The 57,671-nt window shown below is 67.4% G+C and carries 49 protein-coding genes (2 of these 49 only partly in view); 28 read left to right on the top strand and 21 right to left on the bottom strand.

Annotated features, from left to right (window positions below; all coding sequences use genetic code 11):
- Positions 1-946 carry the 3' portion of a Re/Si-specific NAD(P)(+) transhydrogenase subunit beta gene (gene pntB / locus B7G54_RS16500; RefSeq protein WP_085040017.1) on the top strand. The gene continues 467 nt to the left of window position 1, outside the view, so the window shows 946 of its 1,413 coding nt (coding positions 468-1,413); its start codon lies off the left edge, out of view; its stop codon occupies positions 944-946.
- Between the two features lie 249 nt (positions 947-1,195).
- Here the strand turns inward: pntB and B7G54_RS16495 are convergent, their stop codons facing one another.
- Complete coding sequence (locus tag B7G54_RS16495) at positions 1,196-1,819, bottom strand: ABC transporter ATP-binding protein (RefSeq protein ID WP_085040016.1); 624 nt, start codon at positions 1,817-1,819, stop codon at positions 1,196-1,198.
- A gap of 11 nt (positions 1,820-1,830) precedes the next feature.
- On the bottom strand, positions 1,831-3,030 hold the full coding sequence (locus tag B7G54_RS16490; RefSeq protein ID WP_085040015.1) for a hypothetical protein: 1,200 nt from the start codon (positions 3,028-3,030) through the stop codon (positions 1,831-1,833).
- Positions 3,031-3,457: 427 nt separating this feature from the next.
- Here B7G54_RS16490 and B7G54_RS16485 point away from each other — a divergent pair, with 427 nt between their 5' ends.
- From B7G54_RS16485 to B7G54_RS16470, 4 genes are all read left to right on the top strand, one after another.
- Complete coding sequence (locus B7G54_RS16485; RefSeq protein ID WP_085040014.1) at positions 3,458-3,895, top strand: tetratricopeptide repeat protein; 438 nt, start codon at positions 3,458-3,460, stop codon at positions 3,893-3,895.
- Between the two features lie 84 nt (positions 3,896-3,979).
- Complete coding sequence (locus B7G54_RS16480; protein WP_085040013.1) at positions 3,980-4,429, top strand: GNAT family N-acetyltransferase; 450 nt, start codon at positions 3,980-3,982, stop codon at positions 4,427-4,429.
- A 137-nt stretch (positions 4,430-4,566) separates the two neighbouring features.
- Positions 4,567-5,979, top strand: coding sequence for a response regulator c-di-GMP phosphodiesterase, NosR family (gene nosR / locus B7G54_RS16475; RefSeq protein WP_085040012.1), 1,413 nt, complete (start codon positions 4,567-4,569; stop codon positions 5,977-5,979).
- Positions 5,980-6,057: 78 nt separating this feature from the next.
- Positions 6,058-7,827 (top strand): histidine kinase, encoded by a 1,770-nt coding sequence (locus B7G54_RS16470; RefSeq protein WP_085040011.1) that lies wholly within the window; start codon positions 6,058-6,060, stop codon positions 7,825-7,827.
- A 46-nt stretch (positions 7,828-7,873) separates the two neighbouring features.
- On the opposite strand, the gene B7G54_RS16465 is transcribed toward B7G54_RS16470, so the two are convergent.
- From B7G54_RS16465 to B7G54_RS16455, 3 genes are all read right to left on the bottom strand, one after another.
- The gene (locus B7G54_RS16465; RefSeq protein ID WP_085040089.1) at positions 7,874-8,977 is read right to left on the bottom strand and encodes an extracellular catalytic domain type 1 short-chain-length polyhydroxyalkanoate depolymerase; all 1,104 of its coding nucleotides are present in this window, start codon (positions 8,975-8,977) and stop codon (positions 7,874-7,876) included.
- Positions 8,978-9,234: 257 nt separating this feature from the next.
- Positions 9,235-10,938 carry a cobaltochelatase CobT-related protein gene (locus B7G54_RS16460; RefSeq protein WP_085040010.1) on the bottom strand — a complete coding sequence of 568 codons (1,704 nt, stop codon included), beginning with the start codon at positions 10,936-10,938 and terminating at the stop codon, positions 9,235-9,237.
- A 4-nt stretch (positions 10,939-10,942) separates the two neighbouring features.
- Positions 10,943-12,145, bottom strand: a complete 1,203-nt coding sequence (locus B7G54_RS16455; protein ID WP_085040009.1) for an AAA family ATPase — start codon at positions 12,143-12,145, stop codon at positions 10,943-10,945.
- A 503-nt stretch (positions 12,146-12,648) separates the two neighbouring features.
- Here B7G54_RS16455 and B7G54_RS16450 point away from each other — a divergent pair.
- Complete coding sequence (locus B7G54_RS16450) at positions 12,649-13,167, top strand: GNAT family N-acetyltransferase (RefSeq protein ID WP_208864960.1); 519 nt, start codon at positions 12,649-12,651, stop codon at positions 13,165-13,167.
- Between the two features lie 221 nt (positions 13,168-13,388).
- Here the strand turns inward: B7G54_RS16450 and B7G54_RS16445 are convergent, their stop codons facing one another.
- From B7G54_RS16445 to B7G54_RS16435, 3 genes are all read right to left on the bottom strand, one after another.
- Complete coding sequence (locus tag B7G54_RS16445) at positions 13,389-15,092, bottom strand: M14 family metallopeptidase (RefSeq protein WP_085040007.1); 1,704 nt, start codon at positions 15,090-15,092, stop codon at positions 13,389-13,391.
- A 78-nt stretch (positions 15,093-15,170) separates the two neighbouring features.
- Positions 15,171-16,388 (bottom strand): ATP-grasp domain-containing protein, encoded by a 1,218-nt coding sequence (locus tag B7G54_RS16440; RefSeq protein WP_085040006.1) that lies wholly within the window; start codon positions 16,386-16,388, stop codon positions 15,171-15,173.
- 49 nt (positions 16,389-16,437) lie between these two features.
- The gene (locus B7G54_RS16435) at positions 16,438-17,382 is read right to left on the bottom strand and encodes a hypothetical protein (protein WP_085040005.1); all 945 of its coding nucleotides are present in this window, start codon (positions 17,380-17,382) and stop codon (positions 16,438-16,440) included.
- Between the two features lie 167 nt (positions 17,383-17,549).
- Here B7G54_RS16435 and B7G54_RS16430 point away from each other — a divergent pair, with 167 nt between their 5' ends.
- Entirely contained in the window at positions 17,550-18,425 is an 876-nt protein-coding gene (locus B7G54_RS16430) for a LysR family transcriptional regulator (protein WP_085040004.1), read from the top strand.
- A 42-nt stretch (positions 18,426-18,467) separates the two neighbouring features.
- Here B7G54_RS16430 and B7G54_RS16425 read toward each other — a convergent pair whose 3' ends face one another.
- On the bottom strand, positions 18,468-19,736 hold the full coding sequence (locus B7G54_RS16425; RefSeq protein ID WP_085040003.1) for an ATP-grasp domain-containing protein: 1,269 nt from the start codon (positions 19,734-19,736) through the stop codon (positions 18,468-18,470).
- A gap of 51 nt (positions 19,737-19,787) precedes the next feature.
- Entirely contained in the window at positions 19,788-21,221 is a 1,434-nt protein-coding gene (locus B7G54_RS16420) for an MFS transporter (protein WP_085040002.1), read from the bottom strand.
- Between the two features lie 436 nt (positions 21,222-21,657).
- Between B7G54_RS16420 and B7G54_RS16410 the strand changes: the two genes are divergently transcribed.
- Both B7G54_RS16410 and B7G54_RS16405 read left to right on the top strand, forming a co-directional pair.
- Positions 21,658-22,782 (top strand): TauD/TfdA family dioxygenase, encoded by a 1,125-nt coding sequence (locus B7G54_RS16410; protein WP_085040001.1) that lies wholly within the window; start codon positions 21,658-21,660, stop codon positions 22,780-22,782.
- A 97-nt stretch (positions 22,783-22,879) separates the two neighbouring features.
- The gene (locus tag B7G54_RS16405; RefSeq protein WP_085040000.1) at positions 22,880-23,818 is read left to right on the top strand and encodes an ABC transporter substrate-binding protein; all 939 of its coding nucleotides are present in this window, start codon (positions 22,880-22,882) and stop codon (positions 23,816-23,818) included.
- 29 nt (positions 23,819-23,847) lie between these two features.
- On the opposite strand, the gene B7G54_RS16400 is transcribed toward B7G54_RS16405, so the two are convergent.
- From B7G54_RS16400 to B7G54_RS16385, 4 genes are read right to left on the bottom strand one after another with little or no spacing between them, the layout of a single operon-like run.
- Positions 23,848-24,231: a GtrA family protein gene (locus B7G54_RS16400; protein WP_085039999.1), complete on the bottom strand. Its 384-nt coding sequence runs from the start codon at positions 24,229-24,231 to the stop codon at positions 23,848-23,850.
- Positions 24,232-24,246: 15 nt separating this feature from the next.
- Positions 24,247-25,290: a glycosyltransferase family 2 protein gene (locus tag B7G54_RS16395; protein ID WP_085039998.1), complete on the bottom strand. Its 1,044-nt coding sequence runs from the start codon at positions 25,288-25,290 to the stop codon at positions 24,247-24,249.
- Between the two features lie 24 nt (positions 25,291-25,314).
- On the bottom strand, positions 25,315-26,694 hold the full coding sequence (locus tag B7G54_RS16390) for a glycosyltransferase family 87 protein (protein WP_085039997.1): 1,380 nt from the start codon (positions 26,692-26,694) through the stop codon (positions 25,315-25,317).
- Positions 26,691-27,929, bottom strand: coding sequence for a glycosyltransferase family 87 protein (locus tag B7G54_RS16385; protein WP_085039996.1), 1,239 nt, complete (start codon positions 27,927-27,929; stop codon positions 26,691-26,693). Before B7G54_RS16385 ends, B7G54_RS16390 begins: the two co-directional genes overlap by 4 nt.
- A gap of 1,051 nt (positions 27,930-28,980) precedes the next feature.
- Between B7G54_RS16385 and B7G54_RS16380 the strand changes: the two genes are divergently transcribed.
- The 15 genes from B7G54_RS16380 to B7G54_RS16310 all read left to right on the top strand — a co-directional run bounded on the left by B7G54_RS16380 (position 28,981) and on the right by B7G54_RS16310 (position 41,954).
- The gene (locus B7G54_RS16380; protein WP_085039995.1) at positions 28,981-29,172 is read left to right on the top strand and encodes a Flp family type IVb pilin; all 192 of its coding nucleotides are present in this window, start codon (positions 28,981-28,983) and stop codon (positions 29,170-29,172) included.
- A 140-nt stretch (positions 29,173-29,312) separates the two neighbouring features.
- Positions 29,313-29,504: a Flp family type IVb pilin gene (locus tag B7G54_RS16375; RefSeq protein ID WP_085039994.1), complete on the top strand. Its 192-nt coding sequence runs from the start codon at positions 29,313-29,315 to the stop codon at positions 29,502-29,504.
- An 82-nt stretch (positions 29,505-29,586) separates the two neighbouring features.
- Positions 29,587-29,793, top strand: a complete 207-nt coding sequence (locus B7G54_RS16370) for a Flp family type IVb pilin (protein ID WP_085039993.1) — start codon at positions 29,587-29,589, stop codon at positions 29,791-29,793.
- 36 nt (positions 29,794-29,829) lie between these two features.
- Positions 29,830-30,369 carry an A24 family peptidase gene (locus B7G54_RS16365; RefSeq protein WP_085039992.1) on the top strand — a complete coding sequence of 180 codons (540 nt, stop codon included), beginning with the start codon at positions 29,830-29,832 and terminating at the stop codon, positions 30,367-30,369.
- Between the two features lie 32 nt (positions 30,370-30,401).
- Entirely contained in the window at positions 30,402-31,802 is a 1,401-nt protein-coding gene (locus B7G54_RS16360) for a P-loop NTPase family protein (protein WP_085039991.1), read from the top strand.
- Positions 31,803-31,837: 35 nt separating this feature from the next.
- Positions 31,838-32,677: a Flp pilus assembly protein CpaB gene (gene cpaB / locus B7G54_RS16355; RefSeq protein WP_085039990.1), complete on the top strand. Its 840-nt coding sequence runs from the start codon at positions 31,838-31,840 to the stop codon at positions 32,675-32,677.
- A gap of 99 nt (positions 32,678-32,776) precedes the next feature.
- Positions 32,777-34,711, top strand: a complete 1,935-nt coding sequence (locus tag B7G54_RS16350) for a type II and III secretion system protein family protein (protein WP_085039989.1) — start codon at positions 32,777-32,779, stop codon at positions 34,709-34,711.
- Positions 34,712-34,731: 20 nt separating this feature from the next.
- Positions 34,732-35,034, top strand: a complete 303-nt coding sequence (locus B7G54_RS16345) for a hypothetical protein (protein ID WP_085039988.1) — start codon at positions 34,732-34,734, stop codon at positions 35,032-35,034.
- Between the two features lie 25 nt (positions 35,035-35,059).
- The gene (locus tag B7G54_RS16340) at positions 35,060-36,331 is read left to right on the top strand and encodes a pilus assembly protein TadG-related protein (RefSeq protein ID WP_085039987.1); all 1,272 of its coding nucleotides are present in this window, start codon (positions 35,060-35,062) and stop codon (positions 36,329-36,331) included.
- Positions 36,332-36,344: 13 nt separating this feature from the next.
- Positions 36,345-36,878, top strand: a complete 534-nt coding sequence (locus B7G54_RS16335) for a TadE/TadG family type IV pilus assembly protein (protein ID WP_085039986.1) — start codon at positions 36,345-36,347, stop codon at positions 36,876-36,878.
- Positions 36,875-37,318: a TadE/TadG family type IV pilus assembly protein gene (locus B7G54_RS16330; protein ID WP_085039985.1), complete on the top strand. Its 444-nt coding sequence runs from the start codon at positions 36,875-36,877 to the stop codon at positions 37,316-37,318. The genes B7G54_RS16335 and B7G54_RS16330 overlap by 4 nt, the downstream gene beginning before the upstream one ends.
- Before the next feature lie 22 nt (positions 37,319-37,340).
- Entirely contained in the window at positions 37,341-38,549 is a 1,209-nt protein-coding gene (locus B7G54_RS16325; protein WP_085039984.1) for a CpaE/TadZ family protein, read from the top strand.
- 18 nt (positions 38,550-38,567) lie between these two features.
- Entirely contained in the window at positions 38,568-39,935 is a 1,368-nt protein-coding gene (locus B7G54_RS16320; protein WP_085039983.1) for a TadA family conjugal transfer-associated ATPase, read from the top strand.
- Between the two features lie 33 nt (positions 39,936-39,968).
- Positions 39,969-40,946, top strand: a complete 978-nt coding sequence (locus B7G54_RS16315) for a type II secretion system F family protein (protein ID WP_085039982.1) — start codon at positions 39,969-39,971, stop codon at positions 40,944-40,946.
- A 36-nt stretch (positions 40,947-40,982) separates the two neighbouring features.
- Positions 40,983-41,954 carry a type II secretion system F family protein gene (locus B7G54_RS16310; protein ID WP_085039981.1) on the top strand — a complete coding sequence of 324 codons (972 nt, stop codon included), beginning with the start codon at positions 40,983-40,985 and terminating at the stop codon, positions 41,952-41,954.
- Positions 41,955-42,273: 319 nt separating this feature from the next.
- Here B7G54_RS16310 and B7G54_RS16305 read toward each other — a convergent pair whose 3' ends face one another.
- The 5 genes from B7G54_RS16305 to B7G54_RS16285 form a co-directional block, all read right to left on the bottom strand.
- Positions 42,274-43,230 (bottom strand): SphA family protein, encoded by a 957-nt coding sequence (locus tag B7G54_RS16305; protein WP_085040088.1) that lies wholly within the window; start codon positions 43,228-43,230, stop codon positions 42,274-42,276.
- Between the two features lie 36 nt (positions 43,231-43,266).
- Positions 43,267-43,794, bottom strand: a complete 528-nt coding sequence (locus tag B7G54_RS16300; protein ID WP_085039980.1) for a flavin reductase family protein — start codon at positions 43,792-43,794, stop codon at positions 43,267-43,269.
- A gap of 5 nt (positions 43,795-43,799) precedes the next feature.
- A complete protein-coding gene (locus B7G54_RS16295; protein WP_085039979.1) occupies positions 43,800-45,038 on the bottom strand; it encodes a styrene monooxygenase/indole monooxygenase family protein in 1,239 nt (412 codons plus the stop codon).
- A 67-nt stretch (positions 45,039-45,105) separates the two neighbouring features.
- On the bottom strand, positions 45,106-45,894 hold the full coding sequence (locus tag B7G54_RS16290) for an SDR family oxidoreductase (RefSeq protein ID WP_085039978.1): 789 nt from the start codon (positions 45,892-45,894) through the stop codon (positions 45,106-45,108).
- A 40-nt stretch (positions 45,895-45,934) separates the two neighbouring features.
- A complete protein-coding gene (locus B7G54_RS16285; protein WP_085039977.1) occupies positions 45,935-47,182 on the bottom strand; it encodes a dienelactone hydrolase family protein in 1,248 nt (415 codons plus the stop codon).
- Positions 47,183-47,534: 352 nt separating this feature from the next.
- On the opposite strand from B7G54_RS16285, the gene B7G54_RS16280 reads away from it, so the two are divergent.
- Positions 47,535-48,560: an AraC family transcriptional regulator gene (locus B7G54_RS16280; protein WP_085039976.1), complete on the top strand. Its 1,026-nt coding sequence runs from the start codon at positions 47,535-47,537 to the stop codon at positions 48,558-48,560.
- Positions 48,561-48,613: 53 nt separating this feature from the next.
- On the opposite strand, the gene B7G54_RS16275 is transcribed toward B7G54_RS16280, so the two are convergent.
- A complete protein-coding gene (locus B7G54_RS16275; protein WP_244289347.1) occupies positions 48,614-49,561 on the bottom strand; it encodes a mannuronate-specific alginate lyase in 948 nt (315 codons plus the stop codon).
- Between the two features lie 462 nt (positions 49,562-50,023).
- Here B7G54_RS16275 and B7G54_RS16270 point away from each other — a divergent pair, with 462 nt between their 5' ends.
- Entirely contained in the window at positions 50,024-52,216 is a 2,193-nt protein-coding gene (locus B7G54_RS16270; RefSeq protein ID WP_085039974.1) for a TonB-dependent siderophore receptor, read from the top strand.
- 22 nt (positions 52,217-52,238) lie between these two features.
- On the opposite strand, the gene B7G54_RS16265 is transcribed toward B7G54_RS16270, so the two are convergent.
- Positions 52,239-53,045, bottom strand: a complete 807-nt coding sequence (locus tag B7G54_RS16265) for a response regulator transcription factor (protein WP_085040087.1) — start codon at positions 53,043-53,045, stop codon at positions 52,239-52,241.
- Between B7G54_RS16265 and B7G54_RS39060 the strand changes: the two genes are divergently transcribed.
- Both B7G54_RS39060 and B7G54_RS16260 read left to right on the top strand, forming a co-directional pair.
- Positions 53,040-53,225, top strand: a complete 186-nt coding sequence (locus B7G54_RS39060) for a hypothetical protein (protein ID WP_165765582.1) — start codon at positions 53,040-53,042, stop codon at positions 53,223-53,225. The two genes, B7G54_RS16265 and B7G54_RS39060, sit on opposite strands and share 6 nt — an antisense overlap.
- A 961-nt stretch (positions 53,226-54,186) precedes the next feature.
- On the top strand, positions 54,187-57,671 hold the 5' portion of the coding sequence (locus B7G54_RS16260; RefSeq protein ID WP_085039973.1) for a YadA family autotransporter adhesin. It continues 130 nt past the right edge of the window; only the first 3,485 of its 3,615 coding nucleotides appear in the window; the start codon lies at positions 54,187-54,189; the stop codon falls past the right edge of the window.

Here is a 57,671-nt window from a genome sequence, read left to right as displayed (position 1 = left end):
GCTGCTGCTGCCGGCACGGCACTGGCTCAACCTGGCCGCGCTGGTGGTGGTGATCGTGTTCGGCCGCGCGTTCCTGCATGCGGAGACGGTCCAGGACGGCATGACGCCGCTCATCGTGATGACGGTGGTGTCGCTGCTGTTCGGCGTGCACATGGTGATGGCGATCGGCGGCGCGGACATGCCCGTCGTGGTGTCGATGCTCAACAGCTACTCGGGCTGGGCGGCGGCCGCCACCGGCTTCATGCTCGGCAACGACCTGCTGATCGTGATCGGCGCGCTGGTGGGCTCGTCGGGTGCGATCCTGTCGTACATCATGTGCCGCGCGATGAACCGCAACTTCATCAGTGTGATTGCCGGCGGCTTCGGCACCGGCAGCGGCGCGCCCGCGGCGTCGGGCGCCGGTGCGCAGCCGGCCGGCGAAGTGGTGGCCGTGAGCGCGCTGGAGACGGCCGAGCTGCTGCGCGATGCCAAGAGCGTGATCATCGTGCCCGGGTACGGGATGGCCGTAGCGCAAGCCCAGCACACCGTGCATGAACTCACGAAGGTGCTGCGCGAGAAGGGCGTGGACGTGCGTTTCGCGATCCATCCGGTGGCCGGCCGCATGCCGGGGCACATGAACGTGCTGCTCGCCGAGGCGAAGGTGCCTTACGACATCGTGATGGAGATGGACGAGATCAACGGCGACTTCCCCGAAGCCGACGTGTCGATGGTGATCGGCGCGAACGACATCGTGAACCCGGCGGCGCAGGAAGATCCGGGCAGCCCGATCGCCGGCATGCCGGTGCTGGAGGTGTGGAAGGCGAAGACCTCGATCGTGATGAAGCGAAGCATGGCGTCGGGCTATGCGGGCGTCGATAACCCGCTGTTCTACAAGGACAACAACCGGATGCTGTTCGGCGATGCGAAGAAGACGCTGGACGAGGTGTTCGGGGCGTTGAAGGCTTGACGAGGCGCATGGCCGGGCATGTGCGCGGGTCGAACGATCACCGGCTGTGGTGTCGGACAGTCGGTTGATCGGGGCCCGGCACGTCGGACATGTGTTTCGGAGCGTTCACGGAAGTGCGGGGCGGGATGGTCCGTTTTGCACTTCCTTCCTTCCGGAAAATGACGACGATCGATTGCCGGTGCGCAGATCCCCCTCCGTACGGCAGCCGCATCCGACCGATCCCCATGACTGCGCCGGCGACGATACCGGCTATCCAGCGAATCCAAGCTCGGCAAAACGGGTGATCCTTGCGTCGCAGGCGCGCGCCAGCGCCGGATCGTGACTCGAGAAAAAGACGGCCCGGTCTTTAGCCAGCGTCTTGAACAGATCGATCAGAACAGCACGTGACGCAGCATCGAGCCCGTTGCCCGGTTCGTCGGCGATCACGACGGTGGGTGCGCCGAGCGTCGTTGCCGTCAGGAACAGTTTCTTGCGCGTGCCGAGCGACATCTGCTCGAAGCGCTTCTCCATATGCGGGGCCAGCCCGAATCGATCCGCCAGCTCGAGCGTGCGGGTGTCGACGACGGTCTTCTTCGCGGCCGCCACCAGGTCGAGGAATGCGCGCCCGGTCTGGAACGGATAGGCCAGGCAATCGTCGGGCACGTACGCCAGCGCGGATTTCGCATCGAGCGGCGCGGTGCGCAGCGAATGGCCGCCGAGCCATACCTCGCCTTCGTCGGCGTCGATCGTGCCGGCGAGAATGCCGAGCAACGTCGATTTGCCGCTCCCGTTTTCGTCGCATAGCGCCACGCACCCGGCACCGGATGCGTAGTGGAGTCCCTGGAAAATGACGCGCTTGTCGTAGCGCTTGCCGAGATTGTCGAAGCGGAGCATGGATCGGTCGATCAAACGAAAATTGGCCAGGTGAGCGTGACCCAGATCACGGTCAGCAGGACACCCAGCAACACGGATTGTCGGGAGGCGTAGCGTTGCGGCAGATAGTGTAATGCGACGAGCGGTGCGCCCGAGCACACGAGCGCCGCTGCCATCGGCCATGACAACACGCCGTGCAGCGCCAGCAACAGCGGCGCGATCGCGGCAAACGGCAGCGCCAGCGCGGCAACGGTCAGCCAGTCGGCTCGGCGTTTCGCGAAGGCCGATAGCGGCAGCGACCGCATGAAGTGAGACGCGCGCAGGTGAGCCGCCCGCAAATCGCGATAGGTCGTCGCCGCAATCAGTGCGATGACGGCCTGCGCCATCAGCGTCAGCGGCACGGCGCGCTTGTCGAAACCCCAGAGTGCGAGCAGGAACCCTGTGGAGGCGGCGACCGCAGCCATCATCAGGCAGCGTCCGACGGTGCTCGCGGCACGGTCCTGCAGGATGCCGATTTGCAGCCTGGCGATGGGCGAAAGCCCATCTCGCGCGCGGGCACGGATGGCATGCGTGACGCGACGCGAGCATGCGCCCGGCGTTCCCGACCGGGCGGACGACGCAGCGGCGGTAGGCGCAATCGTGAACGCCGCGAGCAACAATGCCACGATCAGCCACGCAGGACGCAACATGCCCTCGGCGTGAAAGCCGCCGACGAGGAACCCGTTGGCAACAATCAACGCGATTGCGTTGCGCATATTGCGCGACAGCGCGGTCAGTTGCCATCCCAGCGTAATCAGGAACAGGTCGAGCACGAACAGGTAGTTGACCGCCTTCTGCGGCACAAAGGCGAGTGCGATGGCGGCCGCCAGCACGGGCAGCAGCAGCGGCGTGCTCGCGGCGATCACGACGATGGTGTCGACGAGACGACGGCGGTTGTCGGGGATTGGCAAAGACGCAAGGAAGGTGACGAACGGCCCCCCTGTGATCGCGGTACGCTGCGCCAATACCCACACGATGCCCACGGCTTCGAGCAGGTGCACCCATGCGAACCGCCATTCGATGCCATGCGACGGCGCCAGCGCTTCGAGTACGGGGGCGCCCAGAATCCGCGTCTGCGAAAACACCGGCATCGCCGGCAGCAACAGCAGAATCAACAGGAACAGTGCCTGCCAATGCCTGCGCAGCAGGCTGGACGTCGCGAGCGCGTACCACCTCAGTCGGCAAGACAACATGGTTTCCCGCTCCCTTCCACCGTGCAATCGAACCCGGCATCCTGCCATGACGGTCGCCGCGCCACAACCTCGCGGGTGTTCGATGGCGGGAACAGGCAGGAGATCACCGTGCCGCATGAAAAACCGTCGCCGCGCATGGCCGCGCCGGCTGCGCAAACGGGCGGGTTACGTCGGCTCAAGGCATCCGTCGGCGTAGCATCCGGATCCGGGTCTTGTCGGATTCACGAGCCAACCCCGCGCCGCTCATTCGGCACGCGCCGCAGAAATGCACCGAAAACCGAGGCACGCGCGTCATACGGCTCGGGTATGCTGGATGAATGCCGGCCGGATGATCGACCAGGGCGGCAAAACTGTACGCAATCGTCGCGATTGAATCACAACCACCGGCCGCACCGGGCCGATTTCAACTCCGGAACAGGGATTCGACATGGCAGAACTGGACAACGCGCTGTACGAACGGATCGGCGCGCTGAGCGACGCGGGCGATGCCTTGATGGAAGACGGCGACTACACAGGCGCGCTGGAAAAATTCTGGGCCGGATTCGACCTGCTTCCCGAACCCAAGACCAATTGGGAGGCCGGCACCTGGTTGATGGCCGCCATCGGCGACGTGAATTTCCATCAAGAGGACTACGCGGCCGGGCGCGACAATCTCGGCCAGGCGATGCATTTCCCCAACGCGATCGGCAATCCGTTCCTGCACCTGAGGCTCGGTCAATGCCAGTTCGAACTGGGCAATCTCGACCGCGCGGCCGACGAGCTGATGCGCGCGTACATGGGCGGCGGGCCGGAGCTGTTCGAGGACGAGGACGGCAAGTACCTGCGATTCCTGGCGACGCGGGCGGAAGGCATCGAGACGCCCTGACCGGCCGCCGGCCGGCGCCGCGAGAAAGCGTCGACGCTTGCGCAGCGATGCCGGGCGTTTTCTCCGTGTGAGCGCAACCTGCCCATGAACCTGACCTTTCCCCTCGCCACCCGATCCGACGCCGAAACGCTGGTTGCCATCCGCATCGCCGCGATGCGCGACAGCCTCGAGCGCATCGGCCGCTTCGATCCCCAGCGTGCGCGCGAACGCTTTCTCGCGTCGTTCGACCCGGCGCTATGCCGCTTCATCGAAGCCGACGGGGTGAACGCGGGTTTTTTCGTGGTCCGGCCGCAGGAAGACCACTGGCTGCTCGACCATCTGTACATCGTGCCCGGGCACCAGGGAAAGGGTATCGGCGCGGCCGTGCTGCGCAGGATCCTTGCCGACGCGGATGCGCAGCGCGTGCCCCTCCGTGTCGGTGCGCTGCGCGGCAGTGATTCGAACCGCTTCTATGCACGGCACGGCTTCGTGCAGGCCGACGAAGCGGAGTGGGACATCTACTACGTGCGCGAACCGGGTTCGACCACGACTTAGGCCGCGCACTGCCGCGTGCCGCGGCGACGGGCCAGCGGTGTGCTTCGGGCGAGCGCATCAGCGTTTTCCCGGATGTGGAATGCGCGGCGCATGCCGATGATGCAGAGAGAATATAAATACAGGATCCGAGGCCAATCATGACGACATCTGCAACAAACGGACCGAATGCGGTATCGCCTGAAACGACCGGGGCGCCAGCGACATCCGACGATGCGGGTGGCGTACCGTCGATCCTGCTGGTCGACGACGAGCCGAGCGTGCTGTCAGCGCTCAGGCGCGTGTTCCGGCCCGCCGGCTACGAGATCCTGACCGCGGATAGCGGCGAGGCCGCCCTCGAGATACTGGCGTCGACCGAAGTCGACCTGATCGTGTCCGACATGCGGATGCCGGGCATGAGCGGCGCGGAGTTCCTGGCCCGTGCACGGGCGCTTTATCCGGACGCGATGCGCATCCTGCTGACCGGCTATGCGGAGATCGCGTCGGTCGTGCAGGCCGTCAACGACGGCGGCGTGTATCGCTACCTGAACAAGCCGTGGGACGATCACGACCTGCTGCTGACTATCGAACAGGCGCTGGAGCAGCGGCGCTTGCGGCGCGAAGCGGCCCGGCTGGCCGCGTTGACGGAAGCGCAGAACGAAGCGCTGCGCCGTTTCAACACCGAACTCGAAACGCAGGTTCGTGCGCGCACGGAGGAGCTCGGCCAGACCGTGATGTTCCTCGAAGCCGCGCAACGCGACCTCAAAAGCAGTTTCACCGCGATGGTCCAGGTCTGCGCGAGCATGATCGAGATGCGCTGCGGATCCTCCAGTGGTCATGCGATGCGGGTCGGCGAGATTGCGCGGCGGCTCGCGCTGGCGTCCGAGATGAGCGAGCTGCATGCGCAGGACGTCTATTTCGCGGGGCTGCTGCACGGCATCGGCAAGTTGTCGCTGCCGGACGAATTGCTGCACAAGCCGCTCGCGAAGATGACGGCCGAAGAGCACGGCCTGTTCCTGCAGCATCCGCTGCGCGCGCAGATGGTGCTGACACCGGTCGCGCAACTGCACAAGGTTGCGTCGATCGTGCTGCACCAGTACGAACGCTTCAACGGACGCGGTACGCCGGACGGGCTGGCGGGCGACTCGATCCCGCTCGGCTCGCGGATCGTCGCGATCGCGCGCGATTTCGAAGGGCTGCGCAACGGCGACATCGGTGCGCCGCATTCGGTCGAGCAGGCGATCGACGCGTTGCGCTCGCAGGCTGGTGTGCGCTACGACCCGCGGATCGTCGAAAGCCTGGTCGAACTGATGCGGGATCCGGCGAGTCTCGGCATCGCGGCGTCCGTCGCTGAGATCAAGTCCGCGCAGCTGCGCGAAGGGATGCAGCTCGCCGACGATCTGCGCACGCATCGCGGCGTGCTGCTGATGACCAAGGGCAGCGTGATGTCGGCGCACCAGATCGAACTCGTGCGCCGCTTCGAGACGCGCGAGGGGACGTCGTTCGATATCCTCGTGCTGGCCGGCCAGGCTGCGGCGAAGCCGGCGCCGAACGCGGGCGCGGCCCCTGCCTGAGCCCGGGCACGCGGCCTGATGGCCGCGGTGCGCGACCGCGCCGCGGCAACGCACTCACCTCGATTCGGGCGCTCGATCATGTACGGCACCTACAATCTCCCGCTCGTCGTGCTGTCGCTCGCCATCGCGACGCTGGCTTCCTATACGACGCTCGACCTGGCCGCCTTCATTTCGCTGCTCGACAACCCGAAGCTCAAGCGTGCGTGGCTGGGCGGCGGCGCGGCGGCGATGGGCACCGGAATCTGGTCGATGCATTTCGTCGGCATGCTCGCGTTTTCGCTGCCGATTCCGCTCGGCTATGCATTGCCGGATACGGGCGCGTCGCTGGCGATTGCCGTGCTCGTGTCGTACTTCGCGCTGACTGTCGTCACGCGCGCGCGGCTGGGCTGGCGGCGGCTGCTCGCGGGCGGCGTGCTGATGGGTGGCGGGATCGCCGGCATGCATTACGCGGGGATGGCCGCGATGCGCATGGAGCCCGGCATTCGCTACGATGCCGCGCTGTTCGCCGCCTCGATCGGCATCGCGGTGATCGCGTCGACTGCCGCGTTGTGGATCGCGCAGGCGCTGCGCGTGCAGCAGGCGCGCCATGCGACCGCGCAGCGGGTCGGCGCGGCCGTCGTGATGGGCATTGCGATTACCGGCATGCACTACACGGCGATGGCGGCCGCGCATTTCGCACCGGATGCGCGATGCGGGGCCGCGAACGGGGTCGACACGCCGTGGCTCGCGACCACCGTCGCGCTGTTCACGACGGGGACGCTGGTCGTCACGCTGCTGCTGAGCCGATTCGATGCGCGCACAACCTTCCTGCGCGGCATGACCGATACGCTCGAGCGGCTCGTGCGGTTGCGAACCGCGGAACTGGAGCGCGCGCTGCACCGCTACGAACAGACCACGGCGGTACTGCAGCGCACGCGCGAGATCATGGCGACCGAGATCGACGAACGCAAGGTCGCGCAGGCGCGGCTCGAACAGGAGAAGGAGGAGCAGCGGCGCTTGTTGCAGGCACTCGAAGAAACCCACGAGCAGTTGCTGCAGTCGGAAAAGCTCGCGTCGATCGGTCAGCTCGCGGCCGGTGTCGCGCACGAGATCAACAATCCGATCGGCTTCGTCAGTGCGAACCTCAATACGTTGAAGACGTGGGTGCGCAGTCTGCTCGACGTGATTGCGGCGCATGAAGCCGCGCTGCCGCAGCTCGACCCGGCCGCCCGCGACACGCTGACGGCGATGAGCCGCGCGGCGGACCTGGACTACGTGCGCGGCGAGATCGCGATCCTGATCGACGAATCGATCGACGGCGCGCTACGCGTGCGGCGCATCGTGCAGGACCTGCGCGATTTCTCGCGTCCGGCCAGCGGCGAATGGAGCGTGGTCGATCTCCGCGCGGGCCTGGAAAGCACGCTCAACGTCGTCCACAACGAACTCAAGTACAAGGCCGAAATCGTGCGCGATTACGGCGACGTGCCGCAGGTCGAATGCCTGCCGTCGCAGTTGAACCAGGTCTTCATGAACCTGCTGGTGAACGCGGCGCACGCGATCCCCGAGCGCGGCGTGATCACGATCCGCACGTCGAGCGACGGCGAGCAGGTGTCGATCGCGATCAGCGACACCGGAACGGGCATGACGCCCGACGTCGTCCGGCGGATCTTCGATCCGTTCTTCACGACGAAGCCGGTCGGGCAGGGAACGGGGCTGGGCTTGTCGGTTTCGCACGGTATCGTCGAGCGCCATCGCGGCACCATCGACGTGACGAGCGAGCCCGGGCGCGGCACCACGTTCTGCGTCCGGCTGCCGATCCGGCGGGCCCGCGATCGCGCGAACGCAGCAGCGCTGGAGCAACGGGCGTGATCGCGTGACGGCATCGTGCGCCACGGACCGGCCCGGTTGTCGCGCGTCACCGCAGTCGCTGGCGGCGTTGCCGACGAAAGAAATGCCAGAACATCGCGGCGGCGTCCGGCCCCGTGGCGGAATGAAACGCCTCGCGCGGGTCTCCGCCGCTCCATGCGTGCGGCAGCCGGCGGACGATGCAGACCCTGACGACGAGCCGTCCGGCCTTGAGATAGTCGATGTAGTCGGCATCGTCGCGCGCATGGATGCGTTGCTCGCCAACACGCATCGCGCCGTGTTCGTCGACGAGCCGGTTGAGCCGTGCGAACTCGATGCCGAGTTGCGTCGCGTTCCTGTCGGTCACGACGGTATCGAGCGCGCCGTGCATGACGAGGGCCGGCATGCCGGGATAGGACGCGACGTCGGCGCAGGCATCGACCGTGCGTATCGGGTCGTCGCGGAGGCCTCGACGCATCAGGTTCATCGCCGCCATCGTCGACGACGGCGGTGCGATGGCGGGGCCGGAGTGCAGGCCGACTGCCGCGAAGCGGTCGGGATACCGAATCGCCAGTGCCGCGGCGAGCCCTGCACCGGCGGACATGCCGGCCAGGTAGATCCGGTCGCGGTCGAAGCCGTGCTGTCGCACGATTGCGTCGACCAGCGACGCGACGGCCGCGGCTTCGGACTGCGTCGCGTCGCCATGCCAGTGCCAGCAGCGGTGCGCATGGGCGGTCGTGGCTTGCTCGGGAAACAGCACGGCGAACCCCGACCGCTCGGCGAGACGGCATATGCGCGTGCCGGCGGCAAACGATTCGGCACTCTGCTTGCAGCCGTGCAGCATGACGACGGCCGGCATGCCGGCTGTCGTCGTCGGCGCGGCGGGGAGATACAGCGCGTATGCAAGGTGGTTCACGTAGCGGCCGGCACTCGGGCCGGCGGAATGAAACGAGCGGAGCCACGTTCCGGGCGCCTTGTCGGTCCGTACGCTGGCGGGATGCACGGTGCGCGTGCGTTTGGCGGCACGAGGGGGGACGGTTGGCCGGGCGGCCGGCTTGATCGCCCGTTTGGCGGCCGGTGGCGGCTTGCTCGCGCGCTTCTTCGGGCGCGCCCCGGTTGCGACGGAGAGCAGCTCGAGATGCCGCAACCACAGGCTGGTCTTTTTCCTGGGCATGTGCAGTTTCGTGTCGGCGGCCGGCCGCGGCAGGAAGATACGGCCGAATCCGCCGTCGAGTTGAAAATCGAAATGGGACGCGGAGCAAGTTTCGTGCTGCCGGCCGCGTGCGCATCGGAACCGATCGGCCGATCGGATGCAACGGGAAGCAGGATCCTGCGTGACGGCGGCCATTCGATCCGGCCATCGGTGATGTTAGCCGTTCGATGTGACGCCCCTGCGAATCGCGGCCTGCTTCGACCCTGCCGCGAGCGGAGTCAGCGCCGATCCAGCAGTGTATCGCTCAGCACACTGAACGCTGCGCCCGGCAGCTCGTGCAGATGCTCGACCACGCTGCTGACCGGATAGAACGCGTCGACCGAATCGTCGAGAATCCCGACGCCGATCAGTTCGACGCGCCGCTCGCGCAGCGCATCGATGCGTGCGTGCAGGTCGGTGCGCAGGATCGCCGGGTTGCCGTCGCCGGTTGCCGGATAGCCGTCCGACAGCACCATCAGGATCCGTCGCCGCGCCCGCTTCGCCAGCAGCCGCTCGGCGGCCCAGCTCAGCGCCTCGCCGTCGGGATTCTCGTGGCCGCATTCGATGCACGCGAGGCCGCTCGGGTTGTCGGAATCGAAGCGCTTGTAGACGCGCAGGTCGAGCCGTTCGACGAACCGGTTATAGCCGAACGTGTCGCGGCCGGCGTCGAGCCAGCGCTGGTAGTGCGCGCGCATCGCGGTGTCTTCGACGGAGCTGTAGCCGAGCACTTCGCACGCGAAGCCGAGCTGCGCCAGCGCATCGCACAGCGCCGCCGCGCACAGCCTGGCGAGCGCGATCTTCTTGCCGGCCATCGACCCGCTGCAATCGATCAGCAGGCTGACGGCCGCGTCGCGTCCGGGCGCCGCGCGCCGGATGCGGAACGGCGTGCGATAGCCGGGCGACGTGACGAGGCGGGCGAGCGACATGCGGTCAAGTTCGCCGCGTTCCTGCTCGCGCTTCCAGCGCGTCTGCTCGTCTACTTTCAACGCACGTTCGAGTCGCAGCTTGAGCGGCTCGGTCTGCGCGCGGGCCGCGCTTCGCAGGCGGTGCCAGCGGGCCGGTTCGCCCTGGCCGGTGAAGTCCGTCACCGTGTCGAAGGCGGTGGTCAGCGGGACCGACAGCAGCGGCCGCTTGTCCGCAGACAGGCGGATCGTGCCGGGTGCTGCGTCGCCCGGTGACGGTGCTGCGGCTGACGATTCCGTGTCGGCGATCGCACCGGCGCCCGATTCGGCCGAAACCGGCGCACGCGCGTCGTCCGGCGCGCGCTGTCCGTCCGGGTCGAAGCCGGCAGCGATGCGGTCGCTGTCGAGCGTGCTGCCCGGATCGGCGGTGAACATCATGGTGTTCGCACCGGCCGACGCCAGCGCGCGGACGCGCTCGACGATCCGGTGCGCGGCGCGGATGCTGGCGGCGGTCGATGTGGCCGCACGCGCTTCGTCGACGAGATCGTCCGATGCGGCCAGCGTCGCGTCGAGCGACGGCACGCGCTCGACGGAGGACGGCGGTTCGTCCCACAGCGCACGCTCGATACGCCACACCAGCTTGTCGCGCCATGCCATCTGCGGCCAGTTCCGAAGCGTGTCGGCGGCCGACACCGCCCGCATCCGCCGCAGGAACGTCGTCGCGCCGGGATAGATCGAAACGAGGCGATCGGCCGCACGCCGGTCGTCGATCGCTTGCGCAATGGCGCGCACACCGGGCGACGTCAACGCGGCGACTTCATCGATCGCGCCGAAGCGTGCCCGCGCGGCGTAGAGGTCGACGAGGCCGATGAGCGCGTCGTCGTCGACGTCGCCGGCGAGCAGCGTGTCGGGCAGCACCAGCAGGTCGCGCTGCGCGACCGGCTCGTGGCGCGCGAACCGTACCTCGATGCCGTGCCGTTGCGCGAGCGTGCGGGCCAGCCGGGTCAGGTGGCGCGACCGCGCGTCGTCGTCCCGGTTCATCGCGTCAGGCCTCGACGTCGATGTAGTGGCGAATGATGCTGCGGATCAGGTCCGCGTCTTCCGTGCTGACCTTCGCGTAGATCGTCGGGCCGGCGGCCGATTCGGGATCGCCGGTGCGCAGCATCAGCTCGGCCCAGTCGATCAGGCGCCGCGTCGAGAACGCGCCGGCCAGGTCCTCGCGGACGAACGCGGCGCGGCAGTCGGCCGCGATCGCCGCGAGCGTGCCGGCCATCGCCGCGGTCATGGCCGCGCCGAACGTGCGCTGCAGCACGCGCGCCTCGTCGGGCGGCGGCAGATAGTCGAGGCGATACACGCGCCAGCGGTCGAGGAACGCCTCGTTCATCACGTTGGCGCCCTGGTACAGATGGCGGAACTGCCCCATCGCGCCCACCGCATTGGCGGTCGCGAACAGCCGGAACGACGGATGCGGGACGACGATCTCGTTGCCTTTCTCCTTCAGCAACAGGCGTCCGGCCGGTTCGAGCACGGCGGTCAGCACTGCGAGGATGGCCGGTTCCGCGAAGTCGATCTCGTCGACGATGAGCCACAGCCCTTCGCGCATCGCGGTCGGCAGCACGCCGTCGACCCAGATCGTCTCGCCGCCCTTGACGGTCCAGAACCCGACGAAGTCGCCGACCGTCGTCTGCCCGTTCATGTTCGAGCGCAGCACGCCATGGCCGGCCAGCGCGGCGGCCTGCTCGATGAGGCTCGTCTTGCCCGTGCCGGTGTGGCCGATCAGCAGGATGCGCCGGTTCTCGGCGATGTCTTCCAGCACGTTCGTCGCACGCGCGGTGAACAGGTAGGCCGGGTTCGGCGGCGGGACGAGCGGCCCGCCCGGGCCGCGCGGCATCGGCACGCCGCCCACGTGTGCGACATGCGCCGCGCCGCCGCCTGCCGCCGGTCGCGATGCGTGCGCGCGGCGCAGGTCGTGCATGAACCGGTCGCGATGGGCGGGCGCCGCACGGTCGTCCGTTTCGCGCCGGACGAAGCCTTCCTGGATCCACTTGTGCAGCTTCGCATCGAGGTTGTCCGCATCGACGACCGTATCGACCGATGTGCTGCCGTCGGGCCGGTGATGCTGGATGCGGTACATGTGCGCGCGTTCGGAGCGGCTGACGATCCATTGCCCGGCGGACGGATCCGCCAGTTGCCGATAGACGCCGAGTACCGACGGGGCGGAGGGGGTGGGGTCAGCGGGTGCGTTCATGGTGGCGGGCGAAAGTGGGCGGCTGGCGCTTCTTGCCTTCGATGCATCGCGTCGATTGTATATTTTTGCCGGGAAGGGCGGCATTCGCGCGGGAATCGATTCGCTGCGATTCGGTATGGAGCAGGCGGCGCGTCGGCCTGCCGGATCAGGCGAGCGCCATGGGCAATGCGCTGCAGCATGGTGGCTCGGCACCCGCGCCACGCACCGAACCACCGTTACCGCGCCGATTCGCCGGCAAAGTTGCGGCTCGCTGGCGTGGGGCGGCCACGTCCATGCGTGTGAAGGTCGATTGACACCCGCGTGGCGCTGATCTCCCGGGCTTGTCACGAAGGCAATCCGTCATGTCGAATGGCGGGCGGTCTCGCCTTGATCGGCAGGGTGGAATTTCAGTACCGTAGCAGGCTTGATCGCCTGGCTTCCATCGCGGGTCCCTGGGCAGCCCGGCTTTACATCCCATTGCGCGCCAGTCGATGACGCTGGCGCAGGAGTGATTGAACGTGACGATGACAGGAACGGACGAACGGGTGATCCGTCGTGCCAGCGCGCTGGATGCCCCGGCCGTGCTGGGGATCTTCGACGACGTGATTGCGTGGTTCGTCGACGTCGGCAACGAGGGGCAATGGGGCAGCGAGCCCTGGTCGACTCAACCCAGGCGGATTGCGCTCGTGACGGAAGCCTGTGCGCTGCCCGACGCGTGGGTAGCGGAGGATCAGGACGGTCGCGTCCTGGGCGCATTGATCCTGGGCGAGTCCATGCCTTACGTGCCGCCCGCGACCGAGCCGGAAGTCTACGTGCGCGTGCTGGTTGCGTCGCGCGATGCGCGGGCGCGGGGTGTCGGCCGGCATCTGATGGCCTTCGCGGACGAACGCGCCCGGGCTGCCGGCGTGGCGCGCTTGCGAGTGGACTGCTATGGCGGCGGGACTGGCGCGCTGGTGCGTTTCTACGAATCCTGCGGATACGAGCGAATTTCAACCTTCGACGTGGAGGGTTGGCCGGGGCAACTGTTGGGGCGTCGTTTGTGACGGCGCCAGTCCGCAACTCGGCGTGCAAAGCATCGGTTGACGGGCAGCACGCCGTTGATTGACCCGTGTGCGGCACCGGCGTCGCCACAGTCCAGCGAAGTTCGGCCGGGTACGGCACGCGGTTCTTGTCCGATTCAGCGTGACCTGTTGCGGATGGGCGTGCCGATGCCGCCGTCCCGACCCGGGTCTCCAGGGGGATGATGGTCGAATGCGCGTGCCGGTCAGCCGAGCAGGCCGCCCCAGTACAGCTCGGCGGCCAGCTCGACGGCGCGCGTCTGCGTCGTGTGTGCCAGCCGGAACGCGTCGCCCTCGATCGTTTCGTCGGGAAACTCGGTGATGAGCGTGAACGGCACGGTCGAGCGATGATCCTCGATCACATGGCACGGAATGCCGTTGATGCGCGGGAACGGCAGGTCACCCGCGTGCGCGTGCCACGCGTGGATTTGCCGTTCGTTGAACGCGACGAGTTCATCCGATTGCGACAACGTGCGGGTCAGTGCATCGAGGAACGGCAGGCCGTCGTAGCCTGCGTGGTGACGCAGGATCAGGAAGAAGCCCTTTGGAATCGACCAGAGCTCGCTGCCGCGCGGGATGTAGCCGCTGCGCGGCCGCGTCCAGTCGTGCGCGGGGTAGCCGTGCAGGCTCAGGTGCAGCCGCGCACCGGTGCGCTCGATCGCGTCGAGCCGGGCGGCTTTTTCGCCGAACGGCGGTTGCGTGCGCGCTTCGAGGTCGTCGCCGAGCGCGGTAAAGCGCGCGGCATGGGACAGGTGCGTCGGGTGCGTGGCGCGCAGGTGATGATGGAGCGCGGCGCCGTCCGGATTCTCGAGCGGCACGAGCGCGTAGTGCGCGTTCGCGCGCAGGTTCAGCGCATGGGCGGCCCGCAGCGCGCCGACGACGCCCGACGCCTCGTTGGCATGCTGGCCGGCGGTGATGACGAGCCCGGGCAACGCGCCGCGCACGTGAATGCCGTTCACGCCGCGGCCCTGATGCGAGGTGACGGCGAACCGCTCTCCCGGCAGCGCGCCGAGCGCACGAGCGACGTCGGGCGGCGACAGCGGCTGGCCGACCGCCGCGAGCGCGTCCGGCGTCGCGAGCGCTTCACCCGGGGTGGGCTCGGCTTCCGCCGTTGCCGCGCGGATAGGCGTTTCAAGCGTGATCCGAACCGTCGTATCGCCTTGCGTGCGCGTAATCTCGGGCACGATCTGCCCCGATTGCAGCGTCCGGTCGGACGCGTCGCGGCCCGCGTGTGCATGGAAGAATTCGGCCGCGCCGTAGAAGGCGTCTTCGTGCCACGCGTCGAGCGTGCTGACGAGTTCCTCGCCATAAGGCAGCGTACGTTCGATGCCCGACGTGGCGATCGCGATCCGCAGGATGTCGAAGAACGGTGCGCGGTCGGGCCACGGGTAGGCGCGCAGCGCGTCCAGCGTCGCGGCGGTAGCCGCCTCGAATTCGGTGACGAGCGGCGTGTCCTCGATCAGGGTGTCGCCGTGCCACACGCGCAGCCAGCCGCACGGCGACGCGGTCGCGTCGTTCGGCGCGAAGACGCGGTGCGTCGCCCCGTCGGCTTCGACGACATAGTGCGCGGGATCGTCGCCGGGCTCGAACGCGAATGCGAGCGGCGCGAGCCAGCCCGCGAGCGGATACGCTTCGAGCCGGAACCGCTGGTGTGCACCCGCCGGCGTGCGGATCACGATCCGGCCCGTGCGCGGTGGCTCGAATTCCTCGAGGAAGAAATGCACCAGCGGCTTGTACGCGCTGCGCAACACCGCGTCGATGCCGCGGGCGGCCAGCGTGCGTTCGGCATCGCGGCGCGCCGCTTCGTCTTCGAAGAGCCAGGCCTCGATACGGGTTGCGGTGCCGGACGTGAAACGGTCGGTCAACGTGCGCAGCGTGCGCGGATACACGGCGGAGAACAGCGTCGTCATGGTGAATGGAGGCGGGTAGGGATCGGGAAATCGCGCGGCACGTACCGGAGCTGCGCAGGTCTTGTGTCGACCGCTACGTTAACCGGAAACGGCCGGTTGTGCGACCGGCGTTCCGTGGGCCGACGAGCCGGGAGGCGCTGGCGTCTCGTGCGCGCCGTGCGCGGTCGGCAGCCCAACCCGCACATACAGAAACGCACGCCGCTCGCGATCCGGCAGCACTTGCGGCCCGTAACTGATCGTGACGGTGCCGTCGTGAATCTCGCCCGCCTGCGCGAAACGCCACGCGCCGGGATCGCTGTCGAGCAGGAATTCGGCGCGCGCATACGCATGCGGTTCGAACAGCTCGGGAATCTCCACCCGGCGTCCGTCGAGCTTGTCGAGCAACGCTTCGGCCACGTTGAAGCCGTAGCCGTCGCGCACGATGTCGCAGATGAAGCTGCCGGCGATGCGCGGATTCAGTTCGATCACGTGCGGCACGCCGTCGTGCACGATGCAGTCCAGGTGCACGGGCCCCCATGTCAGCCCGGCGGCCGCCGTGGCGCGCGACCCGACGTCGATCAGCGCGCGCAGGGTGCCCGCATCGAGATCGAGTTCGGACGTATAGCCGCGCTCGAGAAAGCCGGCCCCATGCCGCTTCAGCTTGCGCAGCGCGCCGACGTACCGGCCGTCGAAATACTCGACGCAGTATTCGCTGCCGCTCAGGAATTCCTCGACCACGATGCGCTCGGCCGCCAGCGACAACGCATCGGCTTGCCCGGCGGCGAGCGCGTCGAGTTGCGCGCGTACTTCGGCGATGTCCTCGCAGCGCCGCACGCCGTCACTCGCCGAGCCTTCCGACGGCTTGACGACGACCGGAAAACGCAACGGGGCGGCCGCGGCCGCGAGTGCTGCCGGCGCCGCCAGCGTGCCCGTGACGAATCGCGCGGCCGGGATGCCGTGCGCGGCGAGCAGCGCCTTCTGGTTCGACTTCGACACCGCGTGCGCGACGTGGCGGGCGTCGGGGCCGGGCAGGCCGAGCGCGTCGGCGACCGACGCGGCGGTGCGCGCATAGGTGTCGTGTGCGGTCGTCACGCGCAGCGTGTCGATCTCGTCCGGATAGCGCGTGCGCAGCCAGCCGGCGAGCTGGCCGGCGTCGGGTTCGAGATTGATCGTCTCGACGCCGGGGGGAAACACGCCGTCGAGACGATGGCCGGGCGCGGTGACGACGGTCACGGCCACCTGGCGTGCAAGCGCACCGCGCACGAGCGCGAGGCTGCTGCCGGTGGCGCGGGCGCCGATCACGATGAGTCGCTTCATGCGGGATCCTTGATCGATAACGGGAGAGTGGAGCGGCATCGCGTGCCGGCTAGCGTGCACGCCGGCGCAGGCGCTGCGCTTCGAGGCGCGGCAGCAGATGCTGGACGACGCGCGGCAGCGTATAGATCGGCAACTGCGCGCACGTGAACACGAGCGCCATGGTCGGTGTCGCGGCGAGCCCGAGCGCCGCCCACATCAGGCCGACGTTGCGATTGGCGACGATCAGCGCGACATTGAGCCGCGTGCGGACGTCGCCGGGCGTGAGCCCGTACGCGATGACCTGGAAGCCTGCATTGACGGCGAACGCGAGTGCGATCGCGGTCAAGGCGCGGTGCGGCGCGTCGATGATCGACTGCTGCATGCCGGCCATCGTGCCGAGCGCGAACACCAGCAGCGCGGCGACGACGGTCGCATCGATCGGCGTCGCATAGCGGTCGAGCCGGGAGCCGGCAACCCGCCGCACGAGCAGCGCAACCCCCTCGGCACTGCCGATCAGCAGCGCGAGCCGCAATGCGAGATTCAGCGGCGAGATCGCCACGGCCGCATCGTGGCTGAACCAGGCCGTCAGCAGCGGCGCGGTGAGCGGGACGAAGACCATCGACGCGAGGGTCGCGACGAGCGCGACGCTGGCGTCGAGCGACAGCATCCGCGCGATCGTCGACGTGCCGCTCGACGGCGGCGCGCAGTACGCGATCACCAGCGCGACGACCCAGTCGTACGGCATGCCGGCGAGCCGCGCGGCGATGCCGAGCGCGACCGGGCACGCGATCATCGTCGCGGCGGGCAGCAGCAGCGACACGGCCGGCCGCCGCGCGACCGCGCGCACCGCGCTGGGCTCGACGCGCAGCAGCGTGCCGAGCACGAACAGGAACACGGTGACGGGCATCAGCGGCCGCGCGAGCGCCGCGAGCGGCGGTACCAGCAGCCCGAGGCCGACGCCGCATGCGAGCACGGTCGGGCCGCGCCGCACCAGCGCGGCGATCAGCGTGCGCATGGCCGAGCCTCGCGATGACGGCGGACGGTCGTGCAACCAGGGCAGGCTGAGAATGGCATGCGGATTCCTTCGAAACGGTCCGTCCGGCACCGGGTATTCGCTAGGCTAATCCGGATTATTGACGAAGTAAAATGATATAAACGGAATCTGTAACAAGGGAAAGTGATATGAACATCCCGCTGCTCGAAACCTTCCGGGCCGTCGTTCAGGAAGGCAGTGCGCTGCGCGCGGCCGAACGGCTCGGCTGCACGCAGTCGAACGTCACCGCGCGCCTGCGCCAGCTCGAAGAGTCGCTCGGCGCGCCGCTGTTCGACCGGCACGGCAAGCGGCTGGTGCTGAACGCCGCCGGGCGCCGGTTGATCCCGTATTGCGACCGCATCCTGCGCCTCGTCGACGAAGCGACGCAGGTGGTGCGCGAGACGCCCGTCGCGCACAGCTTCCGGCTCGGTTCGATGGAAAGCACGGCCGCCACGCGGCTGCCGGCGCTTGCCGCCGCGTTGAAGGAGCGTGATCCGGCGCTCGGCCTCGCGGTGCAGATCGGCAGCGAGCCGGATCTGGCCGACGCGCTGCTGCGCGGCCGGATCGACGCCGCGCTCACGGCGCGCGCGGTCGTCCGGCCCGGGTTGCGCTACGAGCCGGCGTTTGCCGAAGAGATGGTGCTGGTGAGCGCGGCCACGGCCACGCGGCGGCAGGTGCTGGCCGACCACCCGGTGCGGCTGCTCGCGTTTCACGACGGCTGCCCGTATCGCGCGGTCGCGGAGCACTGGCTGAAGGCGCGCGGCATCGCGATCGAGTCGGTGGCGTCGTTCGGCACGTTCGGCGCGATCCTTGGCTGCGTGGCGGCCGGCATGGGCGTCGCGATCCTGCCGAAGCGGATCACGACCGAGTACGTGGCGCGCAAGGAGCTGCGGGCGCACGCGTTCGACGATCTCGACAGCGTGACGACCTATCTCGTCACGCCCGAAGAAGCGCCCGCGCTGCCCGAGCTCGACACATTGCGCGCGGTGCTCGGCCGGCAGGCGGGCGCGCTGCTGGCCCGCTAGCGCTGCGCACGGCATCGCACCGTGCGCGCGGCGCCGATCGCGCTAGGCTGGTGCGACCGCCCGTTCGTCCGCGAAGAAATCGGCCTCGATTTCGCGGATGCGCCGGCAATCCTCGAGCAAGCGCTCGAACGTCGGGCTGTAGAGGCCGACCGTGCCGAGCGCCGTCTGCAGGTCGGTCGTCACGCGCAGCGTGTCGCCCACCTTGGCCCATTGCTTGAGCCCGACGAACGACGGCAGCGCCTGGATCGCCTGCCACGTGAAATCCTGCCGGAGCACGCCGTTGCGCGAAGACAGCAGCAGCACGTGCCCGCAGTAGCCGCGAAAATCCGTCGGCGCGGCGGCTTCGCCGAACAGCCGCTCCGGATGCAGGACGGCCTCGACGGTGGCCGATACGTGATTCTCGCCGCTGACCGCGCTCGTCAGCCGCGGATCGAGGCTGCCGTGCAGCCGCGCGTTCAGCTCGACGATCGTCGGGCCGTCGGCCGTATCGAACAGTTCGAGATGGGTCGGCCCGAAGCGGACGTCCAGCGCGTCGAGCACGTTGGCCGCGTAGTCGAGCAGCGGCGCGTAGCGCGGATCGGCGTGATTCAGCACCAGCATCTTGTCGAGCCGCGGCGCATGCGTGCGGTCGCGGTGCACTTCCCACAGGCTGACCACCCGATGGCGGCCTTCGAACGACACCGAATCGACGATGTATTCCTGCCCCTCCGAATAGCTCTGGATCACGATGTCGTCGTTCGGCTGGTTGTACAGCGAACGGGTGGCCAGCACGTCGCGCGCGGCGGCCTCGACCTGGTCGAGCGTCCTGCAGATCTTCACGCCGGCCACGCCCGCGCTGCGGGCCGGTTTCACCACCAGCGGCAGCGTGCCGTGCGCGCGCGCCCATTCGAGCGTGGCGTCGACCGACGTGCTGTGGAAGTGGGCCGGTGCGCGCAGGCCGGCCTGGCGGATGCGCTCGTTCATCGCGTACTTGTCGCGCCGCGCGGCCGAGGTCGCGAGCGGATTGCGAGTCGGCACGTCGAGCCGCTCGGCCAGCGTGTCGGCCAGTTCCAGCGCCGCATCGAGGCCGTGCAGCACCGCGCCGATCCGCAGGTCGCTCAGTTGCGCGAGCGTCGCGTCGATATCGCCGCGATGCTGGACCTGGCGGATATAGTCGGACGGGACGAACTGGTTCCGGTAGATCTCCGGCAGATCGGGATCGCTGATCACGTGCGCGCAACGGATGCCGTAGGCGCGGAATGCGGGGGCCAGATAGGCGGCTGTCGACGCGCCGTCGACGATCAGGACGGTATCGATGAAGCGATGCGGCATGGATTCCTCGCTGGGCTGTGGGATCGGTTGAAGAGGGCGGGCGGCATGGGCTCAGGCCCGCGGGCCGGTATCGGGCGCATCGCCGGGCCAGCGTGCGGCCAGCACGATGCAGACGGCGACGAGCGCGGCCGCGACGGCGAACCCGCGCGCCGCGCCGGCCACGATTGCCGCGCCCTGGCCCGCGACCAGCGCACCGAGCGCCGCGACACCGACGGCTGCGCCCACCTGGCGCGCGGTATTGAGGATCGCCGACGCGGTGGCCGAACGGCCGGCCTCGACGCTGCCGAGCAGCGTCGACGTCAGTGCGGGAATCGCGATGCCGCCGCCGATCGCCATCGCCGCGAGCCCGGGCGCCAGCAGCCCATACGGCGTGTGCGCGCCGAGCGTCTGCCACAGCCACACGTAGCCCGCGAGCGACACGGCGAGGCCGACGACGACGGTCGCGCGGAATCCGTAGCGGACGGCGAGCCGTGCGCTTGCGATGTTGGCGAGCATGATGATCGTGAGCGGCGCGAGCGCGAGCCCCGACTCGGTCGCGGTGAAACCGCGCGCATTCTGGAAATAGAGGCTCAGCGAGAAGATCAGCCCGTAGAACGCCGCATTCGTGACCGCGCCGATCGCAAGCACGCCCGGCACGCGCGCGATCCGGAAGAACGCGAGCTGCAGCATCGGTGCGGCCACGCGCCGCTCGATCGCGACGAACAGCGCGCCGAGCACGACCGACGCGGCCAGGGCACCGGCCGCATACGGATCGCCAACCCCGTACGCACCGGCCCGGATGATCCCGCCCGTCAGCAGCCCGAGCACGAGCACCGCGACGATCTGGCCGGCCGGATCGAACAGCCGCGTGCGCGCGGCGGCCGAATCACGCACATGGCGCAGCGTGAGCCACAGCCCGGACGCGCAGATCGGCAGATTGATGAAGAAGATCGCGCGCCAGCCGAGCGAATCGATCAACAGGCCGCCGAGCGTCGGCCCGGCTGCGCTGATCGCACCGCCCGTCGCGCTCCACCACGCGACGGCTCGCACACGCGCGGCGGCGTCGTTCGCGCACGCGTGCGTGATGAGCGCGAGCGACGTGGGCAGGATCATCGCGGCGCCGACGCCCTGCGCGACACGCGCGGCGATCAGTGCGGCGAGCGACGGCGCGAGCGCGCAGCCGAGCGATGCCAGCAGGAACAGCGCGAGGCCGTACGCGAACAGCCGGCGGCTGCCGAAGCGGTCGGCCAGCGTGCCGGACGTCAGCAGCAGCGCGGCGAACGACAGCGTGTACGCATCGACGATCCATTGCAGCCCGTGGACGCTCGACCCGAATGAACGGCCGAGGCTCGGGATCGCGACGTTGACGACGGTCACGTCGAGCTGGACGATCGCGAAGCCGAGGCTCGCGGCCGCGACGGTGGGGAGAATCGCGCGCAGCGACGTGCGGTGCAGCGGCGCGGCGGTGGCCAGCGTGCGGCCGAGTGCCGGAGCGCGATCGCTCATCGCGGCCTCCGCGCCGAGTCGCGGGCGAGGCGGCACGCACGCACGGGCGTGTCGTTTCCGAACGAACTGCGCAGCAGGCGGAATCGGTTCATCTGGCGGGTTTCCGTAGGGCAGAGGGAGGGCGCCGGCCGCCGATCCACGGCCGGCCGCATTGTCGAATCCGACAGAAAGCTAGCATCGACCCGTTAGCGAATACAAATAATAAGCAGCGATTTTTTAACAACCATTCGTGTTAAGCGACGGTGCGAACGGTACGGCCCGACGTCGATCGGCGTTGCTGAACTTATATCGAATTTTTTTGTTAGCAATCGACTTAATATCATTTCGCAATGCAAAGACGGTCTCCTAGTCTTGTCGAGCGCTGCGCCCCGAGGACGGCAACGCGCGGCGGTAGTGCCTACCGCTTATCGACCCCCGATCTTTATACGAGAGACCTATGACCTATCTCGCAGATGAACGCATCGTTTTGACGGCAGCGGAGTCCGGTCACATCCGGAAGACACTCGGCGCACTGGCCTATGATCCGGCCGGTGGCGCGGGCTACATCAGCGCGGTGCGCAAGCTTGCCTACAACGCGTTTCCCGACCGGATCGTCGACGCGTTCGATCGCGCGAAGGCGCCGACCGCCGATGCGCACGGCTCGATCGAGATCGACAACCTGCCGATCGACGACGACGTGAAGGGCAGCCCGAGGTTCGAGGAAACCGGCTGCTCGTTCAAGGCCGGCGTATTGAGCGAGAACGTGCTGGTCGCACTGAGCACGCTGGCCGGCGAACCGTATTCGATCGCACACGAAGGCCGCGAGCTCGTGAACAACCTCACGCCGCACAAGGCGACCGCGCGCGACTATACGGGCCTGGGCTCCGAAGTCGAGCTCGATTTCCATATCGAGAACGCCGCGCAGGCGCACATGCCGGAAGGCGATACGTCGCCGTTCGCATTGCTGCTGCTCGGCGTACGCAGCGAAGCCGGCGGCGGCCCGTACACGCGGCTCGCCGATGCGCGCCGCGCGCTGCAGTTGCTGTCGCCGGAAGATATCGCGCAACTCTACGGCGAGCACTACATCATCCGCGTGCCGTACCGGTGGCGCGGCGCGGCGCCGACGCCGCGCGACAACACCGACCTGAGCGCGGTGCTGTCGGGGCCGCTCGACGCGCCGCGCGTGACGGTCGCGTTCTATCCGGACATGGTGCTGGCGGTCAACAAGCGCGCGCAGGATGCGCTGGCCAACTTGTATCGCGCAGTGCGGGAGGTGTCGTTCGGCGTGCAGGTGCAGCCCGGCAAGCTGGTGCTGATCAACAACCATTTCACGCTGCATTCGCGCGACCGCTTCGATCCGCAATACGACGAGAACGGCCGTGCGTTCCGCTGGGTGCAGCGCGTGTTCGTCGCGCGCAGCCTGTGGAATTTCCGCGCGTTCACGCCGCTGCAGGCGCGCGTCTTCGATCCGAAGGCGCTGTATGCGGGCGAGTCGCAAGCGGCGCGCCCGTCGCCGGCCGCACAGCCGGTACCGCAACGCGCGGCCGTGGCCTCAGCCGAACTCGAAGCGACGCCCGCGTGAGCGGGCCGGGAATGCAGGGCGGCGACGGACGGCGAAAATCGTGCGGCCCCGCCCGCGCCGGCCCACGCATCATCGAACAGAAAGGAATCCGGAATAAATGAGAAGAACAGCATATCCCGTTGCGCGCGTCGTTCGCGTGCTGGCCGCCGTCCTGATCGGCGGCAGCGTCGCCGCGCAGGCCGCGACGTTCGACCTGAGCCCCGAGCAGCCCGGCCGGCAGCGCGGCACCGTGAACCCGGCGGTCGAGCACGCGTTGCCGGCCGGCTTCCGGTTTGCCGAGGAGAACACGCTGACGATCGGCATCGCGCCGAACCTGCCGCCGCTCAGCACCTATGCGACCGATGCGCGAACGGTGGTCGGTTTCGATCCCGATCTCGCGCAGCTCGTCGCGGACAGCATCGGCCGCAAGCTGAAGATCGTGCCGCTCTCATGGGCCGACTGGCCGCTCGCGCTGCAGTCCGGCAAGGTCGATGCGGTGATCTCGAACGTGACGGTGACCGAGCAGCGCAAGGAGAAGTTCGACTTCTCGACCTATCGGAAGGATCAGCTCGGCTTCTACGTGAAGAACGGCAGCCGGATCGCCGCGATCCGCGAGCCGAAGGACGTGGCCGGGCTGCGCGTCGTGACCGATTCGGGCACGAACCAGGAAAAGATCCTGCTCGAGTGGAACCGGCAGAACGTCGCGCGCGGCCTCGCGCCGGTCGAGATCCAGTATTACGCGGATGCGGCGGAGCGCTGGGTCGCGCTGCAGTCGGGGCGCGTCGATACGATCTTCAGCGTGAATTCGATGCTCGCGTACCAGGCGTCGCTGCGCGGCGATGCGAAGCTGATCGGCACCGTGAGCGGCGGCTGGCCCCGCACCGCGGACATCGCGATCACCACGCGCAAGGGCAGCGGCCTCGCCGATCCGCTGACGGTTGCGATCAATGCGCTGATCGCGAACGGCAGCTACCGGAAGGTGCTCGGCCGCTGGAGCCTCGACGCCGAAGCGATCGACCGGTCGCAGACCAATCCGCCGGGGTTGCCGCGCACCTGAGTGCGGGAACCGCGGGAAGGAGGGAGCGCTTACCGGTAGGTCCAGAGCCGGTGCAGCACGAACGTCGTCGGCGGAATCAGCAGCGCGATCGTGACGATGCTCATCCCGCGGGACACGTCGAGCGCTTCGGCCGCCCGTGCGAGCAGCATCGTTTCGACGAAGCCGGCCAGCGTGACCGCGAGAAAGCGCGCCGCATTGCGCGGGCGCACCGACGACGAAAAGCTCCACAGCGTATTCGCGAGATACGAGAACGCCGTTGCACAGAGGAATGCGATCGCGTTCGCCGTCACCAGCGTCGCATCGAGCTGCGCGAACAGCGCCGCCGCGACCAGCGTGTGGATCGCGGTCGAGCAGAGCCCCGACACGCCGAAGCGCACGAGCCGCGTGCGCTCGGCATACAGCAAGTTGATCATGGCCGTCGGCGCGCGTCAGCGTTCGCCGACCCGCGCACGGGTCGGCTGCACGCGCCGGCGTGCGATCTGGCGGCGCGCATCGCGCGCGACCGGGAGCTCGATCACCTTGCCGTGCGCCTGGTAGCGGCGGCGGATCAGGTAGACGGGCCGTTGCTTCGACTCGTCGTAGATCCGCCCGATGTATTCGCCGACGACGCCGATCCCGATGAGCTCGATGCCGCCGATGAACAGCGTGACCGAGATCAGCGACGCGTAGCCGAGCACCGGATTGCCGAACAGCAGCGTGCGGAAGATGATGAACGAGCCGTACAGGAATGCGAGCGCGGCGATGCCGAGGCCGATGTAGGTCCAGCTGCGCAGCGGCACGGTGCTGAAGCTGGTGATGCCTTCCAGCGCGAAGTTCCACAGTTTCCAGCCGGAGAATTTCGAGTGCCCGGCGCTGCGCGGGTCGCGCTGGTATTCGACGATCACGGTGCGGTAGCCGACCCACGCGAACAGCCCCTTCATGAAGCGATGCCGCTCGGGTAGGTTGCGCAGCGCGTTCACGACCTTGCGGTCCATCAGCCGGAAATCGCCGACGTTCTCGGGCAGCTTCACGTCCGACAGCAGGTTGTGCACGCGATAGTAGATCGCGGCCGCGGTGCGCTTCGCGAACGAGTCGCACGCGCGGTTGCTGCGCTTCGCGGCAACGACTTCCGCGCCGTCGCGCCAGTGCTCGATCATCACGGGAATCAGGCTTGGCGGATCCTGCAGGTCGGCGTCGAGCGGGATGACCGCGTCGCCGAGGGCTTCGTCGAGGCCGGCTGTCAGCGCGGCTTCCTTGCCGAAGTTGCGGGTGAGATCGATCACGCGCACGCGTCGCTCGCCGGCGCTGATCCGGATCAGCCGGTCGAGCGTGTCGTCGCGGCTGCCGTCGTTCACGCAGACGATCTCGAAGCGGATCGCGTCGATGGACGTCATCAGCGGAATCACGACGTCGAAGAAGCGCTCGACGGCCTCGCCTTCGTTATAGAACGGCACGACCAGCGAGATGAGCGGTGTATAGAGTGATTCCCGCATGATGATTCCCCTTGTGATGTCGCTTCACCGATGCGCGCCGATGGTCGGCCGGCCGGTGCGGCGCATTTCGTACGCCGGGCGGTGGTGCGACCGGACCGGATGCACGAAGCCGGTCTCGGTCGAGTTGTCGCGTGCGTCGGGCATCGACGGCACGTCGTGTCTTTCCTGTGCGATCCGGCTGACGAGCAGCCCGAGCGACGCCAGCGTGACGAGCGGCATGAACTGGAACGACAGATGCGGCACGACCCCGAGGCCCGCGAGCGGCGTCAGCCATAGAAGCAGCAGCCATTCGCGATCGAAGCGGCGCCAGCCATGCGTCCACGCATAGCGCGCGTACCACGCGATCACGATGCCGTACCAGGTCAGGTCGTAGTCGTACAGATAGGGGCTGACGAGCAGGCAGGCGCAGGCGAGGGTCGCGGCGCGCAGCGCATAGGCGCACGCACCGCGCCACGCATAGATGACGGCGATGGCCGCGGTCGCGGCCGACAGCAGCTGGAGGCCGTTCGCGACGATCGCGGGCCAGTGGGCCATCGTCGCGAGTGCGAACACGGACGGCATGCGGGCGAGCTTGGCCTGGCCGGTGCCGACGATCGCGTAGACGCCGTCGATCACATGCGCGAACGTGAGCCACGGGCCGACCCCGAACGCGAGTGTCGCAAGCGCGATGCTGCAGGCGATCGTCGCGGCCCACGCGGCCAGCGCGCGCCATTGGCCCGCGCACAGCAGCGCGAGCGGGAACAGCATCGCGAGCTGCGGCTTCATCGTCAGCAAGCCGAAGCAGATTCCGGCATACACCGGGCGGCGGTTCAGCGCGAGCAGGCCGGCACCGGCGAGCAACGCGGTGAAGAGGCTGGTCTGCCCGACGATCACCGTGAGGAACGCGCCGGGGAACGCGAGCGCGCACAGCCATGCGGCATCGCGCTGCACGGTCGCACGGATCGTCGCCGCGAACAGCGCATACGTGAGCCCGAGCCACAGCACGAGCGCCAGCGTGTACGGCAACCAGCCGAGCGGCAGCACGAGCAGCAGCATGGAGGGCGGATAGAGCCACGGCAGCGTGCCGTCCGCGAGCGTCATCGTCGGGATCGCGAGCTTCTGGACGGCGAACAGCGCGGGGAAATGCCATGCATCGGCCGCATGCCCGTGCGCGGCGAGCCACGCGGCGCTCCAGATCGGCGAGAAATCCTGCGACAGCGGTTGCAGCGCGCCGTTGTGCGACAGGAACACGCGGATCACGTAGATGCAGATGAACAGCAGCTCGCTCGCCAGCACGGCGCCCGCATAGAGGCGCACACGCTCGCGATTGAGCCAGTGCGGGTAGCGGCGCGGGCCCGCGATCGGGAGCTCCGGATGCACGTGGGCGGCCGAATGCGCGTGGCGCGCGGAAGGGGACGATCTCATCGGGCGCTCCGGGGCTCGAGCGCCGTGCGGCGCACGATGACGAACAGCACCGCGAGCAGCACGAGCGGCCCGATCTGCGGCAGCTTCATCAGCCGGTTGAACATCTCGAAGATCGGCAGCAGCCACGCAAGCACGATGATGCCCTGGTCGCCGGGCAGCCAGCCTTCGTCGAGGCCGTGCGCGATCAGGCAGAAGATCGCGATGCCGAGCCACGTCAGTTCGTAGTTCCACAGATACGGCGTCGTCAGCAGCGTGGCGACGGCCAGCACCGCGCCGCGCAGGCGCATGTCGTGCGTGCGGCGCCACACGTCGACTGCCGCGGCGATCGCGAGCAGCGCAACCGCCGCTTGCGCGGCCAGCGCGGTTGCCACCGGCATGCCCGCGAGCCGCAGTGCGGCGAACGGCGTCGGCGACGCGAGCCAGTACGACGGGAGCATGAAATGCTGGTCGCGCACCGTCGCCAATGTCTGGCTCAACCCGTGCAGCGCGCCGGGGCCGGACAGCGCGATGCCGGCGGCCGCGAACAGTGCCGCGGTGATCGCGGCCGCCGCGAACGTGCGCCACGCACGTGCCGCGATCAGCACGAACGGGAACACCACGGCCAGTTGCGGCTTGATCGCGAGCAAGCCGATCAGCACGCCGGCGACGATCGGGCGTTTGCCGAGCAGGTGCAGTGCCAGCGCGGCGATGCCGGCGGTCAGGATGCTGTTCTGGCCGAATAGCGCGGCCATGCATACGGCCGAGTACGCGACCACGACGAGCGCCGCGGCGCGCGGCACGGGAAGATGCGCGCGCAATCCCGACAACCGGGAGACGGCGAACGCATAGCATAAAAGACTGCCCGCGAAAAAGAGGAAATATGCGGGCAGGAAAGGCACAAGGGCAACCGGAGCGATGAACAGCAACATCGTCGGCGGATAGAGCCAGGGAAGCGGCCGGTGCTGCAGATACGCACCGAAGTGCGCGAACTCGGCCTGCAGGAATGAAGAGGAGTCGTAGGCCGACGCGGCATGGCCTTGCAACACCAGGTGCGATGCGGTCCAGAAGACCGAGAAATCGACGCCCGGCCGGACGATGGCATTCGACGTGAAGCCGTCCGTCACGATGCCCCAGGTAACCAGCAACGCGGCGAAGAACATCAGCATGATGCAGCTGTACGGAATGATCCGGTCACGTGTCAGCCATTGAACGCGGCGTATTGCACGCCCGCGCATTTCGCGATTGGCGGTGTACATGATTCCCCGTATGTAGTTTGGCTGCCTGGTCAGTCGCAGCCGTTTCATGTTCTGGTGCCTGCGGATCAAATCGCTCTGAAATGGCGTTATCCGGTGAGTTCATTGTTGAAGAAAAAATCGCGCATTGCAAACCACCCGCTGAAAGCCGGGATTTGGATTGGTCGATGTCGCAGGTGAAAACCGCATTTTCAGGTATGAGAAATCCGCGCGGCCGGTTTTTGTGTTTCTGTCTTGAAACATTCTGTCATTTTGACCGGTTCGGCACCCGGCCAATCGCGTGAGGCACGGGCGGCTGCCGGTGTTCGGGAAAGTCCCGAGTAAAAATTTTTGATCCTTTGTGCAGCGCGTCGGCAGGCATGCTGGCTTACGGCGCTTGCAGGGAAACACATATCAATTTTGAAACATTTCGCGCGTCGGGGCGCCAGCCGGGGAACGCAGGCATCGCTGGAACCCTTGCTGCGCCTGGATTTTGTCCGAGGTGGCCTGCTCTTTGCGTAAGCGTTGGCACGGCAGTCGACGATGTGACGACCGGGCGGTTCCGGCAAGCGAAACAGGGAACCAGCATCGGAATCACGGGCGGAAAGGAGGGCCGGAGCGCGACGGGGAACACGCAGCTCCAGTTCGATCAACCGCGCAAGCGTTCGTCGAGTGACCCATGAGACCCGGTTTTGTCAGGGCAATAAAAAATCGGCATGGCCGTATATGGGGAATAAAAAATGAAAGACCACAGCACATCACGGTTTGAAAACCGCGTTAAAAGCATATTGCAGCTTATCCGGGAGTTTGTCTCCCGTTCAACTGGATTCCATGCGTCGAACGGCAGCCGTGCCGTTCAGGTCGATCTGATTGCCCGGTTCATCCGGCCGGTCGCACCGTACACGCCTCGCTCGCTCTCTGCGTCACTGATACCCGTTCGCACGGACAGGGGTGTGTATCCCCGCTCCCGCAGCTGAGCGTCGCGTCCCGATTTTTCGAGTAGTGCCGGTGGTGCCCAACCCCGACGTCCTGACCGACGAAGGGAATTAAGTAGCAGTCCGAAAGGAGAATGCCCATGTCAAGAATCATCGAAAAGATCGCGTGGTTCGTCCAGGATCACGACGGCGTGACGGCCATCGAGTACGGCCTGATCGCTGCGCTGATCGCGATCGGCATCGTCGTTGCGTTGACGACGATCGGTACGGATCTGAAGACCGCGTTCAGTACGATCGCCTCGGATCTGGACTCGATAGTAGCTGGCTTTTGATGGATGGCATGGCAAGCGAATCGTTCAACTCGTTTGTCTGCACCACACGGCATTAGCAACATTCCTCGACGTATCGATGCACGGTCATCCGACCAGCCGGCACGCGGGGACCCTGAAATTCACCATGCAAGGAGATCATCATGTCCAAGTTCATTCAACAAGCCGGCCGTTTCGTTCGCGACGAAGACGGCGTGACCGCCATCGAATACGGCCTGATCGCCGCACTGATCGCGGTCGGCATCATCCTCGCGCTGTCGACGATCGGCAAGGACCTCAAGACCGTTTTCAGCACGATCGCGGCCGACCTGGATTCGGCGGTAGCCGGCCTTTGATGGACCGTACCGCGGACGGCTCGGCCGGTGCAGTACTCGAGCCGTCCCCGGTCTTCTGATCAACCCGGAACCGGAGACCATCATGCAAGCCAGGATGCGTGTCGTTCGCAGCTGGATCGGCGACGAGCAGGGCGTGACGTCGATCGAGTATGCGTTGCTCGCGGCGATGTTCGCTGTCGCGGTACTGGGCAGCGTCGTTACGCTGAAAGGCTCGCTTGCCAATACATACGAGGTGATCGCAACGGCCGTGACGGCCGCCGTGGCCACCGCGCTGGCAATGGTTTCCTGATCCACCGACTCCACCGATTCGACCGCGAGGTTCGCCATGCTACTTGTTGCGCCGCCTTACCCGGTTCCGTTGTGCGTGACGCTGCTCGCGATCGCCGCGGCCAGCACGGACATCGCGACCCGCCGCATCCCGAACCGCCTCGTCCTGCTCGGCCTGGCCGGTGCGCTGGTTGCCCAGTGCCTGTTGCACGGTGTCGTGGCAGGCGCACTCGGATGGCTCGCCGGCGCCGCCACCGGCTTCGGCCTGCTGCTGCCGTTCTACCTGTTGCGCGGCATGGCGGCCGGCGACGTGAAGCTGATGCTCGCGATCGGTGCCTGGGTCGGCGCGGAAATGACGTTTTACATCGTGCTGGCCACCTTCCTGGCCGGCGGGATTGGCGCCATCGTCTTCGCGCTGCTGCGCGGGCGGATGCGCCAGATGTGGGCGAACGTGCGCGCGTTGATCGCGCGGCGCTCGCAAGGCTCGAGCGCCGAGGCCGCCGGCGGCCCCGTCGAAATCGCATCGGTCGGCACGCTGCCGTACGGCGTGGCGATCGCGGCCGGCACGCTGGGCATGCTGTTCGCGTCGTGCGCATAGCGCGACGTGTCCGCAACGAGGACGCAACGATCATGAACACGAATCACACCGAACCGAGACGCGACGCACAGGTGGCACGCCTGCCCGATCCGTTGCCGTCGCGGGAAGCGCACACGAAGCTGGGCGCGCAGCTGCCGACGGCGCCGCGCTCGCTCGAGGAAACCGGGTTGAGCATGACGTTCGTCTCCGGCCTCGTGCTGAAGTCGACGCTGATGCTCGGCCGCCCGTCGTACGGCGACCTGGTCGAGCGGCACTGCCTGCCGCTTGCGGTGCTCGACGACGTCTTCGCGTTCCTGGTGCGCGAGCATCTCGTCGAGCTCACCCATCGCGGCGCGACCGATCTCGACGTGACGTTCCGCCTGACCGAGGCGGGCCGCGTGCTCGCGATGGAGGAACGCATGCGCAGCGGCTACAGCGGGCCCGCGCCGGTGACGCTCGACGCGTATCTCGCGTGCCTGAACGCGCATTCGGTGCGCGAGCTGCACGTCAGCCAGAACGAAGTGTGGGCGGCGTTCGAAGGCATCGTGATCGACACGTCGCTGATCGATGCGGCGGCCGCCGCGCTGAACGCGGGCCGTCCGCTGCTGATCTACGGCCCGGCCGGCAGCGGCAAGACCTTCCTCGCCGAGCGGCTCGGTTCGCTGATGCACGGCCGCGTGCCGGTGCCGTATGCGATCTGCGCGGCCGGCGAAGTGATCCAGATCTACGACCCGCTCGTCCATGTCGACGCGGAGGCCCAGCCCGGCGGCCAGTCGGTCGATCGCCGCTGGCGCCTGTGCAAACGGCCGGTCGTGATATCGGGCGGTGAACTGACGCTCGACGAGCTCGACCTGCGCCGCGACGAGGCCGCCGGTTTCTACCAGGCGCCCCCGCACATGAAGGCGAACATGGGCATGTACGTGATCGACGATCTCGGCCGCCAGCGCGTCGAGCCGCGCGACCTGCTCAATCGCTGGCTGCGCCCGCTCGATCGCGGCGTCGATTACCTGACGCTCGAATCCGGCAACCGCTTCGTGATGCCGTTCGATGTCTGGCCGGTGTTCTCGAGCAACCTGTTGCCGGAGCAGTTCTGCGACGACGCGTTCCTGCGCCGCCTCGGTTCGAAGCTTCACGTCGGTGCGATGTCGATCGACGACTACCGCCAGGTGTACAACGCGGCCTGCGCATCGCTCGGACTCGTATCGGCGAGCGATGCGTTCGACTTCCTGCTGCATCGGCTGCATCTGCCGACCGGCAAGGCATTTCTCGCATGCTTTCCGGCGGACCTGTTGCGCCTCGTGGCCGCCGGCGCGCGTTATCGCGGCGATCCGCCCGAGGTGACGCACGACGCGCTGTACGACGCGTGGGCGAGTTACTTCGGCGCAGCGCCAGAACGGGACGGCAGCCATCCGTCGCCCGTCGAGCGCGGAGGCCGTACGTTCGTCACCGGTTGAGCGGTTTCTTTCACGATTCGTCGAGGAGCATTGCCATGAAAAACAGTCGAGCGGTCATGATGCTGGTCGTCGCGATGGTCGCGGGTCTTGCCGCGGTCGTGTTCGCATCCCACTGGCTGGTACAGACATCCACGAGCTCGGTCACGCCGGTCGCGGTGGCCAACACCGACCTGAACCTGGGCGAACCGCTCGGGCCGAACCAGATCCACATGGTCAGCTGGCCGTCGGGCAGCGTGCCCACCGGCGCGTTCACCGATACGAAGGTGCTGGAAGGGCGCGTCGTGCGCACCAGCCTTGCACGCGGCGAGCCGGTGATCGAGTCGAAGCTCGCGCCGATCGGCACGAAGGGCGGGCTGTCCGCGGTCATCGCCGACGGCAGCCGCGCAATCACGGTGCGCGTGAACGACGTGGTCGGCGTCGCGGGCTTCGCGCTGCCGGGCAACTACGTCGACGTGATCGTCAACACGCAGGAGCAGCAGGGCAAGACCGACGGGCAGAGCATCTCGAAGATCGTGCTCGAGCACATCCTCGTGCTCGCCGTCGCGCAACAGGTCAGCCGCGACGACACGGCGCCGAAGGTCGTCAACGCGGTGACGCTGGAAGTCACGCCCGACCAGGCCGAACGGCTCGACCTCGCACGCAGCGTCGGCACGCTGTCGCTCGTGCTGCGCAACCAGGTCGACCAGAAGACGCTGAACACCGACGGCGCGACCAAGCTGACGCTGCTCGGCAAGGAGCCCGCACCCGAAGCGCCGCCGGCACCCGTCCGTGTGAAGACGGTACGCGTGCACGTCGCATCGCATGCGGCGCCGGAAGCCCGGCGCGACTGCGTCGGCGTGCTGACGGGGGTGAAGGGCAGCGTCGAGTGTTTCTGAATCAGTTCATTGAAGTCACATAAACGGCCACCGGCAACGCGCGGCGGCCCTGGAAGTCGATAACCGGCACGGCGCCGGTCTCTCGGGGGATCAGACGAAATGAAGATCAAACCGCAATGCACAGGTACCGGCCCGCTGCGCACACGCGTCGCACGCGGCACGATGATGGCCGCAATCCTTTGTTCGGGATGGCTGACCGTTTATGGCGCACTCGCCCAGGAAGGGATCGAGTCGGCCGTGCTGACGAAGGGCGGCGCCAGCGCGCCGGCCGCGGCCGGCAAGGGGCCGATGCAGATGACGATCAGCATGGCGCCGGTACCGGCCGCGCCGGCCGCGTCGTCCGGGCCGCTGCGCGGGCCGAACTGCGTCGGCGCGGTGCGCGAATCGACCAGCGTCAGCGTGCCGCTCGGCAAGTCGCTGCTGGTGCCGATGCCGGAGCCGGTCCGCAATCGGACGATCGGCAATCCGGCCGTCGCACAGGCCACGATGGTGTCGCCGCAGACGCTGTACATCCTCGGGCTCGCGGTCGGCACGACCAACATGATCGTGCAGGGCAAGAGCGGTGCATGCCGTGTGATCGACGTCGCGGTCGGCGCGGATGCCGGCGGCCTGCAGGCGTCGCTGATGCAACTGATGCCGAACGAGCGCGATATCCATGTGTCGACCGCCGCCGGCACGATCGTGCTGGCCGGCACCGTGTCGAGCTCGATGGCCGCGCAGCAGGCCGTGCAGATCGCACATGCGTACGGCGACAGCGCGGGCGATCCGGCGGGCGGCGGCAAGGGCGGCGGCGGGGTGCTCAACATGCTGAACGTCACGTCGCCGCAGCAGGTGATGCTCGAGGTGAAGGTGGCCGAGGTGTCGAAGACGCTGATCAACCAGATGGGCAGCGCGCTCAACATCCAGGGCGGGTTCGGTTCGTGGAGCGGCGCGCTGGTCAGCAACCTGCTCGCGGGCGTCGCGACCGGGATCGCCTTCAGCAAGGCGAACAACAAGCCGTTCAACCTCGCGGCCGACGCGCAGAACACCGACAACCTGGTCAAGATCCTCGCGGAGCCGAATCTCGTGACGATCAGCGGCCAGGAAGCGACATTCCTCGCGGGCGGCAAGATCTTCATCCCGATCCCGCAAAGCAGCGGCAACGGCACGTCGTCCATCACGCTGCAGGAAGAGGAGTTCGGCGTCGCGCTGAAGTTCACGCCGACGGTGCTGGGTAATGGCCGGATCAGCCTGCGGGTTGCGCCGGAAGTGTCGGAGCTGTCGCAGACGGGCGTCACGCTGAGCGCGACCAACATCGGCGGCACGTCGATCCTGCCGCTGATCACGACACGGCGCGCCTCGACGACGGTCCAGATGGGCGACGGCGAAACGTTCGCGATCGGCGGGCTGATCAAGGACAACGGAACCGGTGCGCTGAAGGCGCTCCCGGGGGTCGGCGAAGTGCCCGTGCTCGGCGCGCTGTTCCGCAGCACGTCGTTCCAGCAGGACCGCACCGAGCTGATCTTCGTGATCACGCCGCACCTCGTGAAGCCGCTGCAGACCGCGGACGTGCCGTTGCCGACCGACAGCTTCTCGAAGCCGAACGAAGTCGACGTGTATGCGACGGGCAACATGGAAGGCCGCGGCGGCGTGCGCAAGCCCGGTGCACAACCGGCGCACGGCGCGGCAGATGCACCGCAGACGCCGGCCCAGGCACCGGCCCCCGCACCGGCACCGCAATCGGAAGCGCCCGCCGCCCCGGCCGCGGCGCTGCCGGCACCGCGCGCGCCGCAGGGTACGGACGCGCAGCCGCCGGTGCCGGCCGAGCCGCAGAAGACGCCTGCGCCGGTCGCCGCCGCCGCGCCGCAGCCCGACGCGGCAAGTGCAGCCAACGCGGCCCGCATCGCGCGTATCGAGGCCGCCGCCGCGCGCCTCGCGGCGGCAGGCACCGACACGCCGGCCCAGTCGGCGGCGCGGCAGAAGCAGCGGGTGACGGCGGCTGCACGGGCGCAGGTTGCGCACGTGAGCACGGCACCCGAATCCACCGATCGTTGAAGCCATCCAAGGGGAAGCTCATGAAATCCGCCTACCTCGTCATCGTGCGCCGCGCGGCGCTCGCCGCACCGCTCGCGTTCGCGCTTGCCGGCTGCATGTCGTCAACCCCGGTGTGGGACACCCGCTTCGGCGATTCGGTCCGCGCCGTGACCCAGGCCCAGATCATCGACCCGCATGCCGCCGAACACGCGGCCTCGGTGTCGGCGCCGGGGGTCGACGGCGGTGCCGCCGCGGCCGCGCTCGACAACTACGACAAGTCGTTCAAGCAAACCGTGCCGCCCGCCAATGCGTTCGTGATCGGCATCGGCAAGGCCACCCAGTAACGACGGCACGCTCAGGGAGAACGCCATGAACAGCGCAGCCCGCTATCCGAAAGTCATGCGTCACGGCCTGCATCGCCAGCGCGGTGCCGTCGCGATCATCGTCGGTCTCGCACTGGCGGTGATGATCGGGTTCGTCGGCCTCGCGCTGGATCTCGGCAAGCTGTACGTCACGCGCAGCGAACTGCAGAACAGCGCCGATGCGTGCGCGCTGTCGGCTGCGCGTGACCTGACGTCGGCCATCAGCCTGTCCGTGGCCGAGGCCGACGGCATCGCCGCCGGCCACCTGAATTTCGTGTTTTTCCAGAACAAGTCGGTGCAGATGTCGACCAATGCGAACGTCACGTTCAGCGATTCGCTGACCAACCCGTTCCTGGCGAAGAACTCGGTCACGACGCCGGCGAACATCAAGTACGTGCAGTGCACCGCCACGTTGAGCAACATCGCGCACTGGTTCATCGAGGTGCTGAACGTGCTGCCGGGCACGAAGCTCGCGAACGCGGCGGAAGTGTCGGCCAGCGCGATCGCCACCGTCGGCGGCGGGCAGACGACCTGCGCGATCCCGGTGTTCGTGTGCCGCGGCCCGTCCGATCCGGCCTACAAGGTCGGCGACTGGATCTCGTCGCCGTCCGGGTCGTCGACGACCTACGGGCCCGGCAACTTCGGCTGGGCGGCGCTCGACGGCTCGACGAACGAAACCACGCTCTCCGGCGAGCTGTCGGGCAACACCTGCAACATCACGAGCCCGCCGGACCTTGCCACCACGGGCCTGAAGTCGGCGTCGCTGCGCGCCTGGAATACGCGTTTCGGCATCTATACGAACGGCGCGAACGGCTCGAGCGGCCAGCCCGACTTCACCGGCTACGCGTATGTCGGCCCGAACTACGGGCCGCCAGGAACGGCGGGCATCAAGGGCGACGCGTACACGCAGTTCGTGGCCGACCGCGCAGCCTTCAAGTCCTACCAGGGCGACGGCGCACCGCCGTCGGGCAGCGGGATTACCACCAACGGCACGGCGACGGCGAGCAACTACCAGACCTTCGGCGGCGACCGCCGTGTCGCGCTCGCGCCAGAGGGCGACTGCTCGACGCTGTCGGGCAGCAGCGGCAAGGTACACGTCACGCAATGGGATTGCGTGCTGATGCTCGATCCGCTGCCGTTCAGCTCGGGCAGCGGCGCGCTCGTCGCGCACCTCGAATACCTCGGTTCGTCGGTCTCCGGCAACAATCCGTGCGCGACGCACGGCTTGCCCGGCAGCGGCAGCGCGTCCGGGACCCAGGTCCCGATGCTCGTCCAATAGCGGAGAGAGGATCATGAAAAAGCCCCCGTTTCGCCGTTCGCGCACCCGCGGCGCCGTCGCCGTCGAGTTCGCGCTCGTGCTGATGCCGATGATCATGCTCGCGACCGGCGTGGCGGAGTTCGGCCGCGCGATCTACCAGTTCGAGACGCTGACCAAGGCGACGCGGGATGCCGCGCGCTACCTGTCGGTCTGGTTGCCGAGCGACAGCGCGTATCCGGTGTCGCAGGCGCAGTGTCTCGTCGTCTACGGCAGCACGACGTGCGGCGCGTCCGGTACCGAGCTGGTGCCCGGGCTCACGACGTCGATGGTGACCATCTGCGACGCGCAGCACACGACCGGCTGCAGCGACGCGTCGGACCCGTCGCAGTTCGCGAACCTGCCGACCTACGACTCGAACAACAACGCGTCGAGCGGTACGGCAACAGGCGCGATCAACGTCGTCGAGGTAAAGATCACGGGCTACAAATACCAGCCGATCCCTGCGTTCCCGGGGCTGCCGTCGATCACCTTCAACAACATCGTCACCGTGATGAGGCAAGTGTCATGAGCGCGCGCCATGTCCCCCTGTCACGCCGGCGCACCCAGCGCGGCGCGGCGATCGTCGAGTTCGCGCTGATCGCGTCGGTACTGATCATGCTGCTGATCGGCATCTTCGAGTTCGGTCGCGTGCTGTTCTACTGGAGCACCGCGAGCGAGGCCGTGCGCCTGGGCGCACGCACGGCGGTGGTCTGCGACGTCAATGCGGCCGGCGTCGTGAAGCGCGTGAGATCGCTGCTGCCGCTGCTGTCGAACGCGAACGTATCGGTGAACTACTCGCCGGCAAGCTGTGACGTGAATTCGTGCGCGTTCGTGACCGTCAGCGTCACGAACGTCACGGTCAAGACGATGATCCCGTTCGTGAACGTCACGGTGAGAATGCCGCCGTTCACGACAACGCTGCCGCGCGAGAGCCTGACGTCCTCGAGCGGCGGCGCCGCCTGCAATTAATCGCACAGACGAGGTACACGACATGATCAACATCCTCGTAGCTTCCGACGACACCGCGCGGCTCACGCAGATCGCGCGCCACGTCGCCGACTGCGGACGCTATCGCGCGACGCGCGCGACCGGCCGGCCGTCGCAGATCGAGCATCGCAGCGACGGGCTCGACGCGTTCGACATCCTGCTGATCGACGGCACGTCGATCGAGCCTTCCGAGCTGTCCGCGATCGAGCGCATCTGCCGCGCGCACGCGAGCCTGACCTGCATTCTCGTGACGGCGGACGCGTCGCCGCACGTGCTGCTCGACGCGATGCGTGCGGGTGCACGCGACGTGCTGCAATGGCCGCTCGATCCGCAGGCGCTCGGCAACGCGCTCGAGCGGGCCGCCGCGCAAAGCACGCGGCGCGACACCGACGATACGCGGATCGTGTCGTTCATGTCGTGCAAGGGCGGGGCCGGCACGAGCTTCGCGGCCAGCAACCTCGCGTTCGAGATCGCCGAAGGCTTCAAGCGCCGCGTGCTGCTGATCGACCTGAACCAGCAGTTCGCCGACGCGGCGTTCCTCGTCAGCGACGAAACCCCGCCGTCGACGCTGCCGCAGCTTTGCGCGCAGATCGAGCGGCTCGACAGCGCGTTCCTCGACGCGAGCGTCGCGCACGTGACGGAAAACTTCCACGTGCTCGCGGGCGCGGGCGACCCGGTCAAGGCCGCGGAGATGCGCGAGGACGCGCTCGAATGGATCCTGGGCGTTGCCGCGCCGCGCTACGACTTCGTGATCTTCGACGTCGGCGTCTGCATCAATCCGCTGTCGATGGTGGCGCTGGATCGCAGCGACCAGATCCAGCTCGTGATGCAACCCGCGATGCCGCACGTGCGGGCCGGCCGCCGGCTGCTGGAGATCCTCGTGTCGCTCGGCTACTCGACCGACCAGATGCGGCTGATCGTGAACCGCGCGACGCGCGCGAGCGACCGCACCCGCACCGCGCTCGAGGAAGTGCTCGGCCTGCACGCGGCCTGCACGATTCCCGACGACGCCGACACCGTGCTCGAAGCGGTCAACCAGGGCCATCCGGTGTCGCGGCTCGCGCGCGGCACGGCGGTGGTCCGTGCGTTGCAAGGGTATGCGAAGCAACTCGTCGACGGGGAGGTGCGCGCGGGTCACGGCACGACGCACAGCGAACCGCTGATGTCCCGGCTGTTCGGCCGCAAGGCTACGCCGAAGCTCAAGTCTATGTAATTCTTTCGGGGAACCATCATGTCATTGCGCGAACAGATGTCCTTGCACCGGGCCCAGCCGCTGGCGGCGGGCAGCGAACCGGCCGGCCCGGTGCATTCGTCGGTGCGCGACGCATACCAGAAACTGCGCCGCGAAATTCACCTGGCCGTGCTCGAACGCGTCGAGCTCGAGCGCCTGTCGCGGCTGTCGCAGGAATCGGTGCGCCATGAGATCGGCGCGCTGATCTCGCGCATTCTCGACGAGGAGCGGCTGCCCGCGAACGACATCGAGCGGCGGCAGCTCGCAATCGATGTGTACGACGAGATGTTCGGCTTCGGCCCGCTCGAAGCGCTGCTGCGCGACCCGGGGATTTCCGACATCCTCGTGAACACGTACCGGCAGGTCTATGTCGAGCGCAGCGGCCAGCTCGAACTGACCGACGTGACGTTCTACGACGATGCGCACCTGATGAAGGTGATCGAGAAGATCGTGTCGCGCGTCGGGCGCCGCATCGACGAGTCGAGCCCGATGGTCGACGCGCGGCTGCCGGACGGCTCGCGCGTGAACGCGATCATCCCGCCGTCCGCGATCGACGGGCCGCTGATGTCGATCCGGCGCTTCGCGGTCAACCCGCTGAAGATGGACGACCTGGTGCGCTACCACAGCCTGACGCCGCCGATGGCCGAGCTGCTCGACGCGCTGTCGCGCGCGAAGATCAACGTGCTGGTGTCGGGCGGCACCGGCAGCGGCAAGACGACGCTGCTCAACATCCTGTCCGGCTACATTCCGCGCAACGAGCGGATCGTGACGATCGAGGATGCCGCCGAGCTGCAACTGCAGCAGCCGCACGTGCTGCGGCTCGAAACGCGCCCGCCGAACATCGAGGGCAAGGGCGAGATCACGCAGCGCACGCTGGTGCGCAACGCGCTGCGGATGCGGCCCGACAGGATCATCCTCGGCGAAGTGCGCGGCGCCGAAGCGCTCGACATGCTCAACGCGATGAATACCGGCCACGAAGGCTCGCTCGCGACGATTCACGCGAACACGCCGCGCGACGCGCTGACGCGGCTCGAGAACATGATCAGCGTCTCCGGCCTGACGCTGCCGCCGAAGACGATGCGCCAGCAGATCGCGTCGGCGATCTCGGTGGTCGTGCAGGCGGCACGGCTGACCGACGGCAAGCGCAAGATCGTCAGCATCCAGGAACTGACCGGGATGGAAGGCGACATCATCAACATGCAGGAGATCTTCACGTTCAAGCGCACGGGCGTGGATCGCGACGGCTCGGTACGCGGCCACTTCTGCGCGACCGGCGTGCGGCCGAAGTTCGTCGAGCGGCTGCAGGCGTTCGGCATCAACCTGCCGGATTCGCTGTACGACCCGTCTCAGCGGTACGAGACGAACTGACGACAGGGCGCTGTTCGCTACCGGGGAGGCTTCATGAACGCGATCTTTTACGGTTTTGTGATTCTCACCTTCGTCGCGGTGGTGCTCGCGATCGAAGGTGCGTATCAATGGTGGAACGCGCGGCACGGTACGGCCGCGCGCCGGATCGAATCGCGCATCCGCTCGATGTCGGCCGGCGGCAACGTCCAGCAGGAACGGCTGTCGATCCTGAAGAAGCGGATGCTCGACGAATCGAAGCCGTTCGACCGGCTGCTGCTGCGCGTGCCGCGCGTGCACCGGCTCGATCTCGTGATCCAGCAGTCGGGCCTCGCCTGGACGCTCCCGAAGCTGATCATGCTCAGCGCGATGTTCGCGGGGGTTACGTGGCTTGCATTGAGCTTCGCGACGTTGCCGCAACTCGCCACGCTGCCGGTCGCGCTGTTTGCCGGATGCTGGCCGACGATGTACGTGATGCGCTGCCGCGGGAAGCGGATGCGCAAGCTCGAGCGGCAGTTGCCGGACATCTGCGACATGATCTCGCGTGCGCTGCGTTCCGGTCATTCGTTCACGAGCACGCTCGGGATGGTCGGCGACGAGTTTCCCGATCCGATGGGCGGCGAGTTCCGCATCACGTTCGACGAGGTGAACTACGGCGTGTCGCTGCACGATGCGCTGATGAACCTTGCGACGCGCGTGCCGGTGCAAGACCTGCGCTACTTCGTGATCGCGGTGCTGATCCAGCGCGAGACGGGCGGCAACCTGGCCGAGCTGCTCGACTGCATCTCCGCGCTGATCCGCGAGCGCTTCAAGCTGTTCGACAAGGTCCGCGTGCTGTCGGCCGAAGGACGGCTGTCGGCATGGATTCTCGGGCTGCTGCCGTTCGGCACCGCCGCGGTGATGGCGCTGCTGAACCGCGAGTTCCTGTCCGTGCTCTGGGAGGACCCGGCAGGGATCAGGATGGTCGGCGGGATGCTGGTGTCGATGCTGTTCGGCCTGTTCTGGATCCGCCGCATCGTCCGCATTCGCGTCTGACGCGCGAGTCGTACAACAAACCATTTCGAGGCTGTCATGCAAAATCTGAGCGTGGTCCAGGCCGTGATGCTGGGCGGCTTGTTCATCTTCGTGGCCGGCGGCGTACTCGTCGCGATGCTGCTGTTCGCGCCGCGCAGCATCCAGCGCAGGCTCCAGCAGGCCGGCGGGGCCGGGGCGGGCGCGACCGGCACCGGCGACGGCGACGACATGGCGTCGCGCTGGGTCGCGAAGCTGGTCGAGCTGTCCACCCCGATCTCGAAGCTGTCGGTGCCGAAGGAGGGCTGGGAGAATTCTCCGCTGCGCATCCGGCTCATGAATGCCGGCTGGCGCAACCAGAGCGCGGCCGCGCTGTACTTCACCGCGAAGACGGCGCTCGCGCTCGGGCTGCCGGGCGCCGCGCTGCTGGTGCTGATCACGACGTCGCTCGGCGACGAGCGCGCGATCCTGTCGGTGATCCTCGTCGCGCTCGCCGGGATTGGCTACTACATCCCGAACATCGTGCTGTCGCAGCGGGTCAAGGTGCGCCAGCAGAAGATCTTCGAGGATTTCCCGGATGCGCTCGACCTGCTGACGGTGTGCGTCGAAGCGGGGCTCGGGCTCGATGCGGCGCTGATGAAGGTCAGCGAGGAACTGCGGTTCAGCAGCGAGGTGGTCGCGAGCGAACTCGACCTGCTGCTGCTCGAGATGCGCTCCGGCTTCACGAAGGAGACGGCGCTGCGCAATCTCGCGCTGCGCACCGGCGTGGAGGACATCGAGTCGTTCTGCGCGATGCTGATCCAGGCCGACCGGTTCGGCACGAGCATCAGCGAATCGCTGCGCGTGCTGTCCGACATGCTGCGCACGCGGCGGCGCATGCGCGCGGAGGAGCGGGCCGCGAAGATCGCGCTGAAGCTGCTGTTCCCGCTGATCTTCTGCATCTTCCCCGCGCTGATGCTGGTGCTGCTCGGGCCGGCGATGATTCACGTCTATCGCGTGCTGTTGCCGACGTTCGTGGGCATCGCGCAGTGAGCAACGGACCGGCATTGCGCCGGGATCGCCGATAAAGGTTTTTGCGTGCCGGACGGCCACCCCCGCCGGCCGGCACGGCAACAGGCTTCATGGAGACTCTCTCCCCAGGCGGCGCCGCGAGACAGGTTGACCATAGCGGCGTCAACGCATCCTGGACCCATGGTCGGCCATGGAGCGAGCCGTAGTCCACCGCCTTACCGGCTGCCCCCTACTGCTAACCTGAATGCCGGCGAAGCTTGCCGGCATCACGTTGTGCGCGGGTCTCGCGGCCATCGTGCGCGTGCCGGGCACGTCGTGCCCGTTCACCGGGCCGCGGCCGTCACTGAAAGTGATGCACATACCGCAGCACCATCCGCGTGCCTTGCGGCCGGTTCCGCGCATAGGTCTCGAAATATGCGTTGAACATCAGATGATCCTGCGGCGAGAAGCTATACATGGCCCCCGGGCCGATCGCGAACACCGCCTCCCGCGTGCCGGGCACATCCTGCCCGTTTTCCTTCATGTCGGTGGTCTGGCGCAGCCAGTAGCCGTTGAGCCCCAACCGCAGGCCGGGGCGCACTTCATACTCGGTCGCGAAGTTCGCGTGGATTGCCTGGCCGGCCTGCGTCGACGTCGCGTCCGGGCCGAGCGACGTGGCCGGCTGGTGGTTGGCCGTGTTCCACAAATAATGCAGCCGCCACGACACGGTCCACTGGGGCGTGAGCCACAACGTTGCCGCCCAGTACGGATCGAACGACCAGAAATGGCTGCCGGGGTTGATCGCGCGCGACGGATCGTAGGCGCCGGTCGGTGCGATGAACTGGAATTCCACGCGCTGCGCGAAGCGCGGGCCTTGTGCGCCCATCACCGGGTCGAACTGGATGAACGGGCCGATCAGCAGGTCGCCGAAGCCGGCACGTGCATTCAGCGCGACGTTGCCGATGCCGTCATCGGTCCGTGCGGACGCGATCCACGGCAGGATCACGTCGAGGCCGGGGTGCATGCCCGCGAACGTCAGCGGCGACTGATAGACGAGCTGGCTCAGCCCCGCGAACAGGTCGATGTCCTGCTTCGGCAGCCCGACCTTGTTGCCCGCATTGTCGTTGACGCGGCTTGCCGTGTAGTACTGCAGGTACTGCGTGCCGTACCAGCCGGAGCCGGCCGGCGGCGTCCCGTCGAGGAAGCTGGTCATGCCGAGGTTGACCGCCGGCAGGTCGGCGGCGCCGGCCGGCGCGCTTCCGGCCACGCCGGCGATCGTGAGGCCTGCGACGACGAGCAGGCGAGAGCCGAATTTCATGTTCACCACCTCCTGGAGATTTATTTGTATAACTAATCAAATGGTGCGAAAAAGATCGGGATGATCGACGATCGCGCGATACTGGCCGGCATGGAACACGAGCGGCGCATGGCCGTTCGCGTCGAACTGCTCGATCTGGCCGATGAAGAGCAGGTGATCGCCGCCTTCGTAATGGCCGACGTTACGGCACACGAAGCATGCGCTCGCGCCGTCGAGGCAGGGCACGCCGCCGGTCGCCGAATCGACGTGAAGCACGCCGTCGAACTTGTCGGCGCTGGGCGTCGCGAAGCGGCGCGACAGGTCGACCTGGTCGTGCGCGAGGATGTTGATCGCGAAATGCGTGGCCGCGACGAAATCCGGGCGGCTCGGCGCGACCTTGCGCAGGCTCCACAGCACGAGCGGTGGATCGAGCGACAGCGACGAGAACGAATTGGCGGTGAGGCCGACCTTGCGTCCGTCGGCCGCGCGCGTGGTGATCACGGTGACGCCGGTCGGGAATTGCCCGAACGCGGCGCGCAGCTGCATCGGGTCGAGGGCCGGGCGATCGATAGCGGTCGTTTCCATGCCGGTCACTCCGCACGCACGCTGTGTTCGCGGATCATCGCCGCGCAGGCCGACGGCTCGAACCACCACGGCGAGAACCGGCGCGGATCGTCGAAGCCGTCGACGATCGCCGCGGCGAGCGAAGGCCGCTGGCCGGCCGCGCCGAGCAGTTCGAGGATGTGCGGCGGCGGCGGCGTGAGCAGCGAGTTGGTCCAGCGCACGACATGCTGCGCATAGGCCCAGTAGCCTTCGAACGTCTGCTGCATCCAGTCTTCGCCGAACGGTGCGGCATCGCGTGCGACGATCGCATCGAAATAGGCCTTCGCGCATTTCGCGGCGTTGTTCGATCCCTGGCCGGTGATCGGATCGTTGACGACCACCGCATCGGCCATCCCGAACACCGTGCGGCCCGACGGCAGCCGGAAGAACGGCTTGCGCACCGTCGGCGCGAAGCGTCCGGCCAGCGTGCCGTTCGGATCGGTGAGCTCGACGTCGCGGCAGCGCTCGAATTCCCACGGCACGTAGTGCTGCAGGAACGACAGGCTCCGGTCCAGATGCTGCTCGGGCGTCTTCACGTCGGCCCAGCAGTCGAGCGGGCCGCCCGGAATGCCTTCGAACACCATGATTTCGCACGGGCCCGTCGTGGTCAGCGCGGGGAACACGAAATACTCGCCGATGCCGGGCAGCAGGTTGAAGCGCACACGCGAATACGGCTGGCTCGGCGTCATCCCTTTCACATAGGTGAGAGCCAGCGCGCGTTGCGGGCGGTCGAACGCGCTGCGCGCGTCGTCGCGGCCGAGCAGGTTGACGATCTCGCCCTTGCCGGCCGCGAGCAGCACGAGGTCGTGGCTGCGCGCCAGTTCCTCGAGTTCGGGTACGCCAACGTCGCCAATGCGCACGTCCGCGCCACGGCGCCGCACGCCGTCGAGCCAGTCAGCCATTTTCACGCGCTGGTCGACCGACTGCGCATAGCGGGTCAGCCGCGACGACCAGTCGATCGCCTTGCGGCCGTTGCCGTCCGGATGCGGCACCGCGATGCCGATCCCTTCGACGGACGGGCACGCTTCCTCCCAGGTGTTCAGGCCGAGGTCGCGCTCGATCTGCAGCGCGGTATGGAACATGCACTGGCTCGACATGACCTTGCCCGTGCGGATCTGTTCGGCGTCGCGGTTGGTCGCAAGCGTGACGTGGTAGCCCTGGTCGAGCAGGGCGAAGGCGAGTTGCAGGCCGGACTGGCCGGCGCCGACGATAGCGATGCGTCTCATGGGTATGTCCTTGGTTGGCCGGCGTGCGGCCGGAAGAAGGGTTGCGGAAAGCGGCGGCGGGCAGCGGTCATTCCGCGAGGCGCGGAATGGCCGGCACCGCCTGTTCGGGGCCCATCGCGGAGTAACCGCCATCCACCGCGTAGTCGGCGCCCGTCACGAAGCTCGCCGCGTCGCTGCACAGGAACGTCACGACCTGCGCGACCTCGGACGGATCGCCGACCCGGCCGAGCAGGTGGAACGGCGCGGCGACGCGATCGGTCTTCGCACGGTCGCCGTGCGTCATCTCGTCCATCACGCGCGACCACGTCCATCCCGGCGACACCGAGTTGACGCGAATGCGGTCGGGCGCAAGATCCATCGCCATGCTGCGCGTGAGCTGGCGGATCGCCGCCTTGGAGGTCGGGTACAGCCAGCGGCCGGTCTGCGCGCACCGGGCCGAGATCGAGCTGAAGTTCACGATCGCGCCGCCGCCGCGCCGGACCATGTGCGGATGCACGGCCTTCGCGAGCATCGCCGCCGACACGACGTTGACGTCCATCGCGGCGAGCCAGTCGTTGCGGGTCGCCTGGATGCCGTTGTCGACGTAGCTGCACGCGAGGTTGACGAGCACGTCGATTGCGCCGAACCGTTCGACGATGGCCGATACCGCATGCTCGATCGCATGATCGTCGGTGATGTCGAGCGCGACGAACATCGCCCGTTCGCCGAGCGAATCGGCCACGCGCGCGCCGTTCTCGGCATCGAGATCGAGGATCGCGACGCACGCACCGGCGCGGGTCAGGTCCTGCGCGACCGCGGCGCCGATCAGCGTGGCGCCGCCGGTGACGATCGCGACTTTGCCAGCAAGGGCAGTCATGGGGTGTCTCCGGAAATCGTTGGGTGAGGGAAGGGGCGCGTCACTGCGCACCCGTCGACGGCTCGCTGTCCTGCCAGCGGCGCATCAGGCCGTTCGACGGCACGGTTTCGTCGAGCAGCTTGCGGGCCGTTTCGACGCCCGCGACCGGCAGGCCGGCCGGATCGAGCAGGCCGATCTGCACGAGCACGCTCGCCTGGTCCCAGTAGATGTGCTCGTGATACAGCTTGTCGCCGCGAAACTTGACGATCGCGACGAGCGGAATCTCGACGCGCTTGCCGGTCGGCGCGACGCCCGGCAGCATCCAGTCGATCTCGGTGGTATGCGTGAAGCAGAACAGCAGCTCGTCGACGATCTGGCTCGCGCCGATCGTGCGCGAGATCGGCGTGATCGTCGTATCCGGCGGGTTCGCATGCACGAAATGATGCGTGTAGAAGCGCTTGAGCTCGTCGTAGCCGACGCCGCCCGTTAGCGTCGGAATATGGTTGACGTACGGTTCGGCAACCATCGTCGCCATCGTGGCATCGACGTTGCGCGTGTCGAATTCGTGTTTGAGGTGCGCTTCCCACAGTGTGGACAGGTCGTAGCGCGGGCCGAGCGCGGCACGGAACGCGGCGATCGCGCGCTGGTGGGCCATCACCGCGGCGGCCTTGTCGAAATGATCGCCGCCGACGCGCGCGAACGCGTGATCGACGCCCGGATACACGTACACTTCGACGCCGTCGCGCCCGGCGAGCGCTTCGGCAATGCGCTGCTGCGCGTCGGGCGGGCAGAAGCGGTCCTGCGCCGCAATCTGCAGCACGAGCCGGCCGTGCAGGTGCGACGCCTCGTCGAGCGCCTGCTCGATACCCACGCCGTAGTAGCTGACTGCCGCGGCCACACCCGGCAGCCGGCACGCGGCGAGATACGCGAGCTTGCCGCCGAGGCAGTAGCCGAGCACGCCGGCTTCGCCCGTGCATTCCGGCCGCTGCCGGAGCACGCCCAGCGCGGCGCCGATGTCCTCGACACCCTTGTTCTCGTCGTATTCGCGATAAAGGGCCATCGCGCGCTCGACTTCGGCCGGGGCATAACCGAGTTCGACGCCCGGCGCCTGGCGCCAGAACAGGTCGGGCACGAGCACCGTATAGCCTTCCTCCGCGTAGTAGTCGGCCGCTTCCCGCATCGTCGCGTTCGCGCCGAAGATCTCGTGGCACAGCACGATGCCGGGCCCCGTGCCGCCGGCCGGCGTGCTCAGGTAGGCGCGAAACGTGCCGCCATCCGGTGACGGAATCTCGATGTGACGTCCTTTCATGTGTCTCTCCATAGCGTTCATTGCTGCGACGGGCCCAGTATTGGCGGACGAAACGGGCGTTTCTATCCGCTTTCTTCGGCCGGTATCCGGGAATTCCGGAAACCTGTTGCACCGGCCGCCGCGCGTGGGCAGGCGCACGGCTGACTGCGGGTATGTGCGGATGCGGAATGCCCGCACAGTTTTCTACGATGCGCGAACGGTCCGCTTCTTGCGTCGTTCGAGCGGGACTTGCGTGCTTTGGCGGCCGGACTGTCCGGATACTCCGGGCGCTATCCGGATCGTGCGGCGGATGCCCCCATACCGGGAACGCATGCACGGCGCGAGTGCAATCGAGCATGACGGGAGAACATCGATGGCGCAATTTTCAGAAACGGGCTGGCTGGCCGACGACGCCTGTTTCAATCACGGCAACCTGCTGCTGCAGTCGAACGATGTCGACGAGGTTCGCGCACGCGTCGCCGACGTATTCAAGCCGCACCGGCTCACGCCGATCGGCGCATCGCGTGCGCTGCACAGCTGCATGCACCATGCGCGCTGGGGCAACCTGTCGTTGAACCTGCTCGACTATGGCGGTGGCGTCAGCATCGAACCCGGCCCGCTCGAGCACTTCTTCCTGTTGCAGATCCCGCTGCGCGGCGACGCGGAGATCGAATGCGGGCCGGCGCGTTTCGTGTCGTCGCCGGGCACCGCATCGTTGATCTCGCCGACGCTGTCGCTGAAGATGCGTTGGGGCGATGCGTGTCCGCAAGTCATCCTGCGCATCGAGCGCGAAGTGATGGAGCGCCACGCGCAGCGGCATTTCGGCGACGACCGGCGCGCACCGGTCGAATTCGAACCTGAATTCAGCCTGTCGTCGCCGCAGGGGACGTGTCTGGCGCAGATGCTGCCGATCCTCGCCGGCGCGATCTCGACGGATGCGCATCCGTTGCGTCACCCGCTCGCGTTCGAGCAGCTCGAATCGACGCTGCTCAACCTGCTGCTGCACGGCCACCCGAACAGCGCGCGCAATGGCACGCGGCACCTGCCGGTGGCGCTCGCGCCGTTCTATGTGCGGCGCGTCGAGGATTACATCCGCGCGCATCTCGACGAGCCGCTGACGATCGAACGGCTCGCCGAACTCGCCGGCGTCAGCCCGAGCACGCTGTTCGCCGGCTTTCGCCATCGCCACGGCATCACGCCGATGGGCTTCGTGCGGCAGTTGCGGCTTCAACATGTGCGCGAGGAGCTGCTGGCCGACGCTACGCCGGGGCTCGCATCGGTGACGGACATCGCGCTGAAATGGGGCTTCGCGCACCTCGGACGGTTCGCGATCGAGTACAAGCGGGCGTTCGGCGAGTCGCCGTCGGCGACGCTCAGGATGCGGCGCGTGCGCGCCTAGCGACGCAGGCGGTGGCCTACCCGCGGCCTACCTGCGGATCGCCCGCGGATCGCCTACGGCAGCGGCACACCCCAGACCGCCGTCACATCCCCGCCGAGCCGCCATTCACCGAACGGGCGGCGCGGCGCGATGATCGCCGGCAGCCGCGCGTCGTGAAAGCGCGCGTAGTACGGCTCGACCCAGCTCAGTTCATCGCGGAACGTCCACGGAAACAGGTCCTGCCTGACCGGCGTGATGGCCGTGAAGCTCGCGGGATTCTCGACGGCGTTGATGACGAGGTTCGCAAGGCGGCCGATCGCGCCGTCGTTTTCCCGATAGAGATCGATGCGGCGCCGCTGCACGAGTTCCGCCGCGAATACGAGCGGGAGCAGCGCGAACGTGTGATAGTGCAGCGCGCGGTTGCCGCGCTTGACTTCGCGCGCGAGCGCCCCGTCGGGGCCGATGTCGCGGATGCCTTCGCGAACCCGCAGCAGCCCCGAGTCGATGAGGCTCGAGTTGCCGGTCACGGTGCCGATGGCGATCAGGTCGAGTCCGGCCCAGTACACGAGGTTGTTGTGCAAATGATTGATCGCTTCCGCATCGCGGGTGGCGATCGCGATGCGTTCGAGCCACGGATCGATCGCATCGAACCGCGAGCGGTTGGCTTCGCGCACGTCGCGCGGCATGCGCAGGATCACCATCGCGAAGTCGGTACCGGCCCACGAACGCTCGTAGTAGCCCTGGTAGCCGGAGATCCGGCCCATCAGCGCATCGGCCTGCGCCCAGCTTTCCAGCAGGCTCGACGCGCACGGCCAGTCCCCCTTGTCAGCCGACGCGTTGAGCCGGGCAATGAAATCGCGCATCGGCTTCACGGCGCGCGCATAGCCGGCGGCGTCGTCATAGTAGCCGGGCGGGTCGATCGTCGTGACGGCCGCCGGTATGTCGCAGGCGCGGGCCGGCGGCACGGCGCCGAAGAGCGTGCTCACGGCGAGCAACGCGGCGAATAGCGTTCGAATCGACATGCGGTGCATACGGTCCTCGGTGGTGACGGGGGGCGGCAAACACGGATGCCGCCCCTGGAGCGAACCACGTCGCGACGCTGGACGTGCGCAGCCGGCAGAGCCCGACGAAGCCGGGTGACACGCGCAGGGGCGTGCAGCCTGCGGCCGCTCCGGCGGCGCACGCAGTCTAGCGCTCCCGTCTTTCATCCGCCTTGCCCGGCTGCCGCATGGGTCGATCCCGGCCGGCCCTGCCTGCCAGGCGCCAGGCGCCGGGCACCGGCGTCGCCCGCGGGTGCATTTTTTTTCAAGACTGCGCTACGTTCGCCCGGTATGATCGCTGCGCTCGCGAACGACGCCATTGGCCGGAGCATGCCGACTCGCGCGTAACCCATCTCGCAAGCATGACAACACAGGGCGGACGCCGGCGGTGCGTCGCGCCGCGATCGGGCCGAATCGGCCGCCAGCACGACGGAGCATGGAACGATGGTAACGGGGACGGGTGCGGCGCGACGCGCGAGGGCGATCGCCGCCGGGGGAAGCTTGTGCGTGGCGGCGGCGGGCGGCGCGCACGCACAGGTATCGGGTTCGACAGCGGCGCCGCCGGCCGGCGCGGCGGCGGCCGTGCTGCCGGCCATCGACGTGACGGGAAAGGCCGACGGCGCGTCGAGCGGGCTCGTCGGGCTGCGCACCACGGCCGGCACGAAGACCGACACGCCGGTGGCCGAGATCCCGCAAACGATCAATCTCGTGACCGCGCAGCAGATCGAGATGACCGGCGCGACCGATCTGAACCAGGCGCTGCGCTACGTGCCGGGATTCGCGACGTTCGGCGCCGACAGCCGCACCGACTGGTACGCGGCGCTGCGCGGCTTCACGCCGACGCTGTATGTCGACGGCGTGGCCGCGCCGAATACGGCCGTCATTGCGAACTGGCGCGTCGACCCGTACACGATCGACTCGATCGCCGTGCTGCGCGGGCCGACGTCGGTGCTGTACGGCGCGGGCGAGCCCGGCGCGATCGTCGATGCGCACACGAAACTTGCCGACGGCGAGCGCGTCCGCGAGGCCGGCGTGCAGGTCGGCAATGACGCACGCAAGCAATTCATGGTCGATGTCGGCGATGCGCTCGACCCGGACGGCCGATATGCATATCGCTTCGTCGGCGTGGCCCGCGACGGCAATGCGGAAACCGGCCCGAACGGCGACCGGCGCGTCGCGCTGGCGCCGTCGTTCCGATGGCGGCCGAACGCCGACACGTCGCTGACGCTTTCGGCGACGTTCCTGCAGGACAGTGGCGATATCTCGTCGAACTTCCTGCCCGCGTCGGGCACGGTGTTGCCGAACCCGAACGGCCGCCTGTCGCAGGACATCTACATGGGCGCCCCTGGGTTCAACGACTACCGGAAGAAGCAGTGGTCGCTCGGCTACACGCTGGAGCACCGCGTGAATGCGATCTGGTCGCTGCACCAGGACGTGCGCTGGTCGCACCTGTCGCTCGACGATGCGACGGTGTTCGGCAACGGCTTCGCGCCCCGCAGCACCACCAACATGATTCGTTTCGCGGGGCTGTTCCAGCTCAACTACAGCCGGCTCGATATCGACAACCACGCGCAGGCGCGCTTCGGCACGGGGCCGCTCGAGCATACGCTGCTGCTCGGCGCGCAATACGACCGGCAGACGACGACCCACAGCGTGTGGCTCGCGCTGGCGCCGTCGCTCAACCTGTACCACCCCGTCTACCGGCCCGTCACGGCCGCGATCTTCTCCGGCCCGACGTCGCTCGGCCACGTCGACCAGTACACGGCGATGAACGCGTTCGGCGTATATGCGCAGGACCAGATTCGCTGGAAGCGCTGGATGCTGACGCTCGGCGGCCGCGAGGATTTCGTCAATGCGCGGTTCGACGACCGGACGGCCGGCACGCAGGCACAGCAGGACGTCAGTGCGTTCTCCGGACGCGTCGGGCTCACCTATCAGGGCGACGCCGGGCTGTCGCCGTATGTGAGCTACTCGACGTCGTTCGATCCCGTCATCGGCGTGAGGATGGCTGGCGGCGGCTTGCCGAAGCCGACGCGCGGCAAGCAGACGGAAGCCGGCCTGCGCTGGCAGCCGCCCGGCAGGAACCTGATGCTGACCGCAGCCGTCTACCAGATCGACCAGACCAACGTCGCGACGCCGGCACCGGTGAATCTCGACCCGACCGGCACGACGTCCGTGCAGACGGGCAAGGTGCGATCGCGCGGGATCGAGCTGAGTGCGGTCGGCAAGGTCACTCGCGAGCTGTCGATCGTCGCGTCGTATGTCTATCAGGATGTCAAGAACGTGCAGGCGAACGACGCATCGCTGAACCACTGGCCGGTGGCCGTACCGCTGCCGCGGCAGATGGCGTCGATGTGGGCCGACTGGACCTGGCGCACGGGCGCGCTGGCGGGCCTCGGGATCGGCGGCGGCGTGCGTTACCAGAGCGCGTCGGCCGGCGCGCCCGACAACTCGCTGACCGTGCCGAGCGCGACGCTGTATGACCTGGCACTGCACTACGAGATGCCGCACTGGCGGTTCGCGCTGAACGTCGCGAACCTGTTCGACCGGCGTTACGTCAGCGGCTGCACGTCGTACACCATCTGCGTGTTCGGCAACGAGCGGACCGTGCTGGCCAGCGCGAAATACAACTGGTAATCGCGAACGCGCGGAACCCGTCCTACGCGTCGCGCTGCGGCTCCCGGCGCGCGGCACGTTCGCCGGCGTGGCGCTGGCGCCGCCATTCGGTCGGCGTCAGGCCGAAACGTTCGCGGAAGGCGGTCGCGAAATTCGCCGGTGTGGAAAAACCGATCTCCTTCGCGATGCTGGCAATGCTGAGCGACGTCGAATCCAGCAGATCCTGCGCGATCCGCAGTCGCTCGTGCCGCAGATACTCGAACACCGTCTGGCCGAGATTGTCGCGAAACGCACGTGACAGCCGCTTCTCATGCGTGCCGACCGCGCGTGCCAGTTGCTCGACCGTCGGCGGATCGTTCAGCGTGCGCGCCAGGTGGCGGATGGCCGCGCGCACGATGATGTCGTCGTCCTTGCCGGCCGCGAACGGGCTTTCCGTGTCGACGGGCCGATCGCGTTTCTCCCGCGCGAGCTGCACGCGAATCCGCGCGAGCACTTCGGCGGGCTCGAACGGCTTCACCACATAGTCCACGCAGCCGATTTCGAACCCCTCGAGGCGTTCGTGCAAGGCGTCGGCCACGGTCAGGAAGATGACCGGAATCGCGCATGTCAGCGGATCGGCGGCAAGCAGCCGGCACGCGGTGAAACCGTCCATCCGCGGCATGCGGACATCCATCAGGATCAGGTCGGGCACGAGCGCCTGCGCGCGCTGGCACGCTTGCAGCCCGTTGGATGCAATGCTGATCCGGCACCCCGTGCCGCGCAGGATGTCGATCAGCAAGCGAAGCTGGTCGGGCTGATCGTCGACGATCAGGATATGGGCGTCGCCCAATGCGGAGATCGATGGATGCATCGTGCACCTGTTCTGGAATGGCTGCTGGCTGCGTTCCTGCGGGTGGCCGCCCCGGTTCCGAATCATCGTCGGAAGCCGCTCGATGGCGACGCACACGTGCATCGGCATTCGGATTTCGCCACACTACGCGACCGGCAACCGTTCGGTGTCGTACCCGGTATTGCTTGTTTTGGTCACTGATCCGGTAAAGACGCGGAGGGCTGCCGTCGTCGCGCATTGAAAAGGGCACTGCTGCCGGTATCGATGCGAGCCGAATTGTAGGGGCATATTTCGATTCCTGCCAGACGCATTGACACTATTCGCCGCATTCCGAATTCCGGATGCTTCATCGTGTATCGTGGCTTGTGTTTGCAGTATGGCACGCCGGTGCCTGTCAATTTCCGCCATTTTCGTTCGTAACCCAAGTGCAGTTCCGCAGTCCGGCGGTTTTATTTGAAAAAAACTTCTCCGGAATTTGCATTCAATCCGCCTCGGCAAAGTATTTGTCAGCCCAATAAAACACTTCAATTAATTTGGATGGCGCGAAATCGTTTGCGAGATGTGTATTTTTAACTTAACCCATTGAATATATTGAATTTTACAATCTATAAAGAATGTTGCCTTCAATAATTTTAGATCGTGTCCCATAATTCGTCCGAACTTTGAATGCAGGGTTGCACAGAGCAACACAAGGCACGGCGGATTGTGACGAACGTTGTGTGATTCGGGGGCAGGGCATCAATTGATGCCTATCCGATCGCATGTCCGTTGCGCGCAAGCGGAAATCCGGTTGCCGTGGATGAAATAAAAGAAACGGGGTTGGTCGCGGTCGGCGCGACATCAAATCAGGGGTGTTCATAACGGCGGGTTGAGTCTCCGGATTCATCCGATGGGCGAATTCGCCCATGCAAAACAATATGCATTCCTAATGCATTTTATGGATTAACGGAACGGGCCGTAACACGAACGGCATGCCCGGGCTTTCGAACGCCCCCGTCGCTACGGGGCGGACGATGCGTGTCGCCTTCGGCACGCTCGGGCCGGGCATTGGAATCGGGTTCCGCACTGAAGTCGTAATCGCAATCGTAATCGCAGCTGAAGCCTTCAATAAAAGTAAGTAGTCCGTATTCAAACCAAACGATACAAAACGGAGCAGAAGACCATGAAGAGGAAGCAGATTTCGGCGTTGGCCGCCGCCATGTTCACGGGTGCAGGTGTCCTGATCGCGGGTGCCGCGCATGCGGACAACTTCGTCGACCGCGGCAACCCTGACAATGCGCTGAGCGGTCAGTGCATCGACGGGACGAATCCGCTGTGCGTCTCGACCAAGAGCGGGAGCTACGTGGCGGTGAGCACGGCAAACGTGACGATGGGCACGAATGCCAAGGCCGGCACCAGCGGTATCGCGATCGGCGACCAGTCGAATGCAAGCAGCAAGGGCGGCAGCGGCAGCGGTGGCTCGATTGCCGTCGGCGTCGGCGCGCAGGCGCTGGCGAACTCCGCCACGGCAATCGGCACGGTAGCCGTCGCGCAAGGCAATACGTCGCTTGCCGTCGGTCGCCAGTCGGCCGCGATCGGCGACTTCTCGATGGCCGTCGGCAACGTTGCGGACGCGCGCGGCACGAGCTCGATCGCACTCGGCCACTCGGCGCTGGCAAGCGGCGATCGCTCGGTGGCGATCGGCGGCGCCAACCCGACGTCGAGCGATGGCGTATCGAACGGCGCGGCGTACGACGCGGCGACGCAGACGCGCGCAGGCGGCACGCAATCCGTGGCCATCGGCGCGGGCGCGCAGACGAACGACAACAACCAGGTGGCAATCGGCTCGGGCAGCGTTGGCGCGAACAACGGCGGCACGCCGGTGTTCGGCGGCACGGCCGCGCCGGTCGGCGGCGCGGTGTCGTTCGGCGCACCCGGCAACGAACGCCAGCTCAAGAACGTCGCGGCAGGCGCGGCCGATACGGATGCCGTCAACGTCCAGCAGCTGAAGAACGTGAACGGCACGCTCAGCACGAGCATCGCCAACGTCGACGCGCGCGTGACGTCGGTCGGCAATTCGCTGTCGACCACGATCTCGAACGTCGACCAGCGCGTGACCAGCGTGGGCAACAGCCTCAGCACCAGCATCGTGACGGCGACGAAGAACGTCGTGAAATACACCGACGATTCGCATGCGGCGATCGCGCTCGACGGCAGCAACGGCACCACGATCGGCGGCGTCGCGGCGGGTGTCGCCGACACCGACGCGGTGAACGTCGGCCAGCTGAAGGGCAGCGTCGCACCGCTGCAGACGTCCATTTCGACGGCGGCATCGAACATCACGAACCTGCAGGCCAGCGTCACCGGCATCAACACGTCGCTGAGCACGGCGGCCACCAACATCAGCAACCTGCAGGCGGCCGACGCACGCAACGTGAAGTACGACGGCCAGAGCGGGTTCGACTCGGTGACGTTCGTCGGTACGAACGGCACGACGCTGCACAACGTCGCAGCCGGTGTCGCGAACACCGATGCGGTGAACGTCGGGCAACTGAACGGCGGGCTGTCGTCGCTCAGCACGAGCGTGACGAACAACCTCAGCACGACGCTCGGCAACCTGAGCACGTCGATCAACAGCCAGATCGGCAACGCGACGAAGAACGCCGTGCAGTACGACGATGACGCACACGGCGGCGTGACGCTCGGCGGCAAGGGTGCGCAGTCGCCGGTCGGCCTGCACAACGTGGCGGACGGCATGGCCGCGAGCGACGCCGTGAACGTCGGCCAGCTCGGCAAGGCAACCGACTCGCTGAATCAGTCGATCACGACCGTCAGCAACAACGTGACGACGCTCGGCAACCAGGTGACGACGAACACGGGCAACATCGCGGCGCTCCAGCAGGACGCGCTCCAGTGGAACGCAAGCCTCGGCACCTACGACGCGAGCCATGGCGGCAACGGTGCGCAACGCATCGGCAATGTCGCGGCCGGCAAGAACGGAACGGACGCGGTCAACGTCGACCAGCTGAACTCGGCGATTCAGAACGGCACGAGCCAGCTCGATGCGCTCGCCGTGAAGTACGACGATGCGAGCAAGACGCAGGTTTCGCTCGGCGCCGGCAACGGCGGTAGCCCGGTGCGCCTGACCAACGTCGCGGAAGGCAATGTCGCGGCGGGCAGCACGGACGCGGTGAACGGCGCGCAACTGCGCCGCGCGACCGACGGCACGGCGGCCGCGCTGGGCGGCGGTGCGACGGCGAATCCGGACGGCTCGATCAGCTCGCCGGCCTATAAAGTCGGCGGCGGTTCGTTCAACAATGTCGGCGACGCGCTCACGAACCTCGACGGCCGCGTCGGCAGCAACACGACGACGCTCGAGAATCACGAAACGCGCATCGGCAATGCCGAAACGAACATCGCCGGCAACACGGCCGCGATCGCCGGGCTGCAGCAGGACGCGCTGCAGTTCGACCCGAAGCTCGGCGCATACAACGCGGCGCGCGGCGGTGCACCGACGAAGCTGACGAACGTGGCCGACGGCAACGTCGCCGCAGGCAGCACGGACGCGGTGAATGGCGGCCAGTTGTCGGGCGTGAAATCGTCGCTCGAACAGCAGATCACGCAGGTGTCCAGTCAGGCGGGCGAGGCGGTGAAGAACGTCGTCAAGTATGACGTCGACGCAAACGGCAACCGGATGAATTCGGTCTCGCTCGTCGGCGGCGACACGAATGCGGCCGTCGTGCTGAAGAACGTCGCGGCGGGCACCGCCGACACGGACGCGGTGAACGTGAAGCAGCTGAAGGGCGTGCAGTCGAGTCTCAACCAGCTCGGCGCGCTCGCGGTGCAGTACGACGACAGCTCGAAGAGCTCGATCACGCTCGGCGGCGCCGGTGGCACGCGCATCACCAACGTGCAGGCCGGCACGCTCGGCGCAACCAGCACGGATGCGGTGAACGGCTCGCAGCTCTACGCGACCAACCAGCAGGTCGCGAAGAACACGACCGATATCACGAACCTGCAGGGGAACGTGACCAACATCGCGAACGGCAAGGCCGGCCTCGTGCAGCAGCAGGATCCGAACGGCGCGATCACGGTCGGGAAGGACAGCGGCGGCACCAGCGTGAACTTCTCCGGCACGGCGGGCGACCGCGTGCTGACCGGCGTCGCGGCGGGCGTGAAGGACAACGACGCGGTCAACATGGGGCAGTTCAACACGGCGCTGAAGAACGCGGCGGCCAACGACCAGATCCGCGCGGCGGCGACCGATGCGAACACCACGTGGATCGCGCGGGCCGATGCGGGTTCGATCGGGGCGACGGCAACCGCAACCGGCAAGAACGCGGTGGCGGTCGGCCAGGGCTCCGTCGCCGATCGCGACAATTCGTTCTCGGTCGGCGCGAAGGGCAGCGAGCGCCAGGTCACGAACGTCGCGGCCGGCACGGCGCCGACCGACGCGGTGAACGTGCAGCAGCTGAACGACAACCTGTCGGCCGCGTCGAATCAGGCGAAGGGCTATACCGACCAGCGCATCGGCCAGGTGTACAACTCGTTCAACGACCTGAAGAAGGACATGTACGGCGGCGTGGCATCGGCAATGGCGGTGGCCGGCCTGCCGCAACCGACGGGCGCGGGCCGCTCGATGGTCTCGGCAGCCACGTCGAACTATCA

This window comes from Burkholderia puraquae (assembly GCF_002099195.1).
GTDB classification, from domain to species: Bacteria; Pseudomonadota; Gammaproteobacteria; order Burkholderiales; family Burkholderiaceae; genus Burkholderia; species Burkholderia puraquae.
This window is presented reverse-complemented; position numbering and strand designations above follow the sequence as displayed.

Bases quoted from the DNA above. Each gene is read 5' to 3' on its own strand.
- B7G54_RS16495 (WP_085040016.1), bottom strand. From the start codon at position 1,819: ATGCTCCGCTTCGACAATCTCGGCAAGCGCTACGACAAGCGCGTCATT.
- B7G54_RS16490 (WP_085040015.1), bottom strand. From the start codon at position 3,030: ATGTTGTCTTGCCGACTGAGGTGGTACGCGCTCGCGACGTCCAGCCTG.
- B7G54_RS16485 (WP_085040014.1), top strand. From the start codon at position 3,458: ATGGCAGAACTGGACAACGCGCTGTACGAACGGATCGGCGCGCTGAGC.
- B7G54_RS16480 (WP_085040013.1), top strand. From the start codon at position 3,980: ATGAACCTGACCTTTCCCCTCGCCACCCGATCCGACGCCGAAACGCTG.
- nosR (WP_085040012.1), top strand. From the start codon at position 4,567: ATGACGACATCTGCAACAAACGGACCGAATGCGGTATCGCCTGAAACG.
- B7G54_RS16470 (WP_085040011.1), top strand. From the start codon at position 6,058: ATGTACGGCACCTACAATCTCCCGCTCGTCGTGCTGTCGCTCGCCATC.
- B7G54_RS16465 (WP_085040089.1), bottom strand. From the start codon at position 8,977: ATGCCCAGGAAAAAGACCAGCCTGTGGTTGCGGCATCTCGAGCTGCTC.
- B7G54_RS16460 (WP_085040010.1), bottom strand. From the start codon at position 10,938: ATGAACCGGGACGACGACGCGCGGTCGCGCCACCTGACCCGGCTGGCC.
- B7G54_RS16455 (WP_085040009.1), bottom strand. From the start codon at position 12,145: ATGAACGCACCCGCTGACCCCACCCCCTCCGCCCCGTCGGTACTCGGC.
- B7G54_RS16450 (WP_208864960.1), top strand. From the start codon at position 12,649: ATGACAGGAACGGACGAACGGGTGATCCGTCGTGCCAGCGCGCTGGAT.
- B7G54_RS16445 (WP_085040007.1), bottom strand. From the start codon at position 15,092: ATGACGACGCTGTTCTCCGCCGTGTATCCGCGCACGCTGCGCACGTTG.
- B7G54_RS16440 (WP_085040006.1), bottom strand. From the start codon at position 16,388: ATGAAGCGACTCATCGTGATCGGCGCCCGCGCCACCGGCAGCAGCCTC.
- B7G54_RS16435 (WP_085040005.1), bottom strand. From the start codon at position 17,382: ATGCGCACGCTGATCGCCGCGCTGGTGCGGCGCGGCCCGACCGTGCTC.
- B7G54_RS16430 (WP_085040004.1), top strand. From the start codon at position 17,550: ATGAACATCCCGCTGCTCGAAACCTTCCGGGCCGTCGTTCAGGAAGGC.
- B7G54_RS16425 (WP_085040003.1), bottom strand. From the start codon at position 19,736: ATGCCGCATCGCTTCATCGATACCGTCCTGATCGTCGACGGCGCGTCG.
- B7G54_RS16420 (WP_085040002.1), bottom strand. From the start codon at position 21,221: ATGAGCGATCGCGCTCCGGCACTCGGCCGCACGCTGGCCACCGCCGCG.
- B7G54_RS16410 (WP_085040001.1), top strand. From the start codon at position 21,658: ATGACCTATCTCGCAGATGAACGCATCGTTTTGACGGCAGCGGAGTCC.
- B7G54_RS16405 (WP_085040000.1), top strand. From the start codon at position 22,880: ATGAGAAGAACAGCATATCCCGTTGCGCGCGTCGTTCGCGTGCTGGCC.
- B7G54_RS16400 (WP_085039999.1), bottom strand. From the start codon at position 24,231: ATGATCAACTTGCTGTATGCCGAGCGCACGCGGCTCGTGCGCTTCGGC.
- B7G54_RS16395 (WP_085039998.1), bottom strand. From the start codon at position 25,290: ATGCGGGAATCACTCTATACACCGCTCATCTCGCTGGTCGTGCCGTTC.
- B7G54_RS16390 (WP_085039997.1), bottom strand. From the start codon at position 26,694: ATGAGATCGTCCCCTTCCGCGCGCCACGCGCATTCGGCCGCCCACGTG.
- B7G54_RS16385 (WP_085039996.1), bottom strand. From the start codon at position 27,929: ATGTACACCGCCAATCGCGAAATGCGCGGGCGTGCAATACGCCGCGTT.
- B7G54_RS16380 (WP_085039995.1), top strand. From the start codon at position 28,981: ATGTCAAGAATCATCGAAAAGATCGCGTGGTTCGTCCAGGATCACGAC.
- B7G54_RS16375 (WP_085039994.1), top strand. From the start codon at position 29,313: ATGTCCAAGTTCATTCAACAAGCCGGCCGTTTCGTTCGCGACGAAGAC.
- B7G54_RS16370 (WP_085039993.1), top strand. From the start codon at position 29,587: ATGCAAGCCAGGATGCGTGTCGTTCGCAGCTGGATCGGCGACGAGCAG.
- B7G54_RS16365 (WP_085039992.1), top strand. From the start codon at position 29,830: ATGCTACTTGTTGCGCCGCCTTACCCGGTTCCGTTGTGCGTGACGCTG.
- B7G54_RS16360 (WP_085039991.1), top strand. From the start codon at position 30,402: ATGAACACGAATCACACCGAACCGAGACGCGACGCACAGGTGGCACGC.
- cpaB (WP_085039990.1), top strand. From the start codon at position 31,838: ATGAAAAACAGTCGAGCGGTCATGATGCTGGTCGTCGCGATGGTCGCG.
- B7G54_RS16350 (WP_085039989.1), top strand. From the start codon at position 32,777: ATGAAGATCAAACCGCAATGCACAGGTACCGGCCCGCTGCGCACACGC.
- B7G54_RS16345 (WP_085039988.1), top strand. From the start codon at position 34,732: ATGAAATCCGCCTACCTCGTCATCGTGCGCCGCGCGGCGCTCGCCGCA.
- B7G54_RS16340 (WP_085039987.1), top strand. From the start codon at position 35,060: ATGAACAGCGCAGCCCGCTATCCGAAAGTCATGCGTCACGGCCTGCAT.
- B7G54_RS16335 (WP_085039986.1), top strand. From the start codon at position 36,345: ATGAAAAAGCCCCCGTTTCGCCGTTCGCGCACCCGCGGCGCCGTCGCC.
- B7G54_RS16330 (WP_085039985.1), top strand. From the start codon at position 36,875: ATGAGCGCGCGCCATGTCCCCCTGTCACGCCGGCGCACCCAGCGCGGC.
- B7G54_RS16325 (WP_085039984.1), top strand. From the start codon at position 37,341: ATGATCAACATCCTCGTAGCTTCCGACGACACCGCGCGGCTCACGCAG.
- B7G54_RS16320 (WP_085039983.1), top strand. From the start codon at position 38,568: ATGTCATTGCGCGAACAGATGTCCTTGCACCGGGCCCAGCCGCTGGCG.
- B7G54_RS16315 (WP_085039982.1), top strand. From the start codon at position 39,969: ATGAACGCGATCTTTTACGGTTTTGTGATTCTCACCTTCGTCGCGGTG.
- B7G54_RS16310 (WP_085039981.1), top strand. From the start codon at position 40,983: ATGCAAAATCTGAGCGTGGTCCAGGCCGTGATGCTGGGCGGCTTGTTC.
- B7G54_RS16305 (WP_085040088.1), bottom strand. From the start codon at position 43,230: ATGAAATTCGGCTCTCGCCTGCTCGTCGTCGCAGGCCTCACGATCGCC.
- B7G54_RS16300 (WP_085039980.1), bottom strand. From the start codon at position 43,794: ATGGAAACGACCGCTATCGATCGCCCGGCCCTCGACCCGATGCAGCTG.
- B7G54_RS16295 (WP_085039979.1), bottom strand. From the start codon at position 45,038: ATGAGACGCATCGCTATCGTCGGCGCCGGCCAGTCCGGCCTGCAACTC.
- B7G54_RS16290 (WP_085039978.1), bottom strand. From the start codon at position 45,894: ATGACTGCCCTTGCTGGCAAAGTCGCGATCGTCACCGGCGGCGCCACG.
- B7G54_RS16285 (WP_085039977.1), bottom strand. From the start codon at position 47,182: ATGAAAGGACGTCACATCGAGATTCCGTCACCGGATGGCGGCACGTTT.
- B7G54_RS16280 (WP_085039976.1), top strand. From the start codon at position 47,535: ATGGCGCAATTTTCAGAAACGGGCTGGCTGGCCGACGACGCCTGTTTC.
- B7G54_RS16275 (WP_244289347.1), bottom strand. From the start codon at position 49,561: ATGTCGATTCGAACGCTATTCGCCGCGTTGCTCGCCGTGAGCACGCTC.
- B7G54_RS16270 (WP_085039974.1), top strand. From the start codon at position 50,024: ATGGTAACGGGGACGGGTGCGGCGCGACGCGCGAGGGCGATCGCCGCC.
- B7G54_RS39060 (WP_165765582.1), top strand. From the start codon at position 53,040: ATGCATCGTGCACCTGTTCTGGAATGGCTGCTGGCTGCGTTCCTGCGG.
- B7G54_RS16265 (WP_085040087.1), bottom strand. From the start codon at position 53,045: ATGCATCCATCGATCTCCGCATTGGGCGACGCCCATATCCTGATCGTC.